Origin of the sequence: Desulfosporosinus lacus DSM 15449 (assembly GCF_900129935.1) — a bacterium.
Taxonomy (GTDB): domain Bacteria; phylum Bacillota; class Desulfitobacteriia; order Desulfitobacteriales; family Desulfitobacteriaceae; genus Desulfosporosinus; species Desulfosporosinus lacus.
The window spans coordinates 57,672-115,342 of sequence record NZ_FQXJ01000015.1 but is presented as its reverse complement, the minus strand read 5'-3'; the positions used below and the strand labels follow the sequence as shown (position 1 = coordinate 115,342).

The window sequence follows — 57,671 nt, the reverse complement described above, 5'->3', positions numbered from 1 at the left end:
GCTCCCAAAATGGAATAGGGCTGTCAATATGCGAAGAAATTGTGAACCTAATGGGTGGTAAGTTAGAGATCACAAGTGTACTTAATCAAGGGACAAAGGTATTTATCACCCTGCCTAAAGGGGAGAGTTTCTATGCATAGAGCGTTTAGTGTGTTGATTATAAGCCTTTCCCTCCTCTTGCTCGGCGGTTGCGCCAACCTTTCTTGGACAACAGCGGGCAAGATTATTCCACCTGTACATGATCTTTGCCCATTGGAAGGTCAATGGCAAGTGATTCAGGAGATGCAACCCAACGGGAATTCCGGAGCAGATAATTCGAGTTGGGAAGGTAAGATTCAATTTACGGCGGAAGTTGCCATGCTCGGTGAGTATGTTTGGAGCAAACCGATGTTTAAGATAAAAAAAGTAAACTCTTCAAACTATCTAATGACTAAATATTTAAGTTTACCCAATACTTTAATGCCAGACAGTAAAGAAGTTGAAGTCATCACTGTATCCTCAGAGGAGAATTTTCTAGGCGAATTTATGAGAATCGATGAAGCAAAGCTCATAGCTTTTGTTCAAAATAAAGTGTTATATCTCGAGAAGGTCTCTGATCAAGCAGACAGTTCTTTAGCGTCGGCTAACCTTAATGACTTCAAAACCAACGAACATAGTAATTCTGGAGCATCCGGTGTTTTGGTGGGTCTAAAAATACCAAAGGGATCGGATGTTAACGATAATGCTGATAATTTTAGCTTCACGTACCAGACTTTATGGCTGGCCATAGATAATAAGAAACTGCATCCGGTTTTAAAAGGTGACAATATCTTTTTCCCGCGCACCAGTGGCTTTTGGGAGTTGCAGATACGCCAACTTAAGGAAGGATCATACATTCAGGATATATATTCCGCTCATGATGTTTCTACTAAAGTGCAGGAACCGCAACAGAGGACCATGACAATTAGCCGAGGGGAAGTTAAGACAGGAGCTGGTCAAAAGATCATTGATTATGTTGGTAATGACTTTGTTGCTGTGGAGACCGACCAGGGTGAAAATCGTTTACAGGTCCTGCCGGTGGATAAAATCTCTGCTTCAGAGGGGATTAAGCTGTCTGACCTGTTAGGAAACAACGGGTTGGTTGCTTTTAGCAACGCCAGGGCTCAGGCACTTCGGTCTTTAAACAACAATATTAATATTACCTCCATAGATAATGACGGCTATGAGCAAAATTTTGGTCTGATCCGTAAAAATGGACATTGGTATCTTAGAGGCAGAATAAATTACGATTTTCAAGATGCGAGCGATCCCAGCTATATGGATTTTAATGTTAATTTAGTTCCCCCGGCCAAATTAATTTTCTATGATACGTTGTGTCTTAGCTGGCAATACATTAAGGATCGCGTTCCGGATGCAGTGGATGCCTTCACCTCTCCTAATCAAGATATGGCTCTTGTCATAACCAAGACCAAACTTCAGGTTTACTCAATCAGGGCAGGTCAATTGGGAAGTGAACCATTGGCAAAAATAGATCTGCAGACCGGAACATCTGTCATTATGGCTGAGTGGGCTACAGGATCTTATGTTGATAATTGGGAAAAAGCGTTTCTCGCCAACGGTGCAGATGCAGTAGTTAAGTGAAAAGGGAATCTTTATTAGAGAATAAATATAATTGTAAAATAATTATTAATAGAGTATAATATTAAATAGGAAATATTCTAGAAACATACCGGGTCATGATTGTAAATAGTATATAGTATATATCAGTAATACTTAGGTATTGGAGAGAAAGTAGGTCATAAAGTTGATGAGAGAAGTTCTTTCATCCCCTACGGATTACTACTGTGAATCATTAGCACCAATTGATGAGCAGATTTGTGTACTCCTTTCCAAACGGAAAGTGCTTTCAGAGAATAACCCGGGAATCCCGAGCCTTGAATTGATTACAGCCTGGTGTGAGCAGTACAAACTTAATGAAGATAAGACATGGAGTATCTTTGCAAGTATGTGCAATGATTCCAATTTCTTGCCACAGGCACAAATCGAGCCAGCGGAATTCCTCAGATTTGTACCCATCATGAAAAGCGTAGAATTAGACAACATTTTTTACGCAGTGACCTATATGAGACAATATAAGAATGCCAGTGTAGTGTCCATAGAAGTGGAATTGAACAGTACGGAAGAAGATATCAGACTTGAACATGCCGGATTTGAACTGTATATCTCCCCAAACTATCAATGTCGGTCTACTAGAGGAGGAGGGGGTGACAAAGGGATACAGCATTCCTTTGTGGTAACTCCTTCTCTTCCGGATGATTTAACTGGAGTTGAATTCAGACTGACCATAAGACCATACAGTGACTATGAGAAGAGGAAAATAGCGCTAGCGAAATCACCGATAACCATTAAATAGAGAATTTCTGTCAGCGCGCTTCAGTTTCTAATAGGAGGCATTGGGAAAGAGTTAACTTGCTCGGTCTTTAGTCAAATAAAAGGAGGGGAACTGGTTGAAACGACAAATAACTAAAGCGAACTTCTCCTTAGTCAGCAAAGAACTGAACTACTTTGAAAGCTCCGGTCTTATCACGGGAGAGCAAAAGACTGGAATATTGGAAACATACGAAATTAAGGGTGGTCTGAACTTTATTCAGGTTGTTGTTACGATTGGCGCTATTCTTGTAGGTCTTGGGGTTTTAAGCTTTATAGCTAGCAACTGGGATGGGATTAGTCATTTTATTAAGCTGCTTATTATCTTTGGCGCATTCGGCGGAGTAAACCTTGCAGGATATATGCTGACGGAAAATAATCCGAGGACAGGTCGGAGTTTAATCTATTTAGGGACTCTGGTTTATGGAGCAGGGATTTTTCTCATTGGACAGATGTACAATTTTGGAGGAGACTTTCCCACAGCATTTCTGCTCTGGTCCATAGGTGTGCTTCCGTTGGCATTTCAGCTTAAGGATAAGTATTTAATGCTTTTTGCTAATTGCCTGTTTGGAGTCTACCTTTTAGGCTCCTTTGATCAAGGGTTTCCTTATGCAGGGTGGGCCGGGGTTCCCATCACATACCTTGCTTTTAACTACTTCAATAAATCAAGGCTCCTCTTGTTTTTCGCTAACCTAACAAGTTTGAGCTTTATCTTTCAAATCGCTTTAAGATATGAAGCTGAGGGATTATATGTCGCTTTGCTCTTTTTCTTCATAGGACTTGTTATGTATGGAGCAAAGCATAACTTTGAGCAGGACATTTTTCGAGTTCAGGGTAACATCCTGTTTGGGGTGACCGGTGTGATTTTGACCTTCCCCGATATATGGGATGTCTTGGTCAATGTTCAATCCACACGTTTGGTGAGTATCCTCTTTGCACTTGCTTTTGTCGCTGTTCTATTTTTCCTAATCAGAAAGGGCAACCTCATAAGTCTAATCTTTGTTTGTATAACTATCTTCCGATATTACACGGATACCATTGCGTTTTTACCTAAATCCCTGTTCTTTATTGTAGGGGGACTGCTCTTATTAGCCTTTGGTTTTTACTTCGAACGCATGAAAACAAAAGGGGGGACATTGGCATGACTAAGAAAAAATCCTTCTTTCTTGCCATGGCGATTCCTTTGCTCATTCTCCTAGCTATGACCATCAAACCACAAGCAACCCTTATCTTTGGAAAAGAGGTCGTTCTCGAAACGAAGGCTTATGACCCGACAGATCTTTTCAGGGGAGACTATGTCGCCATCAATTTTGCAATTTCAGATGTGCCAAAGTCTAAAGTTTCCCTGTCCATAGACGAAGTATACAATAAGAACCTTTATGTCAGCCTTAAACAAGAGGGCAAGTATTATGTCGTCGATCAAGTCAGCGAAACGAAACCTAAGCAAGGGCTCTATCTAAAAGGAAAGTTCCAAAATTCATTTAATGAAACTAATACCTATCGTGTAGACTACAGCTTGGACAAATATTTCGTTGAACAAGGCAGCGGTAAGGAGCTCGAACAGGAATCTTTCCAGGGAGGTCTTGTGGGAACGGTTAAAGTCCTTGGCGGGTATGGAGTTCTGACGGGAATCACACCACGTTAGGGAGTAACTAGTTAACTAAAAGTGAATAATAACAATAAAAAAAGCAAACTGTATCAGTGCGATACAGTTTGCTTTTTTTGAAGAAAGGATGGCTCGGTGCTAGCAAAGTTGCATAAAGAGAATTTTGGTTTTTATAGTGAACCTGGATACCAATATCTTACATAAGTAAAATACTGTATTATTGTCGCAAAAGTCTGGACTTTTTAGTCCTACTATAATATATTTCATATAACTATAATCGATAAAAGGAATTAGAGGTATTTCATGGAAAATATATACGAACGAATTCGGAGTCTTCGTGTCAGCATGAACATGACGCTTAAAGAATTGAGTGAAAAAACTGGGTTATCTATCAGTTTCCTTTCCCAGGTAGAACGGGGTAACAGCTCCTTGGCTATCACTTCTCTTCAAAAGATTGCTGACGTATTTAATGTTTCGATGTCCTCCTTTTTTGAAAGCACAGTAAGCAACAGTTTTTTCACCCCAGTTGTTGATCGTAAGCCTTTTCAAATTGAGAGATCCAATTCGGTATTTACACGCTTGGGAGGTGACTTTTCAGGAAAGGTATTGGAACCGATTCACATAGTATTAGCGCCGCGGCAAGGGCAGGATGTTGTGTTTAATCATCCGGGTGAGGAGTTCTACTATATATTAAAGGGCAAGGTCTTAATGATGGTCGGGGACAAAGAATATGAAATGAACGAGGGGGACACGATTCATTTTCCCTCTATGTTAGATCATACCTGGCATAACATGACAGATGAACCAGTCCACATGATAGCAGTACTTACCCCAATTATATTTCATGAATAATTTCATTTCTGAATTTATCTCTTTCCCTCAGTCTAAGAGAATCCTATTGTCAAAATAACTCCAGCTCAAAAGGAAGAAGATAAGGAGAAAATCACTTAATGAAAATTGTAACAAACAAAGATGTTAAAGCAGCAAATCGTTGTGATGTGATCATGAAAACCCTTTTTGGGGAGGATGCAGTAAAGGATGCCAAAGTGACTATGGGGACAGTGGTGTTTCCCCCGGGAGCAAGAGTTCCGGCAGAAGGAGCCGGAGTTCATACTGAACATGAATACTCGTTTATAATGAGCGGATCAATTCTAACCATGAGTGGAGGAACAGAATGTCGAATATCCGCAGGTCAAGCATCTATAATTCCTGCAGGTGAAGAACACTGGGCCTTTAACGATGGAACAGAGAATTGCGAAATAATTTGGTTTTTGGTGAAATAGTTAATATTATCATTTAGATTATGGAAATTCGAAGTCTGGGAAAATGCCTAAGACTCACAAGGAGGATATTGAATCTATGGTTGGATATATTGCGAGAATCAAGAAAATCCAAGCAATAATGAGAGAGCAAAGCACGGAGTATCTGGTATTGGCCCCTTCCTCTAATTTGTTTTATCTCACCGGATTAAAGACCGTAGCAGATGAGAGACTGCAGGCCTTTTTGGTGCCTGCAGAGGGCAAGCCAGTTATGATTCTGCCTGAGATGTATCGGGAAGTGGCAGAAAATCTTGGACAGAATAGTTTTGAATTACTAACCTGGGCTGATGGGAGCGACCCAGTGGATTTATTACTTCCGTTGATCAACAAGCATTCAGCAATAGCGGCGATCGACGAAAGAATGTGGGCAGGACATTTTTTAAGTGTAAGAAAGGCCTTTACAGGGTACGAGTTTATTGGTGCTTCAGCCTTGATGCGGCAAGTTCGAATGATAAAAGACCAAAATGAGATGAATCTTTTAGAAAAGGCCGGAGGATTAACAGATAAGGTTATGGGAGAAGTGCTTATGGTGATTCAACCAGGTATTTCTGAAAAGGAATTGGCTTTTTTTGTGGAAAGTAAACTCAAGGAATATGGAGCTGAGGAGATTTCCTTCAAACCTATTATAGCCTCAGGACCTAACACCTCCTCGCCTCACCACAATACGGGTGAAAGAAAGTTAATGCTTGGTGATTTGGTTGTATTAGATTTCGGAGGACTCTTTCAAGGGTATTGTTCTGACATGACTCGAACCTTTTCTTTGGGTAAAGCATCTGAGGACGTCAAGAAGATATACAATGCCGTAAGAGAGGGAAATGAAGCTGGATTCCAAGCAGTTCAAGAAGGGATTTCTTGTGAAAAAGTGGATGAGGCCGCCCGTAAAGCCATTTCCCGAGCGGGATATGGACAGCATTTTGTCCATCGGACAGGTCACGGTATAGGGCTGGATATCCATGAAGATCCATTTATAGTTTTGGGTAACCAAGAAACTTTGAAGACTGGAATGACCTTCAGTATTGAACCAGGTATATATTTACCGGGGCAATATGGGGTTCGCATTGAAGATATTGTCGGACTATCTGAAAAAGGGCCGGTTCGTTTTAATAATTTTTCCCGGGAATTAATTGAGGTCTAAATCCTCTTGTTCTAAACTGATAAATTTTATGAATGATTGTGAGACATGCAATGAGTGATGATTTATTAGATAAGGATTTACTTAGAATAAGCAACCTTAATGTTCAATTCAGGACCTCCGAAGGAGTTTTTAAGGCTGTTCGAGATGTGAGTATATCAATACGTTCCGGGGAGACGCTCGGCATTGTGGGGGAAAGCGGCAGTGGTAAAAGTGTTACTGCGCTCTCAATTATGAACTTGATTCCTAATCCCCCTGGAGAAATTAAGGGAGACATCTTTTTTAATGGTCAAAATCTCAGGGAAATGTCCCCGGAAGAAGTACGAAAGGTTCGAGGCAATGAAATATCGATGATCTTTCAGGAGCCAATGACCTCCTTAAATCCGATTCACACTTGTGGCAAACAAATCATGGAACCTCTTTTGTTACATAAAGGCTTCACCAAACATGAGGCAAAAGCACGTTCTTTAGAACTCTTAAAGATGGTTGGCATTCCGCTTCCGGAGCAAAGATTCAAGGAGTATCCACATCAATTATCCGGTGGAATGCGGCAGAGGATTATGATTGCCATGGCCTTAGCTTGTCGTCCTAAACTGCTTTTGGCTGATGAACCGACAACAGCTCTGGATGTGACAATTCAGGCGCAGATATTAGAACTAATGAAGAATCTGCGCAACGAAATAGACTCTGCTATTATCATGATTACCCATGATTTGGGGATAATTACTGAAATGTGTCATTCCGTGGCAGTCATGTATGCCGGACAGGTAGTCGAGTCCGGTCCGCTTAAAGAATTAATAAGAGAGCCGTTGCACCCTTACACGGAAGGACTGTTAAGGTCAATTCCTACAATAACCAAAGAAAAGCAACGCTTGTATACGATTGATGGCACGGTTCCCAGCCCCTTTAACATGCCTCCAGGTTGCAGCTTCCAACCTCGGTGTAAATACTCAAACCCTATTTGTTCCGAGCAGACTCCGGATTTGATCCATGTCTCAGAAGAACGTGCTGTCAGATGCTGGCGACATGCGGAAAATATAGGCATAGGCAATAGGAGTGTGTTACATGGATGACAGTGTGCTTGTTCAGGTACAAAACCTTAAAATGTATTTTCAAACGGAAGGGAGCTTTTCGTTTTCAAAAAAGTACATTAAAGCTGTGGATGATGTCTCCTTTAATCTTTTTAAAGGAGAAACCTTTGGTCTGGTAGGTGAGTCAGGATGTGGCAAAAGTACACTGGGGCGCACTGTGCTCGGACTCTATAAGCCCAATGCCGGGAAGGTGATTTTTGAGGGGGAGAATATATTTTCCCTCAAAAACAAGAGAATGAAGGAAATGCGCAAAAAAATGCAGCTTATTTTTCAGGATCCCAGCGCCTCTTTAAACCCTCGAAAGACGATTGCGGATATTTTAAATGAACCTTTTCACATTCATCAAGTTGGAACGATGACCGAGCGTAAAGGGAAAATTAAGGATTTAATGGATCGAGTGGGCCTTTCTGAGTACCATTTGAGTCGTTATCCCCATGAAATGTCGGGAGGGCAAAAGCAACGGGTCGGTATTGCTCGTGCCCTGGCCTTGAATCCTAAGCTGATCATCTGCGATGAGCCAGTTTCTGCTTTAGATGTTTCGATTCAGGCGCAGGTCATTAATTTATTGGAAGACCTGCAAAAAGAGTATGATTTGACCTACTTATTTATCTCCCATAACTTAAGCGTGGTACATCATATCTGTAACCGTGTCGGTGTAATGTACTTGGGAAAACTTGTGGAAACCGGCAATCATGAGGATATTTATCGCAACACTCTTCATCCTTATGCCAAGGCCTTGATTTCAGCTATTCCTCATACTGATCCGGATAACCCAAAAGACCGGATCCTGCTTAGAGGGGACGTGCCGAGTCCTGCTAATCCTCCGTCCGGGTGCCGCTTTCATACTAGATGCCCAGAGAGGACAGACCTATGCAGTCATGCGGAACCTCAACTAAAGGAGGTGTTTCCGGGGCATTTTGCAGCTTGTCATCTGTGTTGAACAGTTGCGGAGAAGGAGGGATATTTGGGACTAGTACTTAGAGTTATGATACTTGGGCTGAGAGTAAAACCGAAATCTATTTTGAAGGGAGAAAGAAATTGTGAGAAAGAACTATAAAATTCTGCTGGCATTACTGACGGTTGTGTTACTCTTTGCGGCAGGGTGTGGCGGCAGTAAGGATGCCGGTACTAAGCCGGAAGCCGCGGATGGTACTAAACAGTTAATTATGGCGCTTGATCCGGATTATGAGACATTTGACCCGGGTCTAGCTTATGAGGCTTATGCCTTATTGGTCTTGCATCCGGTTTATGATACCTTGATGCAGTTCGAAGATAATCTGGATGCGCCAATTTACGGTATAGCTGAGAGTCATGAGCTCAGTAAGGATGGACTTAGTTATGCCTTTAAGCTTCGCAAGGGAATAAAATTTGCTAGCGGTAATGCACTTACCTCTCAGGATGTTAAATGGAGTGTCGAGCGGTCCATGAACTTAAAAGGGAATGGTTCCTTTTTGGCAGATGGTATCAAATCAATTGAAACACCTGACTCGGATACCGTTGTTTTTAACCTGAAAGGGCAAGATGCTTCTTTCTTGACCAAGCTTACCTATAATGCCTTTGGTGTTATTGACAGTAAAGTGGCAATGGAGAATGGGGCAACCAATGCAGTTGATGCAAATACTGCGGATAAGGCCAAATTGTGGTTTGATACACACTCTGCAGGATCCGGTCCTTATATGATTGAATCCTATACTCCTAAAGTGGAAGTAGTTTTAGCTCGTAATAAAAATTATTGGGGTAAAGCTCCCTACTACGACAAAGTGGTTTTAAAAGCAATCTCTGATCCTGGAACCCAATTGATGATGCTGGAAAAAGGGGATATTGACATAGCGTTCAACTTAGGACCAGAACATGTTAAACAAATCCAAGATAAGCCGGGCATTGAAATAAAGAAGGCTCAATCAATGACGCTGACCTTTTTGTTGATGAACCGTGATCCTAAAATTGGCGGACCTATTGCTAATCCGAATGTTCAGAAGGCAATTCGTTTAGTTTTAGACTATCAAGGGATGCAGACAATTGCCGGGGAAGGGTCCATCACACCTGTTGCACCTTTTCAAGTGGGATTCTTAGGTACTTTGCCTCCACGTGATCCCAAAACTGCCCAAAATATCGAAAAGGCTAAAGAGTTAATGAAAAAAGCCGGTTATGAGAAAGGTTTTAAGACCACCCTTGAAGTAGCCACCTTGGCTGTTGAAGGTATGGACTTGCCAACACTTGCTCAAAAGGTTCAAAACGATCTGCTCCAAATCGGCATTGAAACCGAAATTAAAACTTCGGATATCATGGTTGCGCTGGATCCCTATCGAAAAGGCACTCAAGCTCTGTCCCTTTGGTATTGGGGGCCGGACTATCCTGATCCGAATACCCAATTAGCATTTTTGCCCGGCAATCCTGTGGGTCTTCGTGCCAATTGGACGGCTGATATGAATCCTGAATTAGCAGAGTTGGGTAAAAAAGCTGCTGTTGAAGTTGACAAAGCTACTCGGGTAAAGAACCTCGAAGAAATTCAAAAGATGATGGATGAAGACAGTGCGTTTGATGTCTTATTACAGCATGCTCGTCATTACGCTACACGAGATAACATTCAAGGTACAGACTATATTGATCTTTATAAAATCGATCTCAAAGATGTTTCTGCGAAATAGAAAGCAAAATGGGCAGATGATACTATCTGCCCTCCATCGGAGGCTCTGAGCTTGAATAACGGGTAAGTGAGTCTTGGTCAATGGATAAATGCAATTTACGTCACAAGACATGTTTGGTGCGAATGCGTTAGCGAGTTTTCTTTTATCCAAATGGCCGAAAGGAGGTGGATGACGTTGGGACTTCTAAAATATACAGCCAGAAGATTGGTATTCTTAGCGTTCCTTGTTATTGGAGTTTCGTTAGTAGTCTTTGTTATTTCCCACTCTGTGCCCAGTGACCCTGTTTTGGCCAATCTAAGCCAGAGGAATATCGATAACCAGGAGATGGTAGATTCTTTTAAAGCTAAGTGGGGCTTGGATAAACCCATGTACACGCAATACTTTATTTATGTTGGTAATTTAGTTAAAGGAGATATGGGCACCTCTATCAGAACCCAGCGACCTGTGATGGATGACCTAAAAAAATACTTTCCGGCAACGATTGAGTTAGCAATCTTTTCGATAATAATTGCGGTTTTTTTTGGCATGCTCTTCGGTATAATTTCTGCCATCAAACGTAACAGCGCCATTGATCAGATAATAAGGGGAATCTCTGTTGTGGGGGTATCTGTGCCTAGTTTCTGGTTGGGACTGATGTTTTTGTTGCTTTTCTATGTAAATTTGGGGATAGCGCCTGGGCCAGGGAGAATAAGTCCTTATTTGGCACCGCCGGCAGCTGTAACCAATTTATACGTTATTGATGCCCTATTGGCAGGTGATTGGAGCCTTGCAGTGGATGCACTGCAACATTTGCTTTTACCGGGTCTCGTGTTAGGTTCTTTTACCATGGGTTTGATCACCCGTACTACTCGCTCAAGTTTATTAGAAGTAATGTCGTTGGATTTCATCCGTACCGCAAGGGCGAAAGGTTTGACCGAAAAAATGATTATTATGCGTCATGCCTTGGGAAATGCCTTGATCCCCGTCGTGACTGTTATTGGCATAGGATTCGGTAACCTTTTGGGTGGAATGGTTTTAGTAGAAACAATATTTGCTTGGCCTGGGATAGGGCAATATGCCTATAAGGCAGCTGGAAATTTAGATTTTCCTGCTATCATCGGGGTTTCCATCTTGATTTCCATTAACTATGTTGTTATTAATCTAATAGTTGACCTTCTATATGGAATTCTTGACCCCAGAGTGAGGTATAATTAATATGTTGTTGCGAATCATGAAAAACAACTTGTTATTCTCGATCGGAATAATTGTCTGTGCCCTGTGGATTCTGATTGCTATAGTTACAGTACTTGTTCCGTCAATTACCCCTTATAGTTATTTAGCACAAGACTTAGCAAACCGCTTTCAAGCGCCAAGCAGTGCACATTGGTTTGGTACTGACAGCATTGGGCGAGATGTTTTCAGCAGGGCGCTTGTAGGCAGCCGGATTTCGCTTATCGCCGGACTAATTACCATTGCTTTAGCGTCTTTAATGGGAATGATTTATGGCGGCATTGCGGGCTATATTGGTGGTCTAACCGATGAAATCATGATGCGAGTCTCAGAAATGGTAATGGCTTTCCCTGGGATTATCTTAGCTATGACCATTGCCGCAGCCTTAGGTCCAAGTCTTCACAATACCTTACTGGCTATGGTAATTATTTGGTGGCCCAACTATGCTCGAGTTATGCGCAGTATGGTAATTGCCAACAAAGAGAATGAATATGTGGAAGCGGCCAAATCCCTGGGCGCCTCCCATTTTAGAATATTCTTCAATGAAATTATGCCTAATAGCCTTGGACCAGTGTTGGTCTTGGCTACGCTGGATTTTGGCAATGCGATTCTTCTTTTCTCAGGATTGAGCTTTTTAGGTCTAGGCTCTCCTCCGCCGACACCGGAATGGGGTGCAATGGTGGCAGATGGTGTTTTGAATTTTAACTATTGGTGGATTGGTACCTTTCCTGGCTTGGCTATTCTCACCATGTCAGTAGGCACTAACTTTATTGGTGACAGTTTGAGAGACTTTCTTGATCCTAGGCTGAGAAAGGAGATTTAAATCCCCCTCTCACTGGCAGAAGAGTGTAACATTAGTGATTAAATTTGTCAATGTTACACTCTTTTCTTCATAAGCAGAAATAGCACTTAAAAGGGGAAAATTGAGAGAAATTTCTAGAATCGTATATTATTTGGGCATAGTGTATGATATATTAGGTATAATGACCTGATGGGTATAACAATTTAAAATAGTAATTCTGCGATAATGGCAAACTCAGTGAGAACTGAGGACGCAAAGCTACGGGTCTTACATGTAATGTGAAGATAGCCGGGTTATCGAATAGATAGGATGTTTTCGCTGAATAATTATTCGGCGTCTTTTGTTTTAGGAGGGAATTTAGTTTTGATAACTCATTTAGAACTTTTATCAACTGCCGCATTTAAAATTGGCGAATTCTCGACACTTGACTTGTTTGATAAACAGGGAATCCTTTTGTTATCCAAAGGAAAGCCGATCACTTCAAACATTCAAGAACTTCTTCAAGGACGTCAGATTTACACCTTAAAATATGAGCTGGATAAATCTCAAGCTCCTAAAACACACAAATTCTCTGAATCAAAATACCAAGACATTGTAGGCTATGTCCGAGAAGTTTTTGAGGATACCTGTCTTTTTAGCGTTGATCGCTTACAAAAGACTTTTTCCGTGGTTGATAAGATTATCCACGAATTAGAAGGAACAAACCAAGTTTATCTGGATTTAAACAAATTTCGAAAATTTGATAACTACACTTACGTTCACTCTGTGAATGTAGCGGTTTTAGCGACTCTGATCGGACTACAAATGAGTTTTACGGGACAAAGACTAAGAGATTTAACACTAGGGGCTTTGTTGCATGATATTGGCAAACGCGCCATACCCTCTAAGATTCTTAATAAGCCTTCAAATTTAACGGATGACGAATTGGGAATCATAAAAAAGCATCCGGTGCATGGTGAGGAAATGCTTAAAAGTACTGATATATCCGGTAAGGTGCTCTCAATTATCCGCCATCATCATGAACGCTGGAACGGCAAAGGTTACCCGGATGGTCTTCGACAAAGCTCAATTGCGATAAACGCTCAAATAGTTGCTGTTTCAGATGTCTTTGATGCTCTTGTGAGTGATCGACCCTATCGAAAAGGTTTACCCCCGTATCACGCTCTGGAATTAATTATCGCTGGATCAAGTGAAGAATTCAATGAGGGAATTGTTCAAAATTTCCTTCAATGTTTAGTACTCTATCCGCAAGGGTCAATCGTTACTTTAAATACAGGGGAAGTTGGCAAAGTAATTGGAGTTCAGAAGGATTACCCGAGCCGACCATTAATCAGAATTTTATTCGACAAATACGGGAATTATCTACAGGATGATCAGATATGTGATTTATCCCTTGATTTGACGAAGTTTGTCAAGTCCATTGATTTTAGGTCTGTACCATAGAATATCATATCAAGAGTATAAGGCGTTGCCTGGTTTTTATAGGGATTATTATGCAAAATTATAAGTGAGGCTAATGTGTAATTCACAATAGCCTCACTTGTGATTTTTTTTGGACTTCTCTGTTGCTACTAGATGGTTTAGCTTACTAAAATAGACGCTTAGCGATGGTTATCTTCTCAATTTCTTTAGCCCCTTCATAAATCTCCAAAATCTTGGCATCGCGATAAAAGCGTTGGATGTCATACTCATCGATATAGCCATATCCGCCGTGCATTTGTAAAGCTTTGTCTGTCACCCAGACCGCTGTTTCTCCGGCGTAAAATTTAGCCATAGCATTAAGAGAGGGATCTAACTGGCCGTTGTCGGCCTTCCAGGCTGCCTTGTAGATTATGTTGCGAGCTAATTCTATACGGGTCGCCATCTCGGCCAATTGGAACTGAATGGCTTGGTTGGCGGCTAAGGGAACGCCAAAGGTTTTGCGCTCTTGAACGTATTTGAGAGCCAAATCTAATGCTCCTTGGGCTAAACCAAGTCCTTGTGAGGCTACCATAATTCGAGTTTGATCAAAGAAATGCATGAGTTGGTGGAAGCCATTGCCTTCTTTGCCAACAAGATTTTTTTGAGGTACTCTTACATCTTCGAAGGTGATTTCTGCCGTATCCGAGGCTCGAATACCCATCTTGCCGTGGATTTTCATTCTGGTGATTCCGGGACTGTTTGCATCAACGATAATTAAGCTGTGCCGTTGTGTTTTTTTAGGGGACTCTGGGTTGGTCACGCATAGTGCGACCATATAGTCACAGATTGTGCCGTTTGTGATAAATGTCTTACTTCCATTGATAACATAGTCTGAACCATCTTTGGCAGCTCGAGTCGTTGTTCCGGCTACATCGCTTCCGGCGTTTGGCTCAGTATAAGCCCCGGCAAAGATTGCTTTGCCTGCAGGCAGTAAGGGAAGATAGGTTTTCTTTTGTTCTTCACTGCCATAGTTAATGATATTCTCAGCACCAAAGGTTGCAGCGACGGCGGCTAAGCCGAGACCCAAATCTATTCGGGACAGTTGCTCGGTAATTAAGGCAGTTTCCATCCAACCAGCACCAGGGCCTCCATATTCCTCAGGAATGGCTATTCCGACCAGTCCTGCTTCGCAGGCCTTTTGCCAGATTTCACGAGGGTATTTTTCCTGCCGATCACACTCTTGGGCGAAAGGGGGGAATTCTTTGAGTGCAAATTTGTAGGCTAGGCTCTGAAAGGCTTTTTGTTCTTCTGATAACTCGAAATCCAAAATAGTTCCTCCTTCTTTTTAAAAAACGGGGTATCATTAAATTCCCGCTTTTGTATCCTTCTGGTTTGAAGATAGGTTGCTGGGCTTAACAATTATATTTGCAATTTCAATGCCAGTCTCAAGAGGTGTATTTTCAAGGTTCCTAGATATAAAAGCAGATATTGTGTGTGCATTGTGTTGTCAACTGTCCGTCATCAAGGACAATAATGACAAGAATGAGAGGGAAGTTTTTTGGTTTCTTTATAGGAGACGCAGCGGGGAAGCGGCCTAAACCAAGTGGCATAGGATTTGCAATTAAAGAAAAAAGCAGATATGTATAAATTATTATCCGAATATTATGAATAATATAGGGATAATTCTCTGCGCCTAGGGCTTTGATCAAAAACTTTAAGACGAGAAAGAGTGGTTAAAACAATGAGAGAAGCCGTAATAGTACAATCGGTAAGAACCCCTGTAGGAAAGAAAAAGGGATCACTAAGCGGTCTTCGTTCTGAGGATTTAGCGGGACTAGTTTTGAGAGAAGTGGTCAAACGGGCGGGAGTTGACCCAGCCGTGATCGAGGATGTTCTGATGGGTTGCGTTTCCCAAGTGGGAGAGCAGGCGTTCTGTATAGGAAGGCAGGCAGCCTTGATTGCGGATTATCCGCAGCATGTCCCTGGGCTGACGATTGATCGTCAGTGCGGATCCAGCCAGCAGGCCGTCCATTTTGCTGCTCAGGCGATTTTAGCCGGAGACATGGATGTCATCGTGGCGGCGGGCATAGAAAACATGTCCCGGATTCCAATGGGTTCAACCTTTAAGGGGACAGAGCTTTCGAAAGAACTAACCTCCCGTTATGAGATCATTAATCAGGGACTCTCGGCTGAGAGAATCGCCGAAAAGTGGAGCCTAAGCCGTCAACAGATGGATGAATTCTCCCTGGAAAGCCATAAAAAGGCACATAGAGCGCAGGAAGAAGGACGCTTCGAGCGGGAGATAATGCCTGTCAGCGTGGTCCTTCCGGAGGGCAGCCAGGGGATTATGAAAATTGACGAGGGTCCCAGACGAGACACAAGTTTAGAGAAACTCTCAGGTTTAAAAGCTCCCTTTATGGAGAATGGCCAAGTTACTGCCGGTAATACAAGCCAGATTTCAGATGGAGCAGCTGCAATGCTCATCATGTCTCGGGAGAAGGCAGAAGAGCTGGGGCTTAAGCCCCGCTTCCGTATTGTGGCCAGGAGTGTTATAGGTTCAGATCCAACGCTAATGCTTACGGGTCCCATTCCTGCTACAGCTAAGGTGTTAGCCAAAGCAGGTCTGAGCCTTGCTGACATTGATATCTTTGAGGTGAATGAAGCATTTGCTGCAGTACCGTTAGCTTGGCTAATAGAGACGGGCGCCGATCCCAAGAAGCTTAATCCTAACGGTGGAGCTATTGCCCTTGGTCATCCTCTTGGTGCCAGTGGGGCTCGCTTGATGACCACTATGATGTATGAACTAGAACGAACTGGCGGTCGTTATGGATTGCAAACTATGTGCGAGGGACATGGCATGGCTAATGCGACAATTATTGAGCGATTAGATTGAGCGAACAAATAGATATAGAGAAAGGAGAAATTTAAAATGGACTTGAAAAAGGTGGTAGCGTTCATTACGGGAGGGGCCTCAGGTTTGGGTGAAGCGACTGTAAGGCGGATAGTAAATGATGGAGGTAAGGCAATGATTCTCGATCTGGCTGTGGATCGAGGAGAGAAGTTGGCTGCTGAATTAGGTGGCAGTGCCCTGTTTCACGAGACCAACGTTTGCAGTGGGGAGAGTGTACAAGCGGCTCTGGAACATGCAGTAAAGAAATTTGGATTGGTGAATACAGTTGTGAATTGCGCTGGGATTGGGGTAGCGGAAAAGGTCTTTGGCAAGAAAGGGATTCATTCCCTAGAGAATTTTTCTAAAGTCATTCAAGTGAATCTTATAGGTACTTTTAACGTCATACGCCTAGCTGCGGCACATATGGCGGGCAATGAGCCCAATGTAGGGGATGAGCGAGGCGTAATTATTAGCACTGCTTCAGTGGCTGCCTATGAAGGGCAAATTGGGCAGGCAGCCTACAGTGCTTCTAAAGCAGGGATTGTTGGAATGACTCTGCCAATTGCTCGAGAAATGGCGACTCATGGTATTCGCGTGATGACGATTGCCCCGGGTCTCTTTGAAACGCCGATGTTTGATTCCTTGCCAGAGGAGGCTCGCAAGTCACTGGGAGCTATGACTCCATTTCCTTCTCGCTTAGGATATCCGGAGGAATTTGCCCTTTTAGTGAAGAGTATCGTAGAGAATCCAATGCTCAATGGTAGTGCGATTCGCTTGGATGGAGCAATCCGAATGCAACCCAGGTAAACGGCGGTTGTTTTCAGGAAGCCTTTACGGGGGGGAGGGCTATATGGAAGAGTATCCCATTGCCCGACTTTACCGAGATGTGCGGGTGCACACGATCTATGCCGGCACGTCTGAGGTTATGAAACTGATAATTGCCAGAAAGCTGGGGTTGTGAGGTGGAGGGAGATTTGGATAGATGTATCAGCTTTTGCATGGTGTGAGGATTTTGGATTTAACTCGACTTCTGCCTGACGAGAGAGGTTTTACAGGAGGCTGGGTTCACTGATGAGGAGATTAGGATGTATGAACAGGCTGGGCTAGGTGAGTAGAACTTCTTGGACAAGGCAACTCGGACATATTTATCAAGTGAGTGTGAATAGAATTTCCCTATAACATTGAGGCTGAACGAACTTTTTTCCAGTTTGTTTAGCCTTTTTATGTTGCCACCCATGGGAGCGCACAAATCTCGAATATCCTGATCAAGTCCCGGCTAGCGGTTTTTCCCTCTACTGAAGAATGAATGTTCTGAAAAAGAGGAATAGCAGTTGTCTAAGGAGAATAATTATGCTAGGTCCTCGTATTTTTGCGGCAGGGACCATGAATTAATTGCATTATTCTGTTCGATAGCGAGGTGAGCTTTTAATGCTGATGAGCGATATGATGACCCGAGATGTACCTCTTCTTCATGCTAAGAATACTCTTAAGCAGGGGGTAGAGCTTTTACGTTGGACCAAGCTGGATGCTTTACCGGTAGTAGATGAAGAGGGTTCTCTGATTGGGATCTTTACGAAAGCCAATGTTTTGGACGCCTTTTTGGCTGGGGCAGATTCTTCGGAAATAATTGGGCAACACTTCAATCCTCAAGTAGTGACTGTTCAAGTCGACGCTCCTTACCGTGAGGTAGAACAGCGGGCAAAGCAGAGTTCAGTGGGTACGGGTGTAGTAGTAGATAAAAATGGGAAAGCGCTTGGGATCTTTACCAAGGTGGACATGATATTGGCTCTTTTTAGAGAAGCAGAACAACTGGCTATTAAACTCAGTACGGTATATCAGGCCATGCCGAACGGAATTATCGTAGTGGATCAAGATAACCACATTCAACAGATAAATCCTGCAGGCGAGAAAATCCTTGGATTAGGACAGGAAGTACTAAAAGGACGCCTGTTTGATGACGTTATTTCTGGCTTAAATCTGAATGTGGTGCTAAAACAGTCGAAACAACTATCCGGGGTCCAGACTCAAATGAATAATGTGACCGTTCTCTGCAACATCAGCCCTGTGGGTGAGTTGGCAGGAGCAGTAATCGTTTTCCAAGCTTTGACTGATTTTGACCAAGTCGCTTTAGAGCTCGATGCAACGAAGCGTTTGTACGAGACTTTGCTCACTGTAACCAATATTGGCTACGAAGCAATCTTCGTTGTTGACGACCAAGGGAAAATCACGCTGGTTAATGAGGCAGCCTGTAAATTTTTTAATAAGAGAGAAGAAGAACTATTGCAGCAACCAATAGATCAAGTTATTGAGAATACTCGCCTTTTGCGCACCTTAAAAACAGGCATGGCGGAAACCAATGAAGTCCAAGTTATATACGGTCGGCCGTACATAGTTTCACGCCTGCCTATTGTGCGCCAAGGTAAAATAATTGGAGCCGTGGGTAAAATTATCTTTCAGAAACTGGAGGAAGTTAAGGACCTTGCCCAAAAACTGGCACAAATGGACCTCGAGTTAAACTTCTATAAGGAACAGGTCGGCTCAACTAGACTGCCCGTGACATTCAATCAGATTGTTACGGTCAGCCAGGACATGCGCCGTTTGAAGCAGGAGGCTGAAATTGCCGCTCGGGGAAATTCTACAATTATGCTGACGGGGGAAAGCGGTACTGGCAAAGAGCTCTTTGCTGAGGCTATTCACCAGGCGAGTCCATACCGAAATGGTCCTTATGTAAAGGTTAATTGCGCTGCGGTTCCCGAGAATTTATTGGAGTCCGAATTCTTTGGGTATGCGAGCGGAGCGTTCACTGGAGCACAAAAGGGAGGCAAAGCGGGTAAGTTCGCGGTTGCCAACGGAGGGACGCTTTTCCTGGATGAAATCGGTGACATGTCTTTGAATTTGCAGAGTAAGCTCCTTAGAGTCCTGGAGGATAGATGCTTTGAACCGGTAGGGAGTAACGAGCCGGTTAAAGTGGATGTAAGGATTATTGGGGCTACCAACAAGGATCTTATTCAGAAAGTTGCCAGCGGTGAATTTCGCAGTGATCTATATTATCGTCTTAATGTTATCTCATTTCGCCTCCTCCCTATCCGTGATCGTGTAGAAGACATTATTCCTCTTGTACATGTCTTCTTGGAACGGCTTAATCAAGATTTCGGCAAACAAATTTCTGGAGTATCCTCAGGGGTACGCAAAATTTTGATTAATCACCGTTGGCCTGGCAATGTACGGGAATTAAAAAATGTGATTGAGCGGGCGGTGAACTTTGCTTCAGGAGAATTGTTGAAAACAGCAGATTTGCCCTTCTACCTTAGGGAGGAAAAACAAGAATCATTATATTTGGCGAAGGAGTGGAACCTAGAAAATGCCCATGAACACTTGGATAAAGAAACTCTGGAAAAGGCCCTTCTAAAAATGAATGGCAATAAGTCCGAAGTCGCCCGACTCTTAGGAATTTCTCGTTCTTGGCTCTACGAAAAGATACGGCGATACGATATTAATCCCCGCTGAACTTATGTATTTTCAAACACATTAGCGCTACATTTTCTTTACTTAAAGCACACAACTTCTTAAAGTCCAATTCACAAATTTACCATATTTGGCGGATATCATAATAGTGTACCGATCAAAAGTACATACTTGGAAATCGGAAACTATTCTGAAGGAGGAATCTTATGAAAAAGAAACTCGTTGTCGGTGTCCTAAGTGCTGCACTATTGATTGGAGGTGCAACGGCAGCCTTTGGTGCCACAGATTCGGCAAAGCTGGATGAAATCAAGAGCTTAACTCAGCAAATGTTTGGTATCCAGAAGCAAATAGTGGACAAAGAAGTGGAAGCTGGGCTTAGAACTGCAGAACAGGCCGACAAGATGAAGCAATTTATTGACGATCGCCAAGAAGCGAGCGAGAAGGCCTTAGCTGATGGTAAAGTATTTGGTCCTGGTATGGTTGGTAAAGACATGGGGATTCGAGATAAGGTTAAGAAGTTCAATAATGGTGAACCCCTGACGGAAGAGCAGATCGAAGCCTGGAGTACAGCGGCACAAGAACGCTTAACCGCTCAAGTAGAGGCCATGAAAAGTAATGGTAAATTAACTGAGGAACAGATCAAAACTTGGAGTGATGCTGCACAAGCTCAGTTAGATGTTCAAAAAGAGGCGATGAAGAGCGGTACATTTGTGCCTGGTGACATGGGAATGATGAAGGGTATGCTCGGCAAGCGTAGCGGTGCTTGGGGCAATAAACTGGCACCAGAAACAACCGAAACACAAGATACCGCACCAACAACGAATATCCAGTAAGATACTGCTTTATGTGGAACATTGGCAGCCTGAGGTATCTAAAGACGGGTCTCACATTAACATAAGACCAGAGGAGTTTGAAGCTCTGTGAGATAACCTCAGGGTTAAAACTAAGTAAAGAAAAAGTTATGAGATACTGGCAGTCCCAACAATAGTTTGGAGCCTGCCAGTATTTCTCTTTTCCGAAAAGAATTATACTTTGGACATTTTCGTCGCCGGAGGCTTTAGTATCTGAAGTATCGATGTTTTGCCTTAGCTAAAAGGGTTCACTTGCCAGCATCTGAATGTCAGGACAAGCTACAGTTCTTTGTGCATGGAAATAAAAAACCTTCCCAGACAATTAAGTCTGGGAAGGTTTAAGTTGCTATCTAGTTCGATTTACCAATTGCTGCGTGTGCGTGGTTGGTAGCACTCACGGCAATATACTGGCTTGTCGCCTGATGGTTGGAAAGGAACAGTAGTTTCTTTTCCACAGGTTGCGCAAATAGCTGGGAACATTTCACGTTGTTGACGACCATAACCGCCACCGCCGCCGCTGTTTCTGTTTTGAGCTTTTTTAGCTGCACGGCACTCTGGGCAACGACCAGGCTCATTAGTGAATCCTTTTTCTGCATAAAACTCTTGTTCTGATGCAGTGAATTCGAAATCCCGTCCACAGTCTTTGCAATTTAGAATTTTGTCATTAAACATTATAAAAAAACCTCCAATTAAATATTACCCGCGCTACATGGTAAGTTCACCAACTTCTTCCCGGAGACTTAGGTAATAGAGAAGGTTTGCTTAAATCCACTAGTTTTAACGAGCTTATATCAGTATAACAAAATTTGAGCAGATGTCAAATAATAAATTCCACAATCCCGATATTTATCCAAAAAATCAACTGTACATTGTCTCTAAAAGCGCTTTGACATCTTCATTTTCCAGATATTCATCGAAAGTCATTTGTCGATCAATAAGTCCTTTTGGCGTGATTTCGATAATACGGTTGGCAATCGTTTGAACAAACTGATGATCTTGTGATACGAACAAGATGTTTCCGTCCATATTTGTCAGTGAATTATTAAGAGCCGTGATGGATTCCATATCCAAGTGGTTGGTGGGCTCATCGAAAATAAGAATGTTCGCTCCGCTGAGCATCATTCGAGAGAGCATACATCGTACTTTTTCCCCTCCGGAAAGAACACTGGCCTTCTTTAGGGATTCATCTCCAGAGAAAAGCATTCTTCCTAAGAAACCACGGACAAAGGATTCATCGGGATCTTTTGAGAATTGTCTTAGCCAGTCAACCAAAATCAAGTCTGTCTCAAAATAGGAGGAGTTATCAAGAGGAAGATAGGCTTGAGTCGTTGTGATTCCCCAGCTAAACTCACCACTATCCGGGGTGATTTCACCCATTAAAACTTTGAAGAGGGTCGTTTTCGCATTCCCATTTGGGCCCACAAAAGCAATCTTATCCCCTTTGTTCACAAGAAATGAGATGTTGTCGAGGATTTTTTCCCCTGCAACAGTGACGGTTAAGTCTTTTACTGTCAGGATGTTGTTACCTGCTTCTCTGTCCGGACTGAAAGCAATATAAGGATATTTGCGAGAGGATGGTTTGATATCATCAAGCGTTAATTTATCAAGTTGCTTTTTCCGGGAGGTCGCTTGTTTTGCTTTGGATGCATTAGAGCTAAAGCGCTGAATAAACCTCTGGAGTTCCTCGATTTTATCTTCTTTTTTCTTATTTGACTCTCTCATTAATCTTAAGGCTAATTGACTTGATTCATACCAGAAATCATAGTTCCCAACATACAGTTGGATTTTACCAAAATCAATATCGGCAATGTGGGTACAAACTTTGTTCAAAAAATGTCGGTCATGTGATACTACAATAACGGTGTTCTCATAATTATAAAGGAAGTTCTCAAGCCAGATAATTGACTGGAGGTCAAGGTGGTTGGTAGGCTCATCAAGTAACAGAATATTGGGGTTGCCGAATAGGGCTTGAGCCAGTAAAACACGAACTTTTTCATTTCCGCTGAGTTCTTTCATTTTACTGCTTTGCAGCTCTTTCCCAATCCCTAAACCCATTAATAACTCTGAGGCTTCTGACTCGGCTTGCCAACCATTAAGTTCCGCGAAATCGCCTTCCAAAATGGAAGCTTTAATCCCATCTTCTTCGGTAAAATCAGGTTTGGAATAGAGAGCATCTTTCTCTTCCATTATTTCGTACAATCTTGCATGGCCCATAATAACGGTTTTCAGTACTTCAAATTCCTCGAATTCAAAGTGATCTTGCTTTAAAACCCCAATTCGTTCCCCGGGTGTAAGAATAACCTCACCACTGGTAGAATCTATTTCTCCTGAAAGTATCTTTAAGAAAGTAGATTTCCCTGCACCATTGGCTCCAATCAAGCCATAACAGTTTCCGGGAAGGAATTTTACATTAACATCTTCGAATAATGCTCGCTTACCAAATCTTAAGGTTATTCCACTGGTACTAATCATTATTAATCGTTCCTTTTTATTAAATTTGCCGTTGCTTAAGAATATAGTATATCATTTTATCACAATAAGGTATAGGTTGCAGAATTTTAAAGGTAACGACGGAAAACAAGGGATTGGATAGGTCCGGCCAAATAGTAAGCCCTCATACCTAAATGGCAGAGGGCTAAAATTTAAATCTATGCCTTGAAATATTAAGGTCCTATGGAGTTATTGTTTCTCAATTAACAAATATAGAGTTAGTTAAGTGAATTTCCTTCTGCTTCGTTTAATAAGTTCCTCAGAATTAAAACCCCTTGCATGGTTCTTGGAAATCCTGCACTGGGAGCCACTAAAAGGATGGCGTGTTCTATTTCCTCCTTAGTACATCCGCTTTTTATGGCCTTTAAAATGTGGGTTTTTAAAGCCCTTGGGTATTGGCACTCAGTAGACAGTGCTACTTTTATTAGCCAACATGTTTTCTCATCTAGAGGGCCGCCATCCATATGTATTAAATGACCATATCTCTCATAGGCATCGTAAATATCCCCATGGTGTTCTGTAAAGTACTTTAAGTTAAGTTCAGTGCTGTCAAGGTTATCAAAATAATCATCCATTTATGTTAAGCTCCTTTCTGGTGTATTCACATTATCATCCAATGGGAAGGTTTTTATTCATTTGATTATTGAACTAATCAAACAGCCACTTTAAAAATTAAGATACTTTAATAATTTTTGATATAATAGATTTTACTTATTACGATAAATTAATGAAAAGAGGCGATTAAGGTTGCAGAAAATGGAGATAGACTTAAAAAAAGAGGTTAGAGAGGTTCTTACTGAGGATCTTAAGAGATACTTCTGGAACGAGAGGGATGAAGAACTAAGTAATTTAGGCGCTGAACTTCTTCTTGATTTCATAATAAATAACATAGGCCCTTATATTTATAACCAGGGGATAGAAGATTCTTATGCTTATATGAGTGAACGAATCGAGGACTTGCTCAGTTTAGAGAAACGTCTAAGGTAATCACAACTTCATGAAGTTCAGTATCTCTAAGTTCCACTGCAAACTGAATAGGAGAGGGATTAATTGATGAACACATTAGAGAGATGTCTCCTCAAGACTGGGGACAAGTGAGGGATATTTATACTGAGGGGATTCAAACCGGGAACGCTACCTTTGAGACCGAGGCTCCCAGTTGGGAGGTGTGGGATCGTGACCACGTTAAGTCATGTCGGTTGGTAGCAACCGACGGACATCAAGTTACCGGGTGGGCTGTATTAAGTCCTGTTTCAAGTCGATGTGTTTATACGGGTGTAGGAGAAGTCAGTCTTTATATATCCCTTAATCACGATGTCGTATTGCTTGAGCGAAGAAGTGAGACAGTTGGGATCGATTAAAGTGAGTAGGGCAGGTTGTGCAGAAGCCAAGGGGGAGGGGGAGATAATGATGCAAGTAAGTTCATTTGAACCCATAGTGGATGAACGTTCGCGTATATTAATTCTAGGGTCAATGCCTGGGGTAGAATCTTTGAGATTACAAGAGTATTATGCCAATCCAAGGAACCAATTTTGGAAGTTAATCTATGCCCTCTTTGAATTGGAACCCAGCGAGGGCTATGCTGAACGGGTGTCATTTGTTAAGAGTAAGGGGATTGCCTTGTGGGATGTCATCGAAAATTGTTTAAGAGAAGGCAGCCTGGATTCAGCTATCAAGGAAGAAAAAGTAAACAATTTCAGGGGTCTGTTTATGGCCTATCCCAGTATAGAAACAGTTTTATTTAATGGAGGGAAGGCTTATGAGACCTACAAAAAATGGGTCGGATTTGAAGCCCTGCCCAATATCACGTTTCTGAAGCTTACCTCTTCCAGCCCGGCGAATACTAAAAAATATGAAGAAAAGCTTAGGGAGTGGGGGAGTATCAAGGATTTTTTAAAGAGTGGTAACTGATAAATGATAAAAAGAACGCAAGCAGAAATCCTGCTTGCGTTCTTTTTGACTAGTCATCTTGATTTTCAAGTGAATCATGTCCTTCGATCCAATCTACAAACTGCCTGGCAGTCCTGGCAGAACGTCCGTTATACCATAGTGCCCATTGCAAGGCCTCTCTTTGTAATCGTTCTTTGCTAATTTTTAAATCTCTAGTGGAAGCAATTCCTTCAACGATTTTGAGATAACGGTTTTGATCGGGCGAAGAGAATACAACATTTATGCCAAAGCGATCTGCGAGGGAAAGCTTCTCCTGCATACTATCCCCTGCATGAACTTCTTCGCTATGGTTACCTGAGTGCAAACCAGCCCGTTCACTAAAGTACTCCTTGACCAGATGTCGGCGATTGGAAGTGGCATAGATCAAGATGTTAGATGTTTTACTTTCAAGACCACCCTCTAGTACTGCCTTGAGAGAAGTGTAGTTTTCTTCATTATCCCCAAATACTAGATCATCAACGAAAATAATGAACTTTTGAGCCCTGTTTTTCAGATGTCTAATAATCAATGGGAAATCGGCGAGATAGGCTTTGGGAACCTCAACCATGCGCAAGCCCTGGGTATGATAATGATTGAGTATCGCCTTGACAGTCGATGATTTCCCAGTACCTCTATCACCGTATAATAGTACATTGTTGGACGGAAAACCTTTCAGAAACTGTAAAGTATTCTCGATTACTCTTGACCGTTCGTTCTGGTATTCTACCAGTTCATTTAATGTGATGGGATCAGGACTGTCTATCCCCTTAAGATAACCTTGCCCATCGGATTTTTCCCATACAAAGGCGATATAACGGGCAAATAGACCACAACCATAGTTTTGATGGAAATGGGTAAGTTCATCCAGACACTCATCCCAATGATTAGAGTGGCTAAACAGTTCTTGTATTTGTTGTATATGAGCAGGACTATTAGAAGGCTGGAACTCTGATACCCAATCAGGAAGTGCCTCGATGAAGGTTTTATTGCTGTTATTATCAAATATCTCGGATATTTCTGCCTTAAGCATCCCTGAGGTAAGCTTTGAAACCTGCTGAAGCCCTTTTAAATCATTGGCAACTGCCTTCTTCAGAAAATTGTTATACTCACCGGTTTGTACAGCTTGGGGTTTAAAAGTAAATGGATTTTCATCGAAGACTATTTTGTCAATTATGTATTCTTGTAAAGATACCCTACCGCTTTTTGCCAATTCAAAATAAAAATCATTATATAAATTCACAACGTCTCTAAATTCATTAGTTGCTTGGTTTATGCAACTAATTAGTGACTTCAGCCTGCTTAAAACTTTATCATCCAGCAAGCCTCTATAAATAGAAAGAGAATCCAATGCCAGTAAAGTAGTCGTTAATTCATTTTGCTCCATTCAATAGTTCCTCCATCTGATTTTTCTTCTTGATAGAATTTAAAAATTCTTAGTGTAAACTAATATTTACATGTAGCAGTTTGTAAACAAACTTACTCTACAAGTAATCCTATGACTAATTGATGTAAGGGGTCAAAAGATGTAAACTGACGGATACATGTATAATGAAGATTTCTAATGATAAGTTAAAGGCAAAAGGGCCGGAAGCTTGTTGGTGCAGGGAATTATTAAGAATTAAGCATAACTTTAGTCGGTGGCATATAAATTGCAAAACAATTCAGTAGATTCAGAATCACCTGATTTAGAGACGATCAAGGTTGCTAGTGATTCTTAAAGCTAAATCTGTTTTGGTATGCACGATAGAAAGGAGGATAAAGTTAAATTATTTTGTCTGGATTTATACATTTATACCTAAGACTAATGAATCCTTAACTATTTTACTACAAACTGTGACATATAACTACTTAGATAAGGGGGAAACTCAATGAGCACACAAGAAATCAAAATTAGTTATACGGGAGCAGATCCGACAGCGTTTGGCGTATTAGGCCTGTCGATGGTCTGTTTCGTAGCATCATCTGCTAAACTAGGCTTTACTAATGGCAGCTCCACAGGCTTACTGGTAGTTTGGGCTGCTTTATTAGGTGGTATTGTGCAAATTATTGCGGCAAATATTGATTTTAAAAAGGGGAATATTTTCGGGGGCACGGTTCTAGGGGCATATGGTTTCTTTTGGGTTGGGATGGCATTTTCTTGGGCAACAATTAACGGAATGTTTGGAGCTGGCATGAAAGCAGCTGTTGATCCTAAAATGTTGGGAGTAGTTTTCGTCGGCTACCTGATCTTCTCGCTTTTTATAACGGTAGCTTCATTCGAAGTAAACGTACCTTTTATATTGATGATGATTCTCATTGATGTCTTATTCTTCACTCTCGCGGCAGTGTCCTTTAACATGGGCCCCGTTGCTTTATTCGCAAAAGTAGCCGGTTGGAGTGAATTTGTTATTTCACTTATTGGCTTTTATACTTCAGGAGCGATTTTTTTCAAGTTCTTCTATGGACGTGAAGTATTGCCGCTCGGGAAGCCATTTAATCTAATTAAAAAGGGTGCTTTAGTTCCAGTCCCTGCTGCAACTATTACCAAAGGACAGAAGCGCAGTACCTAAGTAATAGCAGAACATGTTTCTTCGATAGATAAAATAAGTATCTGCTTCTCGTTAATATCGAAGGCCTGTAACAACTTTTATGAAGGTTTGTTACAGGCCTGCTTAATCAATTCCGAGACACCCACTTCTTTAAGTGGGTGTTCCGATTTCTACTTCGGTGGGGGTAGAATCCCCTACCGAAGCCCCGATGTTCAGCTTTAGCTGAACGAGTTCACTAGGGCTTGCAAACCAACCCCCTTTTTTCTCTTAGGCAACCAGAATCTTACTCTTTTTCCGCCTCTATATCCAAATCAGAATTTGGGCAATCCCGACAAGGGTGGGAGCCCTCTCTTCGGCTTGTCCCAGAATCGACAGCGCTGTCGATTCTGGGACAAGATTCCTTACATCACTTAGGGAAGAAGGAGGTGTTAATTTACAAAATATAGCAATGGCGAAACTATTAGTGTATAATAGTTAAGATAATCGATTAAAGTCCTTGGTTGAAAACTAAAATCCATAAGCTAAATTAGGAGGTCAAATTTTTGAATGAACCCAAAATGCTGTATCAAAAACGGTCCGATTATTACGCTGCTCGAAAGGAAAAGCTAAGCCATAGAATTAACCAATTAAGCAATGTAAGGCTCATCACATTCCTTGCTGGTTGTGGACTGGCAAGCTTTTTTTATATGACTCACAAAACTTCGTGGAGTCTTGGCTCAGCGATTTTAACAGCAGTTTCTTTTGTTACCCTGGTTATTTGGCATCAGAACTTAAAAACAAGAAAAAACTATATTCAGATACTGTACGAAAATTATGATCAATCATTGAAGCGTTTAACAGGAGAATGGAAGTCCTTCCTTGACAAGGGGGAAGACTTTAAAGACCCATCTCACCCATTTTCAGAGGATCTTGACCTTTTTGGAACTAATTCTCTCTTTCAATGGATCACTACAGCAAAGACCTTTCGGGGGAGGGAAAAGCTGAAAGAGTGCTTAACAGTGGCTCCGCTAGAAGTCGAAACGATTCTTGAAAGGCAGGAAGCGATTAAGGAGCTTTCAGGAAATCTTAATTGGCGACAGAGGTTTTTGGCTGAGGCCAGGATGGCCAAGAATCCGCTGAATTCTCCCAAGGCTATCATTGAATGGGCTAAAAATGTCGACTCTTCCTATCTTAGAATGGGAGTCTTGATTTTAGCCCGTGCATTACCGATTATGACAGTCAGCTTTTTGCTTCTTTATTTTATAACTGCAAAAGTATCATTTTGGTATCCACTTACAGGTATTATTATTCAGTCGATTATCCTTTTTGTCGGAAAGCAAAGAGGTAAGGCTTTGAATGCGGTTTATTCTTATAAAGAAAATATCAGAGTTTATGAAAAGATGTTAGAGCGGTTTGAAAAGCGATCTTTTAAATCTGACTGCCTGCAGGCTTTAAAGAAGGACTTATATGATCGGGACAACAAGCCTGCCTTTGAACAGATTAGAAAACTATCGGGTTTGGCCGACTTGATAGCTAACAGGAATAATGCAGTTTTTTTAATCATTAATATACTTACACTTTGGGATATCCAGTGTATGATTGCTTTAGAATCCTGGAAAGAGAAATCTGGGCGATCTCTTGGCCGTTGGGTAGAGACAATTGCTGAGTTGGAGGCATTATCAAGTCTGGCAACTATTCATTTCGATCACCCTGAATGGGGATTTCCGAAGATTACCTCCGAAGAGGGCATTACCGCAGTCAGAATAGGGCACCCGCTATTGAGTGGTTCGATCTGTAATGACATATCTATTCAAAAACGCTCGGGAATTTTGTTAATAACGGGTTCCAACATGTCTGGAAAAAGCACTTTACTTCGGACTGTAGGAATCAATCTCGTCTTGGCCTATGCCGGAGCGCCTGTGTGTGCTCAGACCTTTAGCTGTTCTGTGTTACAACTTTATACCTGTATGCGCGTGAGTGATAACTTAGGAGAAAATATTTCTTCCTTCTACGCGGAATTGTTAAGAATTAAACAGATCGTTAGTGCCTCGAAGGCTTCTTCGAACATCTTTTTTCTCTTAGATGAGATATTTAAAGGAACGAACTCGCAAGATCGACATGCTGGTGCTAAGGTTTTAATTCAGCAATTGAGTAAGGCGGGAGCGATGGGTATGGTTTCTACTCATGACTTAGAACTGGGAGACATGGAAAGAGAAAGTGATCGAAGAATTCGTAACTATCATTTTCGTGAGTATTATAAAAATGATGAGATTCATTTTGACTATAAACTTCGCCCAGGGATTTCAACCACTCGCAACGCCATGTATCTGATTAAAATGGCGGGTATTGATGTGGATGGATTAGCGTAGGCTGTCAAGGGATCTTGTAATGAGAGGGAGAGTACAGTGATTCTAGTCAGTGCTTGTTTGCTGGGGCTGAATACAAAGTATAATGGTGAGTCTAATGCTCATGCATTAATCCTGAAATATTGCTCCTTAGGAAGATTTATTCCGGTTTGCCCTGAACAACTAGGGGGGTTGCCAACTCCACGGGAACCGGTGGAGATTCTTAATGGGAGTGGTCAGGAAGTCCTTAGTGGACAGAGTCTTGCACAGGGAGAGCATGGGGAATATGTAACTGGTCAGTTCATAAAAGGGGCATATGAAGTTCTGAAAATCTCAGAGATGCTGGAAGTTTCAGCGGCGATACTTAAGGAACGAAGCCCTTCTTGTGGAGTGAATTATATCTATGATGGTAGCTTTACACATCGAACAATCCCTGGGCAGGGAGTGACTGCATCGCTGTTGAGAGAACATAAAATCCCACTTTATTCGGAGGAAGATTTGACTGACGAACTCCTAAAGGAGCTCCTCGGCGTTTAATACGGTTAAAGATTTGTTGGGTTTAGTTTTAAGAAGAGATGATTGTTACTGCTTTATAATGGCGACACGCCAGACGTCCGGTCCCTCTTCCAGGTACTGAAGATATTTGCTTGCTTATCTTTTGGAGCGAATTTCCTAACATCAATTTGGGAAGTAAAGTTTGTCATTTTGCCTTCCCCCTTGTTCGACTTTTTACCAATCTCTAGTTTAGTCACAGTTTTCTAGTTATTATTTCATAAAGAATATTAAAGCAACAGAGACTTTCTGATAATTGGGAAGTACTCTGTTGCTACTTTTTTAGAGTTGTTTAATACGTCAAATAATTGATTAAAGGTCGTATACATGACATTAAATATGTCACTCAAATTTCATTCCTTTTACCTGAAGTAGTATATTATAGTGATACTAGAAAATTTTAACGTTTAATTTAAAAGCAATAAATGTTAAAGAGAGGTGCTTTATTGGTTTTAAACGTTTTGAAAATGAATGAAATGCAGGCCTCGAAGATATAGTTTCTCTTCGAGGTTAATTTGTGCAATCTTGAACAGCTGTATAGCTTCAATCCAGCATATTAATTAGCTGGTTTTTTATTGTAACAAAATTAAAGAAAAAAGTAATAATCTGTAACAAATTAGGAGTTAGGGGAGGATTTTTATGCCTAAGGGGACCAAACGTTCCATGTCAATTAAGACCCGAATTACTCTCATCGCTGGTATCGTGATTGTTGTTGTGGTGGCGGCCTTATCCGGTGCAAGTTTATGGAATGCCGAGAAACTGCTCAAAACAAGCGAACTCCAAACGCAAAAACTCGTAGAACAAGGAATACAGGATGAATTCATAAATCGTATGGATCGGGCAAGGTCCTCAGTACTCTCGATGACTATGAACCCTGATGTGGCGAAGGCTTTGGCTGAACAAGACCGAGCTACCGTTGCACGTCTTGTTCAGCCCGTTTTTGACGAGATTAAGCAAGAAGGCTTTAGCCAACTCCAATTTCATCTCGCACCGGCCACTTCATTTTATAGAGCACATTCGCCGAAAAAATTTGGAGATGACCTGTCAAAGATTCGGCCTACAGTAGTGGCGGCCAATACAGAACATAAGATTGTGGAAGGACTGGAAGAAGGGGTCGAAGGATATGGTTTTCGAGTTGTTGTTCCGGTCAAGTATCAAGATCAGTGGGTTGGTACAGTAGAATACGGAATGGACTTCGGTGAAGACTTTTTACTAGCGTTACAGAAGAAGAACCCAGGAGATTATTTTATTTATCTTCTAGATCCATCGGCTTCCATGGTTAAAAACGTGAAAGAGAATGGCGGGTTGCTAGCGGGTACCGGTCAAGATGACTTTACAATGTCCGAAAGCACTGTGAAGGCATTAGCTGATGGACAGGCTCAATTTAGTGTGAGTGGAGACGGTCGATTTAATGTCTCACTCATTCCCTTTAAAGATTACCGTGGTGATGTGAAAGGTTATATTAAGACCGCAGTTTCACGGGATGGGGTGGTACAAGAATTAAATGCTCTAAATCGATGGGTCTTGCTGGTTGGATTAGTGGTGCTTGTAATAGGAGTAGTGGCAGGATATTTTGTCTCTTTAACTCTTACCCGGCCAATAATTCGCTTAACGGAAGATGCGGAGGTCCTTGCGACAGGTAATTTAAAAATTGACATTAAAACAAATTGGTATGGAGAGTTGGAAACCTTAGCCCTGGCTATGAAAAAGATGTTGGAGAATACCAAGGAAATATGTTCTTCGATTAACCAAGTGGTGGAACGGGTGGAGAGTTCGACAAAGGAAATTTCATTAGCTGTCGATCAAACTTCCCATGGAACAAACCAAGTGGCCGAGAGTGTAAGCCAGGTTGCCAGTGGTGCTCAAACTATTACTCATCGTACGAGTGAAATGAGTGCACAAAGCGAAGGCATCAATCAAAGTATTCAAACTTTGGCCCAACATATGGAGCGTATCGCTGGAAGCACCTCTGACGTAAGTGGACGGACGGTCAGTGGAGAATCAATAATGAAAAATCTAGCGGAGAAGATGCGAACCTTTACGGAAAAAGTGGAAGAAATCCAGACCGGAAGTCACCTTCTTAAAGAACAAACCGGACAAATTCGGGGAATTACTCAGATCATTACTGGGATTTCTGATCAGACGAATCTCCTTGCCCTTAATGCTGCCATTGAGGCGGCGCGTGCAGGGGAAGCCGGACGAGGATTTGCCGTCGTGGCCGAAGAAGTTCGCAAGTTAGCTGAAGGGTCAAGGGAAAGTGCTTCTCAGATTGCGGGGCTGATCGATCAAGTGACTTTAAATGTAGAAAACTCAGCCCAAGCTTCGGAAGAAGCGGTCCATTTGATCAAAGAACAATCAGACATTGGAAATCTGGCCTTGGAACAATTTTCAGAAATATCCCAAGGGACGCAAGTTGTAGCTCATATGTTAGGAGTCATGGAGGAAGAGGTTCAGCAAGTTGTTCAGATGGGACAGGCAATTACAAGGTCAGTCTCTGATATTTTGGGCATGTGCCAAGAAGATGCGGCCGCTGCAGAGGAAATTGCAGCTTCAACCGAAGAAATGAGTGCAACGACCTATACCATAGGGGACAGTATTAGTGAGCTAATGGGATTGATGGAGGAAATGAAGACTCAAAGTAAGCGTTTTGTAATTTGAAGTTGAGAATTTATTCAGGTATAATTATAAAATAGGAAATTCTTACATTCTTAATAGGATGGCTTCAGGAGGGAATCTATGCAATCGACACTGGTTAAGGAAATTCACAGAGAGACGACTCGGTTTCTCAATCAAAAAGTGGAACTGTCTGGATGGGTTCGCACAGTTCGTACTTCCAAGGCGTTTGGTTTTATAGAGATAAATGATGGGAGTTTCTTTGAAAATATTCAAGTAGTTTTTGAAGATAGTCTTACCAACTTCGCGGAGATTGGCAAGCTCACCATTAGCTCTGCAATTCGCATTCAAGGAGAACTGGTCCCTTCACCGGGAGCCAAACAACCATTTGAATTAAAGGCGGAGAACATTGAGGTGCTTTCCCTGGCAGCTACTGATTATCCCCTGCAAAAGAAGCGGCATACCTTTGAATATTTAAGAACGATTGCGCATTTGCGCCCCAGAACTAATACTTTTGCGGCCGTTTTTCGTGTGCGGTCAATGATTGCCTATGCGGTTCACAAGTTTTTCCAGGAAAAGGGGTATGTCTATGTTCATACTCCCATCATCACAGGAAGTGATGCTGAAGGTGCTGGAGAGATGTTTAAGGTAACCGCCCTAGATTTGGCTAATCCTCCCAAGGATGCCGAGGGAAACGTTGATTTTTCCAAAGACTTCTTTGGACGGGTTACGAGCCTGACTGTAAGTGGCCAGCTTAATGTAGAGACCTATTGCATGGCATTCCGAAACGTTTATACCTTTGGTCCCACCTTTCGAGCAGAAAATTCAAATACGGCGAGACATGCTGCGGAGTTTTGGATGATCGAGCCAGAGATCGCCTTTGCAGACTTGGCAGATAACATGAATTTAGCTGAAGAAATGATGAAGTTTTTGATCCAATATGCCTTGGACAATGCTCCGGAGGAAATGGCTTTCTTTAATAACTTTGTTGATAAGACCTTGTTTGACCGTTTAGAAAATATCCTGAACTCAGAATTTGCTCGTGTTACCTATACTGAAGCCGTGGAACTGCTGGAAAAGGAAAATGCCAAGTTTGAGTATCCTGTTCAATGGGGGATGGACCTTCAAACTGAGCATGAGCGTTATCTCACAGAAAAGATCTTCCAAAAACCTGTCTTTGTGTCGGATTATCCAAAGGGAATTAAAGCCTTCTATATGCGTTTGAATGACGATAACAAGACGGTAGCAGCTATGGATCTGCTCGTTCCCGGAGTCGGTGAAATCATTGGGGGAAGCCAACGGGAGGAACGAATCGAGGTTTTAGAAGGTCGTATGCAAGAAGCCGGTTTAAAGGCAGAGGATTATTGGTGGTACCTTGATCTTAGACGGTACGGCGGAGTAAAACATGCCGGGTATGGTCTGGGATTTGAACGGGTTATTATGTATTTGACGGGAATATCCAATATCCGAGACGTAATCTCTTTTCCCAGAACAGCCAATTCCAGCGAGTTTTAATCAAACTTTAAGTTCTAAACCTGACTTAAGCACGAACTTATGTCTTGGCAGGTGAATTTTCTTGACAGATGTACCAGTTCGGTACATCTGTTTTTTTTATTATTCAATGACTCCTTCGTGTTGACACCCAAATAAGGGCATGCTAGAATTAGCAAAAGTTTGAAATGTATAGACAATTATAGTTAGGAATAGGTGTTTTTGGTGATTCAAACAGATATGATTGATAAGAGCTCAGTGATTCCGATATATTACCAGCTATTTAAACTGCTCGAAGAGCAAATACGCAGGGGTGATCTCAAACCGGGTGAGGCAATACCAACCGAGCATGAAATTTCGTCACACTTTGAAATTAGCCGAATGACGGTTAGGCGGGCAATTGCGGAGTTGGTGTCGGCAGGTATGGTTTATGCACAGCAAGGCAGAGGCACCTTCGTAGCTACGCCTAAATTAGATAATATCGTCTTTGAGCTCAATGATTTTAATCAGGAGATTAAACAGAGAGGGTTGAACTATAAAACCACTCTCTTAGAAGCTAAAATTATTCGGGCAGATAAGGAGCTTCGGGATAAGTTCGAACTGGGAGAGGATTACAAGCGATTCTTATATTTCCGAACAGTACTTTCAGCTGAAGATGAACGACTTTCTTATGAAGTGAAATACACAATATACAGTAAGAGTAAACCAATCCTGGAAACGGAACTCAAAGATCCAAGTTTGCCGGGTCTGATTGCCACGCACACAGAATATGTGCCAATGAGCGCAAAAAAAGTCCTTCAAGTTGCGGCATGTACTGAAGAAGAAGCGTCAATTCTCGGGATAGCATCCAATTCCCCGGTATTTCTAATTGAGCAGACAGTTTATGATCAGGATCTTAAGCCTGTGGGATGGAGTAAAGCTGTTTACCGGGGAGACCGATATAAACTGACTAGTTATGATGGATGGTATAAAAAAGATTAAGCTAATTGGAGGTTCTTAATTTGAAAGACGAACTACAAATAGCTATGGCGGACCTTGATGAAGAGAGGACCCTAATGCTGGTTGAGGAGAGGGTCAAAGCAGGGTATTCTTCTGTGGAAATTATTGAGAGTTGCCGTCGGGGAGTAGAGGTAGTAGGGGAAAAATATAGCGATAGTCATTATTATCTTTCGGATTTAATTATGTCAGAAGAAATACTGAAAGGGGTTATGCGGATCTTAGAGCCCTATATCCCTACAAATCCCTCTGTAAAGGGCCTGTCCATCGTAATGGGAACTATTGAAGGGGACATTCATGATCTCGGTAAAAACATTATTATCTACCTATTGCGGTCATCAGGGTATCAAGTGCATGACTTAGGAGTGGATGTAACACCTGAGAGATTCATACAAGCAGTCAATGAAACGAAAGCATCAATTTTGGGGATAAGTGTTTTGCTTTCTTTTTGTATTGGTTCGATTAAGAAGGTCGTAGATCTATTAGTGGATGCCGGTTTGAGAGATAAGGTAAAAGTAGTGGTAGGCGGGTATCCGGTTAATCAAGAGGTTAAAGAATTTACAGGTGCAGATTTTTATGCTAACGACGTAACTGAAGCAATGAGAATTTATCGAGAAATCTTAGAGATAAAAGAGGATTCAGTCTAAGTGGATCTAAGACTGTACCAAATATTTCAAAAATTCCATATTGACTGCACAGAGGAGCCATGGTAATATTTAGATAAATTAATTGTCTATACATTCCAACAACTCCTTTATTTTTTTAGTACAAAATTTGTATAGACATCTGTACGAATTGAAAGATTTCCAGGCATACTTTTTAATAATCTAATTACTAAGTTAAAGGAGTTGATAGCTTTAACATTATAAGATTATTAAGACTATAAGAAATTAGGCTCGGGGAGGGTTCTAAGATGTTGATTATTGGTGAAAAGTTAAATAGCTCGATCCCTAGTGTTCGACAGCTAATAAATGATAAAGATAGCGTTGCAATTCAGGACCTGGCCCTAAGACAAGCAGCCGCAGGAGCTGATTACTTAGATTTAAATACTGCACAAGGGAATGAAGCAGTCAATATGGAGTGGCTTGTACGAACGGTCCAAGAAGTGACAGATACTCCTCTATGTATTGACAGCACTTCTGCTGCAGTAATTAAAAAAGGCTTGGAAACCGTTATAGGAGACAAGAGCAAGGTTTTAGTCAACTCTATTTCTATGGAAAAAAATCGCCTTGATGAGGTACTGCCTTTAGTCCTCGATTATAAGTGTCCTGTCGTCGGTTTAACCTTAGATGATAACGGGATACCGAAAACTGCTGAAGAGAGAATGATACTTTCAGAACGTCTGGTTGAGATATTAGCTAAGAATAATTATGATCTAAAAAATCTTTACATCGATCCTCTCGTACTTCCACAGGCAGTAAGCCACAATAATGCAATGATGTTTTTTCAGTGCCTTACAGACATTAAGCGGTTATTAAAGGTTAAGACGGTTTCCGGGTTAAGTAACATTTCTTTTAATACGCCGAAAAGGAAGGTGGTCAATCGACATTTCTTAACCCTTTGCATGGCTTTTGACATGGATGCGGCCATCCTCGATCCTTTGGACAAGAAAATTATGACCTCAGTCATTACTAACGATTTCCTTTTAGGTAAGGATCGTTTTGGTAAGAAATTCTTAAAAGCCTTTCGTGCTGAATTGTTAGAAGACTAAGGAAGGTTTAGTCGGTTAGGTTAAACTAGAATTTGAGAACGCAGGAAGGGGAAATCAGTATGAACGAAAAGGAAATGCTATATCAAAAGAGATTAGAGCGCTACATGACGGCCATGGATTGTGGAAAACCAGATATGGTTCCCGTAGCTTTTGGGGTTGGAGAATGGATTACTAAGTACACAGGGACCACACTCCAAGAGATTTATTATGATCTCGATAAGAGTAATAACGTTGTGAGTGAGATGCTGCCGGGCTTGGATTTCGATATTTTCAAGGGTGGTCCAGCATTATGGTGGCCTCCGATGTTTGATGCAATGGGTTCTAAGTTATATAAATTTCCAGGCATGGGGGTGGACGAAAACTCAACCTTCCAATTCAATGAACAAGAGTACATGAAAGCAGACGATTACGACGAGTTTATTGCCAGTCCTACGGAATGGCTTGTAAATCACTATTTGCCGAATATTAGCACGGAATTAGAGAATCCTGGTTCCTATAGATCCACTGTGGCCTTAATCAAAGGGGCAGCCGCTTTTGCCATGCAAGGAGGAATTATGGCTGCTGCCTGGGGTAAATGGACCATGGAAAACGGAATTGTCGGACAAGGAACCGGGTTTACCAAAGCGCCTTTTGACACTTTGGGTGATGCCTTACGAGGAATGAAAGGGGTTCTTTTAGACCTTCGTCGCCGGCCAGAGAAAGTTTTAGCTGCTTGCGATGCAATCACTCCTCATAATGTTAATTGCGGTCTGGCAGGAGCTGGAGCAGACACTCGTTTCCCTTGTTTTGCGCCGCTTCATCGCGGAGCCTATCCGTTCCTCAATCCTAAACAATGGGATACCTTCTACTGGCCATCCTTAAAGGCTACAATCGAAGGAATGTGGGCTAAAGGGAAGAGAATGTTGTTCTACGCTGAAGGGGACTGGACTCCCTATCTTGAGAAGATTGCGGAATTGCCGGATAAAAGTATTATTTTTCAGATTGACACTACGGATGCAAAAAAAGCTAAGAAAATCTTAGGTGGGAGATTCTGCCTGCAAGGCGGAGTACCTACGACTCTGTTAACCTATGGTACCCCGGAAAAGGTAAAAGAACATATTAAGAGAACCTTCGATGAATTAGCTTGTGATGGAGGATTTATTTTAGATACAGGTGGAGTCGTCATGGGGGATGCTAAGAAAGAAAATGCGATTGCTATGATCGAAGCAGCTAGAAAATACGGCATTTATTAATAGGATAGGAGGGGTATCAATGTCTGAAAAAGAAAAAGCATTAAATCCTGATCCTGGTGTGTGTGTTCCATGGGAAGTTAAAAAGGCGGAGATTGGTGAGTTCCCCGGCAATGAGGCGATTACAAAAAAAGAATGGGAAAAACTCGATGACTTTGCCTATAATTTTATTTGGTTTTGGGCGCAACGCTAAGACGGAAACTATGAAAACTTCGAAATCAGAGATATAAAGTCAAATCGCTAAGAGATTAATAATGTCAGAAATATCGATCAAAAGGAGTGGGGATATATGCTAACAGATGCTTTATCGATTGCGATTGCTGAATTAGAAGAGGAGCAGGTAGCAGGGTTGGTTAAGGAACGTTTAGATAGTGGAATTTCGCCTTTGGAAATTGTTAATTCGCTCCAGCAAGGTATGGCTGAGGCTGGCAGTCGGTTTGAAACCGGTGAGTATTTCTTAGGTGAACTGATTATGTGCGGTGAAATTATGCAGGATTCTATGGTTATTTTGGAGCCGCTCCTAATTGGAAGCAATGCAGAGTATAAAGGGAGTATTGTCATGGGGACGGTCAAAGGAGATATCCATGATTTAGGCAAGAACATTGTCGTGATGCTCCTCAAAGGGTCTGGATATAATGTTATAGATTTGGGAGTGGATGTCTCGAAGGAAAAGTTTATTGAGGCTATTAAGGAGTCAAATGCGCCGTTAGTTGGGATGAGTGTTCTATTAACGGGCTGTCAGGAATCCATGAAAGAAACGATTGAGGCCATTCGTGCTGCAGGATTAAACACCAAGGTTCTGATTGGCGGTAACTATATTGATGATATTGTTAAAGACTATGTAGGTGCAGATTACAGTGCTCAAGCAGCTACGGATGGAATTAAAGTTGCTGATGAAATTTTTAGTGTATAAATCTGTTGTTGCGCAAGTGGCAAAAAGGAGAGCAAGAGAGATCTAATCAATGGTGAATAGAGGCCTTTTAGGCCTCTACTCATCTTTTAGCAATAATATTTGCAGTAAAGGATAAAGGAGGATTCTCATGAATGATAGTCTAAAACCAGCACCTTCGCCTTATCGTTGGGTTGTTTTAATTGTAATGTGGTTTGCCATGTTTATTGGGAGTCTTACTCAATTTCAAGTTGCTGCCCTGGCTTTTAGGATTATCCCCGAATTGCAGTTGACGTCATCACAGTTTGCGTTGATTATGTCTGCCCCCATGTTGCCTGCCGTACTCCTCAGCCTTGCGGCCGGTTCGCTTGCAGACCGGTTTGGAGTAAAAAAAGTGGTCACAGTGGGATTTGCTTTTTCTGTCGCAGGAGTATATTTTCGTTATCTCGCCACAGACTTTACGACATTGTTTAGTATGATGGTTTTCTCAGGACTTAGTTCAGCCCTCCTTAATGCTAATGCAGCTAAGTTGTTAGGTGCGTGGTTTCCCATGGAAAAAATGGGAACAGCAATGGGCCTTTACTTTTCTTCATACTCCGCAGGCATAACGGTTGCCTTAGCAACGTCTGCAATGTTCCCATCGACCAAAAGTGCCTACGTAACAGCAGGGGTGTTAATGCTTTTTGTCTGGATTGCTTGGATGGTATTGATTAAAGTTAAGCCTGTCGGTGCACCGGAAATGCCTGTTATGCCTGTGATCAAGTATATAGGGGTTGTTATAAAGAGCAGAAATGTTTGGCTCGTCGGCTTTGGTTTGATGTTTTTCATGGGCGCCAATATGGCTTTTAACGGATTTTTTCCTAATGCTTTAAACGCTGTACGCGGCGTAGACCCAGTAACAGCTGGATTGTTGGCTTCTATTGTGACTCTTGGGACCATGTTAGGCTCAATTGCAGGCCCAGCTATGTCTGACCATGTCGGTATGATTAAGCCCTTTTTGGCCCCTGTAAGTATTTTGGGAGCATTCACAATGTATGCTGCCTGGATTGTACCGATTGGGGCGGCAATGTGGGTAACTCTCTTTGTTCTGGGGATCTTAATGGGAATCAGTATGCCGCTCCTTATGGCGTTTCCTATGCTGCTTTCCGAAATAGGGCCTGTTTATGCGGGGACTGCTGGCGGAATGATTGCTACACTTCAGCTTCTCGGTGCTTTCGTGATCCCAGCCTTTGTTATCACTCCATTAGCAGGTACAAACTTCAGTATGCTCTTCGGCTTAAGCGGTTTGTGTTTTGCCTTGTTAGGGGTGGTGTCCCTTTTTCTTCCTGAACTTGGCACTAAATTACGCGTTAAGATTAAAAATGTCTCTGCATGATCGATTCATTTTCCGTATATCCCTCAATTAGGAGGTACCCGATTTGGGTGCCTCCTAGTCTAGCTTTCATTTGAGTGCCTTAAGGTGTAAACTAAAATATATTAAAAATGTCATTAGAATGGAGTCAAGAGAACAATGAAAACTAACATCGTTGAAGTTAATCAGAAAAGCCAAAAATATTTAGGGGAAAAAGGTCTGATTGTCTTAATAGCCTTCTTAAGTGCGTTTATTCCTTTGTCAACCGATCTTTACCTTCCAGCCTTACCACGGATGGCCGAGAATTTTAATGCTGCTCCAAGTTTAATTAATCTTACCCTAATATTGTTCTTTATCTTTTATGCTGCAGGCTCCCTTTTTTGGGGACCTCTCAGCGATAAATACGGACGCAAACGTATCTTGTTAATTGGGTTAGCTATTTACACCTTATCTAGTGCTTTGTGCGCTATTTCCGGAAACGTGTATCAACTAATTTGGTTTCGAATTATACAGGCAATTGCCAGTGGAGCGGCTACAGCAGTTGCACAAGCAATGGTAAAGGATTGCTACTCCGGACGAAAACGTGTATCTGTTTTGGCTATAGTTACGTCAATGACCATGGTTGCCCCAATTGTAGCCCCGGTAGTTGGGGCATTGATCTTAAGGTTTACTTCATGGCGCGGGGTATTTATGGTCTTGGCAATTATGGGTCTTTTAGTTACGCTTGCAGTGATTGCTCTGGAAGAAACCATTGACCAGCGGTCTAATGGAAGTATCCTGCAATCCTTAGGGAGTTTAGGAGTTGTCGCTAAAAACCCAGGATTTATGACCCTTTTACTTACCTTTTCCCTGATGGCAATTCCTATGATGTCGTTCATTTCATCTTCATCCTATATTTATGTAAACCAATTTGGCTTAAGTGAACAGGTTTACAGTTATTTTTTTGCAGCTAATGCTTTTTTCATGGTGATTGGTCCCTTGCTTTATATGAAGATATCCAGGCTGGTTAAGCCTGTTTGGCTGATCACGGCAAGCTTTGTTATTGCTTGCATAAGCGGTGCATTTATAAGCACGATTGGGATTCATGGCCCCTGGTTATTTACCTTGGCATTAATTCCTGCAACCCTGGCGGGGAGCATCACCCGCCCTCCAAGTGCTAATCTCATGATGGAGCAGCAAAGGGGAGATACTGGAGCGGTTGTATCTCTTATGACTTTTGCTTTTACAGTATTTGGCAGCATTGGGATGATCATTATTTCATTGGATTGGGAAAATAGAGTTCTAGTAATGGGGCTTATGTATATAGTTTTTGCCGCCGCAAGTCTGGCGGTTTGGAATCGGATTTCTAAAAAGTCCTTTGTTCAGCATGTTTTAAATAAAGCAGGTTAAGTTTCATACTCAAATACCAAAGCCTTATGGTTACAATTTTCCTTCTCAGTTGAAGGAAAGAATCAACAAGAAATGGGGACGTCTTTCCAGTCAGCCAGCTTTAGATATACATACACGGATTTAAGCAAGTTTTCTTTAACGAAGGAGTGCTAGAGATGATTAATATCACTTTTTTACCCTCGAGAAAAGTTGTTCAGACTCCAGTCGGATCTACTATTCTGCAGGCCGCGAGTGTCGCTGGAGTGCAAGTGGAAAGCACTTGTGGCGGTAAAGGGACTTGTGGTAAATGCAAAGTTCAAGTTGTGGCAAAGAACTCTTCTCTAACAGCTCAAGTGTCGTTGATTGAAAAAAAGTTTCTAAGTGCTGCCGAATTATCAGCTGGTGTAGTCTTAGCTTGTCAACGGGTCTTAACTGAGGATACGGTTGTTAAAGTTCAAGAACAAAAGGATGTCCATAAGCGGAAGACGGATTTTGTTGGGTTAGGGCATGCTGCTATAGCACCAAGTGTAGGAAAGTATCCAATAAAATTGACTAAGCCAAGTGTGGAGGATCAGACTCCAGACTGGGATAGGCTGCTGGCTTCTTTGCCGGTTTCAGGGATTGAGTTCAACCTCTCCGTGGCGGCTTCTTTACCAAGGGTATTTCGAGTGGGAGATTTCTTGGCAACGGCAGTGTTAGATGGAGATAAACTTATAGCTGTAGAAACAGGGGATACGTCCGGGCGTTGTTTTGGAGCGGCGATTGATATCGGGACAACAACGATTGTCGTTTATCTAATGGATCTGAACAGGGGTACAGTTATAAACAGTGGCGCAGTGACAAATCCCCAACAGGCCTTCGGTGCTGATGTCATTTCTCGGATTACTCACGCTGCGAATGGTCCAGACCAATTGAGAGAGTTACAAGAAAAGGTGATCGAAGGACTCAATACAATCATTGCGCGATTATGCCAAGAAAGCGGAATAAGCAGGGGGGAAATTTACCAGGCTGTAGCTGTGGGCAACACAACAATGGCCCACCTGTTTCTCGGAATTGATCCAACCTATTTGGCCCCAGCGCCGTTTATACCTGTCTTTAGCAGATCAGTTGAAGTACAAGCGAAGGAGTTGGGACTAAAAATTTTAGATACTGGGACGGTTATAATGCTTCCCAATGTGGCTGGTTATGTTGGATCAGATACGGTAGGAGTTATGTTAGCGGCGGAAGCAGATCGTTTACCCGGGTTCAGCCTAATCGTAGATATAGGCACGAACGGAGAAATTGTTCTGTGCGGGAAGGACAGAATCTTAACCTGTTCGGCTGCGGCGGGGCCTGCTTTCGAAGGGGCGGAGATTAAATATGGTATGCGTGCGGCAGAGGGTGCTATCGAAGGTGTGCGGATTACTGAGGATGTTGAATTAGATGTCATCGCTGGAGGCAAGCCAAGAGGAATATGTGGCTCCGGCCTGATTGATGCTATCGCCGAAATGCATAAAATCGGGGTTATTACCCCTACAGGTCGATATGCCAGTGGACCTGTACTTGAAGAGCTTCCCGCCTCGGTGCGCGACCGGTTGCGCAAAACCCCACGGGCAAGCGAGTTTGTGCTGGTATGGGGGGATGATTCCGCAACAGGAGAAGATATCGTACTATCCCAAAAAGATATCCGAGAAATGCAGCTGGCAAAAGGAGCCATTATGGCTGGGATTATGATTCTATGCCGGGAAATGGGAATTGATCCACAGGAAATCGACAGAGTCCTGCTTGCTGGAGCCTTTGGCAATTATATTAGGAAGGAAAGTGCTGTAAGAATCGGACTATTGCCCTCCTTGCCATTGGAACAGATTGTGACGATTGGGAATGCTGCCGGTGATGGGGCGAAAATGGCCTTGATCTCGACGGAAGAGAGAACTCGAGCGGATTTGCTTTCCAGGCGGGCTGAGCATGTGGAACTTTCCAATAAGAAAGAATTTCAGCAAGAATTTCTGAAAGGACTGGATTTTAAGGCAATGGTTTAATGGTTAAGTAAGGGAAATAATAATAAGGTTAATGGAGACAAGTCTCCATTAACCTTATTTATGTTGCTATATTTTATTTTCGAGAGAGGTTAGTGTCATTTGCCCTTCAACTCCAGCTTCTTCGGCATTTTATTTGTTTTTACACCCGTTTTCTTGCATATTTTTCCTTAAAAACGAAAATCGAGAAGTTCCTATACTCTATGAAGGAGGTAATATTTTAAAATTGTGGTCTAATGGCGTATAATATAAGTTCCCCTATGGCGTCCAATACCTTTTGGTATAGCAAATAATTATTGTGATATCTTAAAGAAGACATGACTGGTAGCAAATCAAGCTACAGCAGGACGTACAGTATGTTATAATAAGCACAAGAAGTGAGGTGAAGTGGTCTTGTACCGGTTAGACGATTTAAATCCTATGCAGCGGGAAGCTGCAGAGCATAAAGAAGGGCCGCTTCTAATTTTGGCGGGAGCAGGGTCGGGGAAGACTCGAGTGCTAACCTACAGAATTGCCCATTTGATTGCTCAGGGAGTAGAACCCAGCAAAATATTAGCAATTACGTTTACCAATAAAGCGGCGAAAGAGATGCGGGAACGAGTGACCACCTTGTTGGGCAGTGAGGGATATGGACTTTGGGTTACGACATTTCACTCAGCATGTGTCCGCATTTTGAGACGTGAAATTGATAATCTGCCAGGATATACTAAAAACTTTGTTATTTATGATACGGGAGATCAACAGTCAGTTATCAAAGCCTGTTTAAAAGAACAAAATTATGACGAAAAGAAATTCCCAGTGCGCAGTGTTGGGGCGGTTATTAGTGATGCCAAGAACAAACTGCAAGATCCTGAAGAGTTTTCCTATAAGGCTGCCAGTTATTTTGAACAAAAAGTTGTAGATATTTACCGTTCTTATCAGAAACGACTGAAGAGTAATAATGCTCTTGATTTTGATGATATTATCATGCTCACGGTTCAGCTCTTTCAGCAAAGCGACCATGTCTATCGGTACTATCAGGATAAATTCCGCTATATTATGGTGGATGAGTACCAAGATACGAACCATGCTCAGTATATGCTGATTAAACTTTTGGCGAGTGAATATCGGAATCTCTGCGTGGTGGGGGATGATGATCAATGCATTCTCCAAGGAATGCAGGTGAGTACTCCTCAGGGGACTATTCCCATTGAGGATGTCGAAGTGAATCAAACTCTTATCTGCGCTTCTGGTCAAGGAGAAACGATCCAAGGAACCGTCGATCATGTTTCAAAGCAACACTACCAGGGTCCTGTGATAAAAATTACGACCCAAACAGGTAAAGTGATTAAAGCTACTCCCAATCATATTGGTTTTGCCAGAGTCAACTCTAATCCAGGCGTTTATTACGTTTATTTAATGTATAAACGTGGCATAGGGTACCGAATTGGTCAGACTCAAGGAGTAAGAAGCAGGAAGGGCGAAATAGTCAACGGATTATTCGTTCGTCTAAATGGCGAACATGCAGATAAAATGTGGATTCTTAAGGTTTGCATGGACAAGGCAGAAGCTGCTTATTATGAACAACTGCTTTCGGTCACTTATGGAATTCCGACGATGGTGTTTCACTCCGCTGGACGTAAACTTGTAATAGGTCAGGAATATATTGATAAGTTATTTAGAGAAGTTAATACTGGCCTAGCAGCTGCTAAGATAATGCGAGATCATATGATCTTTGAAGAATACCCACACCATTTCAGCAACGCAGTGATTAGGGGCCAATCCGTCAGAAGGATTATTAATGTAAATTTCTTCGCAGGGAGAAAATCAGGAGCGACTAATTATTGCAGTCACAGAATCGCTCTAATTACTTCTGGTGAAGAACTTAAACGCCAAGCAGCAGGATTCGGTTTTCCAGTTCGCAATGGACAGAGAAATACATGGAGAACTGAAACAGAACGAGTGGTCTATGACGAAGCCGATGAATATGCTAAAAAGCTCTCTCAAATTGAAGATGGGTTGGAGATCCATAAGAAGGCAAGGCTAACAGATGGTGAAAGTTTCCGATTTATGCCTTTTGCCCATTTCAGACCTACGATGAGTGTGCCTATTTATGAGAGTGGCAAGATTATTGAAGATGTTATTGAGGCAGTCGAAGTTGAAGATTATGACGGGTATGTTTATGATCTCTCTGTTCCAGAATTTAGACAATTTGTATGTGAAGGAATTGTGGTGCACAATTCCGTCTATGGATGGCGCGGGGCGGATATCCAAAATATCCTTGATTTTGAGAGGGATTATCCGGAAGCGAAAGTTATTAAATTGGAACAAAATTATCGTTCGACCCAGAAGATTCTTAATGCAGCTAATGCAGTGGTTAGTAATAATGAATCACGCAAAGAAAAGTCACTCTGGACTGAAAATTCGGAGGGACAGTCTGTGGTGTGTTATGTTGGGGCTGATGAGCGAGATGAGGCCAGCTATGTCGTGAATCGTATTCAACGCTTACATGAACTGGAAGGGCGCCCCTTTAATGATTTCGCAATTCTTTACCGGACGAATGCCCAATCCCGAGCTCTCGAGGAGCGTCTGATGAAGGAGTCTACTCCCTATCGTGTTTTCTCAGGGCTGAAATTCTATCAACGTATGGAGATCAAGGACATCTTAGCTTATTTGCGAGTCCTCTATAATCCTGCTGATCAAGTGAGCTTTGCCCGTGTGCTTAATGTGCCTAAACGCAGTCTGGGAGACACTACTTTGCAAAAGATTTTAGAATATGCTAATGAACAAGGAATGCCTGTGCTGGACGCGATTTTGGAGGCTGAGTATATTCCGGAATTGACAACACGTGCTAAGAAACCCTTAATCGCCTTTGCCCACCTGATGCAGGGTTTGATAAGTTTTGCCCGAGAGTCAAGTGTCTCTGATTTGGTGGAAGAGATTCTGAACAAGACAGGGTACAAAGGGATACTGGAGGCGGAAGATACACCAGAAGCGGAGACGCGTTTGCAAAACCTGATGGAATTTCTCTCCGTAACGGCTGAGTATGATGCGAAAGCAACTTTGGCTGCTCAAAATGCCTTAAATGATGGGGCTGAAGAAGAGGTTGTCCCGGGCTTGAGTGGATTCTTAGAACAGGTTTCTTTAGTTGCTGATATAGATGAATTAGACCAAGCTGAGGAAGCTGTAGCTTTAATGACCATGCACAGTGCGAAGGGCTTGGAATACCCGGTTGTTTTTGTAGTTGGTATGGAAGATGGCATTTTTCCCAGTAGCCGTTCACTCGTGGAACCGGCTGTTTTAGAAGAAGAACGTCGACTTTGTTATGTCGCCATCACTCGAGCGAGGGAAAAACTATACCTGTGTAATACAGAGATGCGGATGCTCTATGGCAAGACGCAATACAATCAGCCCTCTCGCTTTTTGATGGAGATTCCGTCGGAATTAATGACGGATATTGACCCGCTTGATCCGCCAAAACGTCGTCCTGCTGCTCCGTCTAAACCGGCAGGGAGACGGAATGCTGTGTCAGATCGAACCATTCCTTTAGGTTCGGGGTCGTGGGAAAAGGATTTTGGAAGTAAGGTGGTTATTAAAGGGGGTGAGGCGCATCATATAGGAGAAAAAGTGGAACACGCGACGTTTGGTCGAGGGATTATTGTCTCCATAAAGGGAGAGGGAAATCAGGCAGAACTAACGATTGTTTTTGACAGTGGAATCAAAAAATTAATGGCTGAGTATGCCAAGTTAACGAAACTGTGACATTTTTTATCCCATGGTGCATTTCAAAAATTGAGGAAGAGAAAGGTTTAGGTGTTAAATATGTCTGATGTAATTTATATTGTTGGTCATAAAAGCCCAGATACAGATTCAGTTTGCTCAGCGATCGCTTTGGCTAAGTTGAAAGAACTCACGGGGACAGCCAATGTTGTTCCTTGTTCAGCTGGAAAACTCAATAAAGAGACTGAGTATGTACTTAATTTTTATGGAGTAGCTATTCCTCAGGTCTTAGAGTCCGTAGAAGCAGGTCAAAAATTGGTTCTCGTTGACCACAATGAGTGGGGTCAAGCGGTTGCTGGTGGAGACCAAGCTAAACTTATTGAAGTTATCGATCATCACAAAATAGGTGGCCTTCAAACTTCCGATCCTATCCATATCCGCATCGAGCCTGTCGGATCAACATGTACAATTGTAGCTAAGGCTTATAAGGAAGCTGGCTTAGTTCCAGAAAAAGCAATTGCTGGAATTTTACTCGCAGCTATTCTATCTGATACAGTAATCTTTAAATCCCCAACTTGCACTGAGGAAGATAAGGCAATCGCTGCTGAACTCGCTGCAATTGCAGGAGTTGATCCAAAGACTTTTGGTATTGACATGTTCAAAGCGTCTTCCAACATTGCAGAGCGTACCCCGCAAAGTATGATTGAGGAAGATCTCAAAGCCTTCACCATGGGACCTCACAAAATTGGTGTTGGACAAGTTAGCCTCATGGGACTGGACGGATTTGAAGACGTTCGGGCAAACTTAACCGCCGCTATTGAAGCTCATCGTGTAGCTCAGGAAATGAAATATCTTTGCTTAATGATTACAGATATTTTAACTGATCACACAGAGCTGATCGTTAAAGGGGACAATCCTGAAGAAGTAGCTAAAGCCTTCGGCAAAGAGATTGTCAATGGAAGCGTTGCGTTACCAGGCGTTCTTTCCCGTAAGAAGCAAGTTGTTCCACAAATGACAACATATTTCCAAGGCTAATTATTATTACCTAATAACCTCGCCGAATAAGAGAATTGAAGGGGATGTAACTGAACTGTTTTGAGGTTTGTTACACCCCTTTTTGTTTAGGAATTTTCTATATATAGAGGATTATTCTCCGCTTTGTTGGTGAATAATCCTCTATTTGTGGGTTGGCGAAACCACCTATTAAGTTTTGGACCGTTTTTTTTAAGGTGGATAATGATTTAGTGAGTGGTATCATGGAAAGAATAGTATGAATTAGTTAATTACTTTTAAAGACTCGTTATATGATTTATAATTAAGTCACATTAAGTTGGAAGCGAGGAATTTTGGTGCAGGATGAATTCGAGCGCATAGCGATGCTTCGTAAAGCTCTGGAAGAGGCCAATAGGCAGTATTATGAATTAGACCAGCCCCGCATCACGGATGCGGAGTATGATGCTCTCATGCGTGAGCTTCTGGACTTGGAGGCTAAGCATCCAGACAGGGTTACTCCGGATTCTCCGACTCAACGCGTTGGGGGAGCGGTAGCCAAAGAGTACACGAAAGTGCGGCATTTGGAACCCCTCCTTAGTTTGGACAATGCATTTGACCCGGGAGATTTGCGTGAGTTTGACCGAAGAGTACGACAAGTGTCTGCCTCAGTGGACTATGTGGTAGAACTCAAAATCGATGGCTTAACAGTTGCCCTGACCTATGAGGATGGGCTTATGGTGCGTGGAGCAACTCGGGGAGATGGCTCTGTAGGAGAAGACATTACTGCTAATGTTAGAACGGTGGGATCGATTCCTTTGCGTCTGAAGAAGACAGTTCCAAACTTAAGCGTTCGGGGAGAAGGGTATATGCCTAAAGCTTCTTTTGCGCGTTTGAATCAAGAACGTGAAGAAGAAGGGCAATCCACCTTTGCTAATCCTCGCAATGCAGCAGCAGGGTCATTACGTCAGCTGAATTCTCGAATCACTGCTGAGCGCAAACTCGACTACTTTGCCTATCAAGTCCTATCAGCGAAGGAATTAGGATTACATAATCAAATAGACGTGCTTACCTATTTAAAGGAACAGGGGTTTGTCGTAAACCCTGAATATAAAGTCTTTAGCAATATTGAAGAGGTCATTACTTATTGTGAACAAATGGCAGCAGAGCGTCATCGTTTCCCCTATGATATTGACGGTTTAGTAATTAAAGTGAATGAATTTGACCTGCAGCAGGAACTTGGCTTTACCGCGAAAAGCCCCCGTTGGGCGATTTCTTATAAATTTCCGGCGGAGCAAGTTGAAACGGTCATTGAAGATATCATCATCCGGGTAGGGCGGACAGGAGTCTTGACGCCTACAGCGGCCCTTAAAGCTGTTTCCGTTGCAGGGTCCACTGTTAGCCGAGCTACACTCCATAATCTGGATAATATTCGAGAAAAGGATATCCGTATCGGAGATCATGTGCTCTTACATAAAGCTGGGGATGTGATTCCAGAAGTTGTCCGAGTCTTACCCGAAAAACGTACCGGCGAGGAAAAGCTTTTCGAAATGCCGGATCTCTGTCCGGAGTGCCAGAGTCCTGTTTTGCGGGAGGAAGGGGAAGCGGCTTACCGCTGTCAAAGTATCATTTGCCCGGCTCAACAACGCGAGGGGATAATTCATTTTGTCTCTCGAGATGCTATGTCAATTGATGGGTTAGGACCCGCGGTTGTTCAACAGCTTCTAGAGGCCGGGTTGATCAAGGATGCCGCCGATCTGTATTCATTAACCTTCGATGATTTGACTCCGGTGGAACGGATGGGCAAAAAATCAGCGGAAAATTTAATGAAGGCGATTGAAGACAGCAAAGAGCGAGGCTTGGCTCCCTTGATTTTCGCCATGGGAATCCGGCATACGGGAGTAAAAGCAGGTAAGATCTTGGCCCAGACCTTTGGCTCTATGGAAAAACTGCAGGAAGCAACTCTTGAGGACCTCCAAGGGATCCCAGATATCGGTCCCGCGATGGCTGAAAGTTTGGTCCAGTTTTTCAAGTTGGAGAGTACGGCGCAATTTTTAACTAAATTGAGTGAAGCCGGTGTAAATATGACCGCTGGAACTTCGACTAAACCGCAGATATTCGGGGGGAAAAGCATCGTGGTGACTGGTTCGCTGGAACGTTGGGAACGGCGAGAAATTGAGACACTCATCGAGGAGTATGGCGGAAAAGCAGCAAGCAGTGTCAGTAAGAAGACGGCTTTTGTCATTGCTGGAGAGAAGGCTGGCTCTAAGCTTGTCAAGGCTCAAGGGTTGGGAGTGCCGATTTTGAGCGAAGAGGAGTTTGAAGAGATGATTAAGGATTAATTAGTGAAGAACGGTCTCACTTTGTCTAAAGTGAGACCGTCTTTCACGTTTTGTTTTCAGTTTGCTGAGTTTGTAGCTTGATTAGTTCATCTAACTTTTGTAATAGCTCTTTATCCGTTGCTTCTTTTCGTTTAAAAAACCGTATTGCACTTACTATAAAGTATATGAAGAGTAAGGGAAATAAAAGGGCTAAAATTGAAGCTAAAATCGTGAAATCAAATTGTATTGGGTTGCCCCCCATAGACAATCACCTCCATGTGAAAGTATATCATCTTTATCCCCAAAGGAACATATTTCCAGTTTAAGAACAAACACTTCGGCGGAACGTGTCTTGAGACACGTTTCCAGGTCGATAAAAGCCTAGACATCAGTTTAAATACTGATTCAACAAGAAGGAGATAAATAAATAAAAGGAAACGCATATAATCATTTTGTAAAGTGCTCATATGCGTTTCCTTTTATTTATTGCTCCCTTCCTCTATATTTGTTATGATAGAGGATAAAGCAACAAACTATCCAAGGGAAGGTGAATAAGTTGTCAATTTCACGTGAAGACGTTGAATACGTGGCGGCATTGGCTCGTCTAGAGTTAACTGAACAGGAAACCCAAGAGTATACTGAGCAGCTTAACTCCATTTTAGGCTATGCGGCCATGTTGGAGAGATTAGACACGACCGATGTGCTGCCTACGGCTCATGCTGTTCCTTTGCACAATGTACTGCGCGAGGACCAAGTGAGACCTTCGATTAATCATGAAAAAGCCCTCAAGAATGCACCTGATGGGGAAGAGGGTTTCTTTAGAGTACCGAAAATAAGTTTGACTTAGTTTTAGCTTGGAAAGGAGATTGCGAAGTTGGAATCAGTGAGTATAGGAAAGTCAGTCAGTGAACTGCATGAGCTGCTCGTTCATAAAGACATAAGCTCTGCAGAATTAACGAAAGCATACATAGACCGAATACAGGCAGTGGATCCCGATTTGCAAGCGTATTTAACAGTCTTAGAAGATGAAGCTATGGCCCAAGCGGCTGAGGTTGATCAAAAGATCGCCCAGGGAGAAGCCCTAAAACCTTTAGAGGGTATTCCGATGGCCCTCAAAGATAATATGTGCACAGAAGGAATTCGAACGAGCTGTGCTTCAAAAATGCTGGAGAATTTTGTTCCTCCTTATAATGCGACCGTCACAAACCGTTTGCGAGCTGCGGGAACCATACTTCTCGGTAAGCTGAATATGGACGAGTTTGCCATGGGTTCGTCGACGGAGAATTCTTATTTTACCAAGACGCGGAATCCTTGGAATTTAGAGTGTGTCCCGGGAGGATCTTCAGGAGGGTCTGCTGTAGCTGTAGCAGGGGATGAGGCGGCTTTTACCTTGGGCTCAGATACAGGGGGATCTATCCGCCAGCCGGCCGCGTTCTGCGGAGTGGTGGGAATGAAGCCAACCTACGGAGCGGTCTCACGGTTAGGTTTAATCGCCTTTGCATCTTCGCTCGATCAGATTGGTCCTTTCACTAAAACCGTACGAGACAATGCCTTGGTGATGAATGCGATTGCCGGCTATGATGCACTGGATTCTACTTCAGTTCCATATGAAACGCCCGATTATACGAAGTTTCTGGTTAACGACATTAAAGGTTTGAAGATCGGGATTCCCCGTGAGTACTTTGGGGAAGGAATTGATCCTGATGTTGCAAAAGGGATTAAAGCTGGGATTCAAACCCTGATCGATCTGGGGGCAGAAGTAGCTGAATGTTCCTTACCTCATACGGAATATGCAATTCCGGCGTATTACCTGATTGCTACTGCTGAAGCCAGCTCTAACCTAGCTCGTTATGATGGCGTTCGTTATGGATATCGGGCTGATTCTAACGATGTTTTAGGTATGTTCAAGAAGACTCGGGCTGAAGGATTTGGGCAGGAAGTAAAACGAAGAATCATGCTTGGGACCTATGCCCTGAGTTCAGGATATTATGATGCTTATTATCTTAAAGCACAAAAGGTCAGAACCCTGATTAAGCAAGATTTTGATAAGGCGTTTGAGAAGTTTGATGTTCTTCTTTCTCCGACGGCTCCGACACCAGCATTTAAATTTGGGGAGAAATCTGCAGACCCCTTGGCTATGTACTTATCTGACATTACGACCGTCCCGATTAACCTGGCGGGTATTCCGGCAATTTCTATTCCTGCGGGATTTGTTAATGGCCTGCCGATCGGCATGCAACTGATGGGTAAAGCGTTTGGAGAAGGTGCGTTGTACCGTGTAGCTTATACCTTTGAGCAAAACACGAATTATCACTCGTTAAAACCAAATCTGTCAGGGGAGGTGCTGACTTGTGGTAGTCGCTAACAAATACGAAATGGTCTGTGGGTTGGAAGTTCACGTCGAACTCCAAACGAAGACAAAGATTTTTTGCAGCTGTACAACTGAGTTCGGAGGAGAGCAAAACACCCATGTCTGCCCGGTGTGCCTGGGAATGCCAGGTGCTCTCCCCGTTTTAAATCGCGAAGTTGTTAATTACGCGATAAAGGCTGGATTGGCTTTGAATTGTGAAATCGCGGAGTTTTCTAAGTTTGACCGTAAAAACTACTTTTACCCGGATTTATCCAAAAATTATCAGACATCCCAGTTCGATTTGCCGATTTGTGGCAAGGGCGGTTTAGAGATTGAAGTGGACGGGGAGAAAAAGTGGATTGGAATTACTCGGGCCCACATGGAGGAGGATGCCGGTAAGCTCGTGCATAGCGGGGATACCATCACAACCTCTAATGAGTCTTCGGTAGACTATAACCGAGCTGGTGTGCCCCTGTTGGAAATCGTGTCAGAGCCTGATATGCGCTCAATTCCTGAAGTGCTGGCTTACTTGGAAAAATTAGTTCAGATCTTAGAGTATACGGAAGTTTCGGACTGTCGTTTAGAACAAGGCTCAGTGCGATTTGATATTAATGTTTCCTTGCGACCGATGGGAGCGACAACCCTAGGAACACGAACGGAAACGAAAAACCTAAACTCCTTTAGCTCAGTGCGACGCTGCATGGAGTATGAAGTAGCTCGACAGGCCAGAGTATTAGACGCGGGCGAAAAGGTGGTTCAAGAGACACGGACTTGGGATGAGGGACAAGGGGTCACGTTAACCCTTCGCTCCAAGGAAGAAGCCCATGATTACCGTTATTTCCCTGAACCCGACTTGGCACCGTTAGTTATTGATCGGGAATGGGTGGAAAGAATCCGTAAAACTCTTCCCGAGCTCCCAGAGGCACGGCGTGCTAGGTTACAAGCCTTAGGATTGTCAGCTTATGATGCTGGGGTTATTACGCAAGCAAAAGCTTTGTCGGATTTTTTTGATGCGGCTCTCTCGAGTTATGGGGATGCTAAGACCTTGGCAAATTGGGTTATGGGAGATGTTACTCGTTTACTCAATACAAATCAGTGCAGTGTAGTTGATTCTCCGATTTCAGCAACCCAATTAGCGGAGCTTCTCGGGCTCATTGATAAAGGAACCATTAGCGGTAAAATTGCTAAGAGTGTTCTGGAGGATATGTACAGTACAGGTAAGGATGCCGGGGTTATCGTCAAAGAAAAAGGACTTGCCCAAATCAGTGATGAAGGTGCACTGATTGGAATAATCGACGACGTAATTTCAGCTAACCCCCAATCAGTAGAGGATTTCAGGGCGGGAAAAGATCGAGCAATCGGGTTTCTTGTGGGGCAGATCATGAAGGCGACCAAGGGACAAGCTAATCCGGGTCTGGTCAATAAATTACTCAAAGAAAAACTATCTTAAACAAGCTATGACGATAAGGGCTTCTCTTTTACGAGAAGCCCTTATCATAAAAGGGATATTGAGCCGCAAAGCAGACTATAGATATGTGTTTATTAAGATTGAACCAGGGTTCGGCCGGCAGTAAATACGTTGCCCACCGCCTGATTTAAATCACAATAATAGGAGTCCATCATGATTATTGGATTAATCTTGATAGGATCTGGTTTACCATTTGTCAGGCATTGTTCATTTCCGTAAACTGCCACTATTTCTCCTAGAAACATTTCAAAGTCGAAGATAGGTATGGTCTGTATAACTTTGCACAGATAATTTAAGGAACATTCACTTATCATAGGGGCTTTTCCGATTTCATCATAAAAGGGCGTAAATAAATTTGACTTGTCAGTTGTTTTTCCCGATACCATACCGCAGTAATCAGTTTTCTGGACTAATTCTGCAGAGGGGATATTGACACTGAAATATCCATTTTCTTTTACGCCTAAAGTTGTGTGATGGGTACTTTTCAAAGAAATATAAAGTACTGGTTTCATGCAAACCACTCCGTAAGCGCCGAGAGTGGCATAATTAGGCTTGCCATTAACATCTGCCCCAACAAGGACAGTTGGGAAAGGGCCGAAAGGTCTATTTTGGATTTTAATCCTTGCCATAGCGATCACTCCTTCTTTTAGATTTAATTGTTCCTAAATACTTTATAGAATATAACAAACATCATCGGAAAAGTATAGACTTATAATTTACTTTGAGATATAATATTGTAAAGCTATGCCCTGGGATGATGGAGGTTTATTCTAGATCATTCTAGCGAACAATACTAAGCTGATGATCCGAAAGAAGGAAAATCAGCTTTTTAATTATTGGGGGTATACACTTTAGATTTTCTCTTTTTGATATAACTGGTTAAGTTAGTCCACTGAAAATTAAATTCAAGTATACAGTATAAGGACTTAGACCCCTTCAAACTTTTGGGGTATTATGGTAGTATAATTAAATATGATGTTGATGTTTTTTAGGCAGAGTTTTTTTAGTCGATGAAGAGGGGTGAGTTAATTGAGACATTTAACGATTGTTGATACTACTTTGCGTGATGGCGAGCAAACCGCTGGCGTTGTTTTTTCGAATCAAGAAAAATTACGAATAGCTCGGTTACTCGATGAGCTTGGAGTTCATCAGATCGAAGCCGGAGTCGCGGTCATGGGTGGAGATGAAAAGCGAGCTATTAGTGATATTGTAAAATTAGGATTAAATTCAAGCATCATGGGCTGGAATCGTGCAGTTATCTCAGATATTGAGGCCTCATTGGCTTGTGGGGTTGATGCCGTAGCGATTTCTATTTCCACCTCAGATATTCATATTGAACATAAACTCATGACTACTCGTGAGGATGTTTTAGAACGGATGGTTAAAGCGACGACCTTTGCCAAACGGGAAGGAATGTATATATCCGTTAATGCGGAAGATGCTTCCCGCTCAGATATGGATTTTCTTGTGCAATTTGCAAAAGAAGCAAAAAAGGCGGGCGCTGATCGCTTACGCTATTGCGATACAGTAGGGATTTTAGATCCATTCGCAACCTATGATAAAATTAGAATCCTAGTTGAAAAGGCTGGCATTGACGTCGAGATGCATACCCATGATGATTTCGGAATGGCAACGGCTAATGCTCTTGCGGGAGTAAAGGCTGGTGCCTCGCATGTTGGCGTAACGGTAAATGGCTTAGGGGAACGTGCCGGTAATGCTGCTTTAGAAGAAGTCGTTATGGCGTTAAAACACTTACTAGATACAGATCTGAGCTTTGCAACAGAGCGATTTGTAGAGGTTTCTGAATATGTTGCTCGGGCTTCAGGGCGGATGCTTCCGCCATGGAAATCAATCGTTGGAAGTAACATGTTTGCACATGAGTCGGGTATTCATGCAGATGGAGCACTCAAGAATCCTCGCACATATGAGGCATTCAGTCCTGAGGATGTAGGACTCGAACGGCAGATCGTGATTGGAAAACACTCGGGAACCGCATCAATTAAAGCAAAATTTTGGAATGAGTATGGCAAAGAGATGACAGATGAAGACGCTAATGAGATGCTCAAACGAGTTAGGGCCTTAGCTGTGGATATGAAGCGATCACTGTTTGACAAAGAATTAGTTTATATTTATAGCGATATGTTGAAGCAACGAAAGTAAATACAGAACTGTGAAAGTAAGACGGCTGTTAGCCGTCTTTTTTTATACTAGTCAGAAAGTATAACTTTCAGTTGCATACTTTCTGGAAGCATAAGTGCAACTAAGGCTTCCGCCGGCGCCTGAAGGCTTGGCGCAAGCCAAGTTTTCTTTAGTTGGTTATCACGATTACTACAACTATTCCCCCTATTTATGTAGGAGGATTTTTTCGAGTTTCCTGACATTTGCGGCTTAAAGCGGTTGGCAAATACATTTTTGGCAAAAATAAGAGAAGTGTGGTTGCCTCCGTCAAGTGTATCTTAGATTTTAGTTAATAGAGGAGTAATTTGTATTAATATAATTAACTGAATATTCTTCCAATTAAACTCGTTATAAGATAT

At 42.3% G+C, this 57,671-nt stretch carries 49 protein-coding genes and 1 riboswitch (1 of these 50 only partly in view); of the genes, 43 read left to right on the top strand and 6 right to left on the bottom strand.

All coding sequences use genetic code 11. From position 1 onward, the window contains the following. From BUB11_RS18560 to BUB11_RS18495, 14 genes are all read left to right on the top strand, one after another. Positions 1 to 140, top strand: partial view of a sensor histidine kinase gene (locus BUB11_RS18560; RefSeq protein WP_073031241.1) — the end only. The gene continues 1,255 nt to the left of window position 1, outside the view; only the last 140 of its 1,395 coding nucleotides appear in the window; the start codon falls outside the window, past its left edge; its stop codon occupies positions 138 to 140. Continuing rightward, positions 133 to 1,620 carry a hypothetical protein gene (locus tag BUB11_RS18555; RefSeq protein WP_073031240.1) on the top strand — a complete coding sequence of 496 codons (1,488 nt, stop codon included), beginning with the start codon at positions 133 to 135 and terminating at the stop codon, positions 1,618 to 1,620. Before BUB11_RS18560 ends, BUB11_RS18555 begins: the two co-directional genes overlap by 8 nt. 166 nt (positions 1,621 to 1,786) lie before the next feature. Then, positions 1,787 to 2,392, top strand: a complete 606-nt coding sequence (locus tag BUB11_RS18550) for a hypothetical protein (RefSeq protein WP_073031239.1) — start codon at positions 1,787 to 1,789, stop codon at positions 2,390 to 2,392. 94 nt (positions 2,393 to 2,486) lie between these two features. Then, positions 2,487 to 3,551 (top strand): DUF2157 domain-containing protein, encoded by a 1,065-nt coding sequence (locus tag BUB11_RS18545; RefSeq protein WP_073031238.1) that lies wholly within the window; start codon positions 2,487 to 2,489, stop codon positions 3,549 to 3,551. Beyond that, complete coding sequence (locus tag BUB11_RS18540) at positions 3,548 to 4,051, top strand: GDYXXLXY domain-containing protein (RefSeq protein WP_073031237.1); 504 nt, start codon at positions 3,548 to 3,550, stop codon at positions 4,049 to 4,051. The genes BUB11_RS18545 and BUB11_RS18540 overlap by 4 nt, the downstream gene beginning before the upstream one ends. Before the next feature lie 264 nt (positions 4,052 to 4,315). Continuing rightward, positions 4,316 to 4,864, top strand: a complete 549-nt coding sequence (locus BUB11_RS18535) for a helix-turn-helix domain-containing protein (protein WP_073031236.1) — start codon at positions 4,316 to 4,318, stop codon at positions 4,862 to 4,864. A gap of 98 nt (positions 4,865 to 4,962) precedes the next feature. Continuing rightward, on the top strand, positions 4,963 to 5,295 hold the full coding sequence (locus tag BUB11_RS18530; RefSeq protein ID WP_073031235.1) for a cupin domain-containing protein: 333 nt from the start codon (positions 4,963 to 4,965) through the stop codon (positions 5,293 to 5,295). Positions 5,296 to 5,371: 76 nt separating this feature from the next. Then, positions 5,372 to 6,466: a M24 family metallopeptidase gene (locus tag BUB11_RS18525; protein ID WP_073031234.1), complete on the top strand. Its 1,095-nt coding sequence runs from the start codon at positions 5,372 to 5,374 to the stop codon at positions 6,464 to 6,466. Positions 6,467 to 6,516: 50 nt separating this feature from the next. Further along, complete coding sequence (locus BUB11_RS18520) at positions 6,517 to 7,536, top strand: ABC transporter ATP-binding protein (RefSeq protein WP_073031233.1); 1,020 nt, start codon at positions 6,517 to 6,519, stop codon at positions 7,534 to 7,536. After that, the gene (locus tag BUB11_RS18515; protein ID WP_073031232.1) at positions 7,529 to 8,494 is read left to right on the top strand and encodes an ABC transporter ATP-binding protein; all 966 of its coding nucleotides are present in this window, start codon (positions 7,529 to 7,531) and stop codon (positions 8,492 to 8,494) included. The genes BUB11_RS18520 and BUB11_RS18515 overlap by 8 nt, the downstream gene beginning before the upstream one ends. Before the next feature lie 100 nt (positions 8,495 to 8,594). After that, a complete protein-coding gene (locus BUB11_RS18510; protein WP_073031231.1) occupies positions 8,595 to 10,202 on the top strand; it encodes an ABC transporter substrate-binding protein in 1,608 nt (535 codons plus the stop codon). Between the two features lie 174 nt (positions 10,203 to 10,376). Beyond that, complete coding sequence (locus BUB11_RS18505) at positions 10,377 to 11,396, top strand: ABC transporter permease (protein ID WP_143187653.1); 1,020 nt, start codon at positions 10,377 to 10,379, stop codon at positions 11,394 to 11,396. 1 nt (position 11,397) lies between these two features. Continuing rightward, positions 11,398 to 12,234 carry an ABC transporter permease gene (locus BUB11_RS18500; protein WP_084110385.1) on the top strand — a complete coding sequence of 279 codons (837 nt, stop codon included), beginning with the start codon at positions 11,398 to 11,400 and terminating at the stop codon, positions 12,232 to 12,234. 196 nt (positions 12,235 to 12,430) lie between these two features. Continuing rightward, positions 12,431 to 12,514, top strand: a riboswitch (cyclic di-GMP riboswitch). 62 nt (positions 12,515 to 12,576) lie between these two features. Beyond that, positions 12,577 to 13,656 carry an HD-GYP domain-containing protein gene (locus BUB11_RS18495; protein WP_073031282.1) on the top strand — a complete coding sequence of 360 codons (1,080 nt, stop codon included), beginning with the start codon at positions 12,577 to 12,579 and terminating at the stop codon, positions 13,654 to 13,656. A gap of 145 nt (positions 13,657 to 13,801) precedes the next feature. Here BUB11_RS18495 and BUB11_RS18490 read toward each other — a convergent pair whose 3' ends face one another. Continuing rightward, entirely contained in the window at positions 13,802 to 14,941 is a 1,140-nt protein-coding gene (locus BUB11_RS18490; RefSeq protein ID WP_073031228.1) for an acyl-CoA dehydrogenase family protein, read from the bottom strand. A gap of 414 nt (positions 14,942 to 15,355) precedes the next feature. On the opposite strand from BUB11_RS18490, the gene BUB11_RS18485 reads away from it, so the two are divergent. The 5 genes from BUB11_RS18485 to BUB11_RS18465 all read left to right on the top strand — a co-directional run bounded on the left by BUB11_RS18485 (position 15,356) and on the right by BUB11_RS18465 (position 20,802). Beyond that, positions 15,356 to 16,507, top strand: coding sequence for a thiolase family protein (locus BUB11_RS18485; protein ID WP_073031227.1), 1,152 nt, complete (start codon positions 15,356 to 15,358; stop codon positions 16,505 to 16,507). 36 nt (positions 16,508 to 16,543) lie between these two features. Beyond that, entirely contained in the window at positions 16,544 to 17,311 is a 768-nt protein-coding gene (locus BUB11_RS18480; protein WP_073031226.1) for a 3-hydroxyacyl-CoA dehydrogenase, read from the top strand. After that, positions 17,262 to 17,465 (top strand): acyl-CoA dehydrogenase family protein, encoded by a 204-nt coding sequence (locus BUB11_RS28955; RefSeq protein WP_345788587.1) that lies wholly within the window; start codon positions 17,262 to 17,264, stop codon positions 17,463 to 17,465. Before BUB11_RS18480 ends, BUB11_RS28955 begins: the two co-directional genes overlap by 50 nt. A gap of 467 nt (positions 17,466 to 17,932) precedes the next feature. Next, positions 17,933 to 20,011 carry a sigma-54-dependent Fis family transcriptional regulator gene (locus BUB11_RS18470; RefSeq protein WP_073031225.1) on the top strand — a complete coding sequence of 693 codons (2,079 nt, stop codon included), beginning with the start codon at positions 17,933 to 17,935 and terminating at the stop codon, positions 20,009 to 20,011. A gap of 164 nt (positions 20,012 to 20,175) precedes the next feature. Then, complete coding sequence (locus BUB11_RS18465; protein WP_073031224.1) at positions 20,176 to 20,802, top strand: DUF2680 domain-containing protein; 627 nt, start codon at positions 20,176 to 20,178, stop codon at positions 20,800 to 20,802. Between the two features lie 378 nt (positions 20,803 to 21,180). Here BUB11_RS18465 and BUB11_RS18460 read toward each other — a convergent pair whose 3' ends face one another. The 3 genes from BUB11_RS18460 to BUB11_RS18450 all read right to left on the bottom strand — a co-directional run bounded on the left by BUB11_RS18460 (position 21,181) and on the right by BUB11_RS18450 (position 23,885). After that, positions 21,181 to 21,492, bottom strand: a complete 312-nt coding sequence (locus BUB11_RS18460; RefSeq protein ID WP_073031223.1) for a zinc-ribbon domain containing protein — start codon at positions 21,490 to 21,492, stop codon at positions 21,181 to 21,183. Positions 21,493 to 21,678: 186 nt separating this feature from the next. After that, entirely contained in the window at positions 21,679 to 23,292 is a 1,614-nt protein-coding gene (locus tag BUB11_RS18455) for an ABC-F family ATP-binding cassette domain-containing protein (protein WP_073031222.1), read from the bottom strand. Positions 23,293 to 23,528: 236 nt separating this feature from the next. Continuing rightward, entirely contained in the window at positions 23,529 to 23,885 is a 357-nt protein-coding gene (locus tag BUB11_RS18450) for a carboxymuconolactone decarboxylase family protein (RefSeq protein ID WP_073031221.1), read from the bottom strand. A 181-nt stretch (positions 23,886 to 24,066) separates the two neighbouring features. On the opposite strand from BUB11_RS18450, the gene BUB11_RS18445 reads away from it, so the two are divergent. The 3 genes from BUB11_RS18445 to BUB11_RS18435 all read left to right on the top strand — a co-directional run bounded on the left by BUB11_RS18445 (position 24,067) and on the right by BUB11_RS18435 (position 25,221). Then, the gene (locus BUB11_RS18445; protein ID WP_073031281.1) at positions 24,067 to 24,297 is read left to right on the top strand and encodes a DUF2164 family protein; all 231 of its coding nucleotides are present in this window, start codon (positions 24,067 to 24,069) and stop codon (positions 24,295 to 24,297) included. A gap of 83 nt (positions 24,298 to 24,380) precedes the next feature. Further along, the gene (locus BUB11_RS18440; protein WP_073031220.1) at positions 24,381 to 24,671 is read left to right on the top strand and encodes a GNAT family N-acetyltransferase; all 291 of its coding nucleotides are present in this window, start codon (positions 24,381 to 24,383) and stop codon (positions 24,669 to 24,671) included. 46 nt (positions 24,672 to 24,717) lie between these two features. After that, entirely contained in the window at positions 24,718 to 25,221 is a 504-nt protein-coding gene (locus tag BUB11_RS18435) for a DNA-deoxyinosine glycosylase (protein ID WP_073031280.1), read from the top strand. A gap of 49 nt (positions 25,222 to 25,270) precedes the next feature. On the opposite strand, the gene BUB11_RS18430 is transcribed toward BUB11_RS18435, so the two are convergent. After that, positions 25,271 to 26,623: an ATP-binding protein gene (locus BUB11_RS18430; RefSeq protein ID WP_073031219.1), complete on the bottom strand. Its 1,353-nt coding sequence runs from the start codon at positions 26,621 to 26,623 to the stop codon at positions 25,271 to 25,273. A 484-nt stretch (positions 26,624 to 27,107) separates the two neighbouring features. On the opposite strand from BUB11_RS18430, the gene BUB11_RS18425 reads away from it, so the two are divergent. The 20 genes from BUB11_RS18425 (at position 27,108) to gatB (ending at position 55,116) form a co-directional block, all read left to right on the top strand. Further along, positions 27,108 to 27,788, top strand: a complete 681-nt coding sequence (locus tag BUB11_RS18425; protein ID WP_073031218.1) for an acetate uptake transporter — start codon at positions 27,108 to 27,110, stop codon at positions 27,786 to 27,788. A 536-nt stretch (positions 27,789 to 28,324) separates the two neighbouring features. After that, positions 28,325 to 30,115, top strand: coding sequence for a MutS family DNA mismatch repair protein (locus BUB11_RS18420; RefSeq protein ID WP_073031279.1), 1,791 nt, complete (start codon positions 28,325 to 28,327; stop codon positions 30,113 to 30,115). 36 nt (positions 30,116 to 30,151) lie between these two features. Further along, the gene (locus BUB11_RS18415; RefSeq protein WP_073031217.1) at positions 30,152 to 30,628 is read left to right on the top strand and encodes a 2-thiouracil desulfurase family protein; all 477 of its coding nucleotides are present in this window, start codon (positions 30,152 to 30,154) and stop codon (positions 30,626 to 30,628) included. Positions 30,629 to 31,282: 654 nt separating this feature from the next. Further along, positions 31,283 to 33,301, top strand: a complete 2,019-nt coding sequence (locus tag BUB11_RS18410) for a methyl-accepting chemotaxis protein (RefSeq protein ID WP_073031216.1) — start codon at positions 31,283 to 31,285, stop codon at positions 33,299 to 33,301. Positions 33,302 to 33,379: 78 nt separating this feature from the next. After that, positions 33,380 to 34,771 carry an asparagine--tRNA ligase gene (asnS, locus tag BUB11_RS18405; RefSeq protein WP_073031215.1) on the top strand — a complete coding sequence of 464 codons (1,392 nt, stop codon included), beginning with the start codon at positions 33,380 to 33,382 and terminating at the stop codon, positions 34,769 to 34,771. Positions 34,772 to 34,987: 216 nt separating this feature from the next. After that, complete coding sequence (locus BUB11_RS18400) at positions 34,988 to 35,728, top strand: GntR family transcriptional regulator (protein WP_200797954.1); 741 nt, start codon at positions 34,988 to 34,990, stop codon at positions 35,726 to 35,728. Between the two features lie 20 nt (positions 35,729 to 35,748). Then, positions 35,749 to 36,390, top strand: a complete 642-nt coding sequence (locus BUB11_RS18395; RefSeq protein WP_073031214.1) for a cobalamin B12-binding domain-containing protein — start codon at positions 35,749 to 35,751, stop codon at positions 36,388 to 36,390. A 266-nt stretch (positions 36,391 to 36,656) separates the two neighbouring features. Next, positions 36,657 to 37,454, top strand: a complete 798-nt coding sequence (locus BUB11_RS18390) for a dihydropteroate synthase (RefSeq protein ID WP_073031213.1) — start codon at positions 36,657 to 36,659, stop codon at positions 37,452 to 37,454. Between the two features lie 59 nt (positions 37,455 to 37,513). After that, the gene (locus tag BUB11_RS18385; protein ID WP_073031212.1) at positions 37,514 to 38,686 is read left to right on the top strand and encodes a uroporphyrinogen decarboxylase family protein; all 1,173 of its coding nucleotides are present in this window, start codon (positions 37,514 to 37,516) and stop codon (positions 38,684 to 38,686) included. A 19-nt stretch (positions 38,687 to 38,705) separates the two neighbouring features. Continuing rightward, positions 38,706 to 38,876 (top strand): hypothetical protein, encoded by a 171-nt coding sequence (locus tag BUB11_RS27885; RefSeq protein ID WP_200797950.1) that lies wholly within the window; start codon positions 38,706 to 38,708, stop codon positions 38,874 to 38,876. 96 nt (positions 38,877 to 38,972) lie between these two features. After that, positions 38,973 to 39,596 (top strand): cobalamin B12-binding domain-containing protein, encoded by a 624-nt coding sequence (locus tag BUB11_RS18380; protein WP_073031211.1) that lies wholly within the window; start codon positions 38,973 to 38,975, stop codon positions 39,594 to 39,596. Between the two features lie 127 nt (positions 39,597 to 39,723). Further along, positions 39,724 to 40,947 (top strand): MFS transporter, encoded by a 1,224-nt coding sequence (locus BUB11_RS18375; protein ID WP_073031210.1) that lies wholly within the window; start codon positions 39,724 to 39,726, stop codon positions 40,945 to 40,947. A 135-nt stretch (positions 40,948 to 41,082) separates the two neighbouring features. Next, positions 41,083 to 42,312 carry a multidrug effflux MFS transporter gene (locus tag BUB11_RS18370; RefSeq protein ID WP_073031209.1) on the top strand — a complete coding sequence of 410 codons (1,230 nt, stop codon included), beginning with the start codon at positions 41,083 to 41,085 and terminating at the stop codon, positions 42,310 to 42,312. Between the two features lie 155 nt (positions 42,313 to 42,467). Then, a complete protein-coding gene (locus tag BUB11_RS18365; RefSeq protein WP_073031208.1) occupies positions 42,468 to 44,309 on the top strand; it encodes an ASKHA domain-containing protein in 1,842 nt (613 codons plus the stop codon). A 390-nt stretch (positions 44,310 to 44,699) separates the two neighbouring features. Next, complete coding sequence (locus BUB11_RS18360; protein ID WP_143187652.1) at positions 44,700 to 48,047, top strand: UvrD-helicase domain-containing protein; 3,348 nt, start codon at positions 44,700 to 44,702, stop codon at positions 48,045 to 48,047. 60 nt (positions 48,048 to 48,107) lie between these two features. Next, entirely contained in the window at positions 48,108 to 49,040 is a 933-nt protein-coding gene (locus BUB11_RS18355; protein WP_073031276.1) for a putative manganese-dependent inorganic diphosphatase, read from the top strand. Between the two features lie 341 nt (positions 49,041 to 49,381). Continuing rightward, a complete protein-coding gene (gene ligA / locus BUB11_RS18350; RefSeq protein ID WP_486598919.1) occupies positions 49,382 to 51,337 on the top strand; it encodes an NAD-dependent DNA ligase LigA in 1,956 nt (651 codons plus the stop codon). Positions 51,338 to 51,872: 535 nt separating this feature from the next. Then, positions 51,873 to 52,163: an Asp-tRNA(Asn)/Glu-tRNA(Gln) amidotransferase subunit GatC gene (gatC, locus tag BUB11_RS18340; RefSeq protein WP_073031206.1), complete on the top strand. Its 291-nt coding sequence runs from the start codon at positions 51,873 to 51,875 to the stop codon at positions 52,161 to 52,163. Positions 52,164 to 52,190: 27 nt separating this feature from the next. Continuing rightward, a complete protein-coding gene (gene gatA, locus BUB11_RS18335) occupies positions 52,191 to 53,681 on the top strand; it encodes an Asp-tRNA(Asn)/Glu-tRNA(Gln) amidotransferase subunit GatA (RefSeq protein WP_073031205.1) in 1,491 nt (496 codons plus the stop codon). Continuing rightward, the gene (gatB, locus tag BUB11_RS18330) at positions 53,668 to 55,116 is read left to right on the top strand and encodes an Asp-tRNA(Asn)/Glu-tRNA(Gln) amidotransferase subunit GatB (RefSeq protein ID WP_073031204.1); all 1,449 of its coding nucleotides are present in this window, start codon (positions 53,668 to 53,670) and stop codon (positions 55,114 to 55,116) included. The genes gatA and gatB overlap by 14 nt, the downstream gene beginning before the upstream one ends. A gap of 92 nt (positions 55,117 to 55,208) precedes the next feature. On the opposite strand, the gene BUB11_RS18325 is transcribed toward gatB, so the two are convergent. After that, on the bottom strand, positions 55,209 to 55,763 hold the full coding sequence (locus tag BUB11_RS18325; RefSeq protein ID WP_073031203.1) for a flavin reductase family protein: 555 nt from the start codon (positions 55,761 to 55,763) through the stop codon (positions 55,209 to 55,211). Positions 55,764 to 56,163: 400 nt separating this feature from the next. Between BUB11_RS18325 and nifV the strand changes: the two genes are divergently transcribed. After that, the gene (gene nifV, locus BUB11_RS18320) at positions 56,164 to 57,294 is read left to right on the top strand and encodes a homocitrate synthase (RefSeq protein WP_073031202.1); all 1,131 of its coding nucleotides are present in this window, start codon (positions 56,164 to 56,166) and stop codon (positions 57,292 to 57,294) included. Positions 57,295 to 57,671: the final 377 nt, after the last annotated feature.

Excerpts from the sequence above, each read along its gene's own strand:
- BUB11_RS18555 (WP_073031240.1), top strand. The coding sequence starts at position 133 with ATGCATAGAGCGTTTAGTGTGTTGATTATAAGCCTTTCCCTCCTCTTG.
- BUB11_RS18550 (WP_073031239.1), top strand. The coding sequence starts at position 1,787 with ATGAGAGAAGTTCTTTCATCCCCTACGGATTACTACTGTGAATCATTA.
- BUB11_RS18540 (WP_073031237.1), top strand. The coding sequence starts at position 3,548 with ATGACTAAGAAAAAATCCTTCTTTCTTGCCATGGCGATTCCTTTGCTC.
- BUB11_RS18535 (WP_073031236.1), top strand. The coding sequence starts at position 4,316 with ATGGAAAATATATACGAACGAATTCGGAGTCTTCGTGTCAGCATGAAC.
- BUB11_RS18530 (WP_073031235.1), top strand. The coding sequence starts at position 4,963 with ATGAAAATTGTAACAAACAAAGATGTTAAAGCAGCAAATCGTTGTGAT.
- BUB11_RS18525 (WP_073031234.1), top strand. The coding sequence starts at position 5,372 with ATGGTTGGATATATTGCGAGAATCAAGAAAATCCAAGCAATAATGAGA.
- BUB11_RS18520 (WP_073031233.1), top strand. The coding sequence starts at position 6,517 with ATGAGTGATGATTTATTAGATAAGGATTTACTTAGAATAAGCAACCTT.
- BUB11_RS18515 (WP_073031232.1), top strand. The coding sequence starts at position 7,529 with ATGGATGACAGTGTGCTTGTTCAGGTACAAAACCTTAAAATGTATTTT.
- BUB11_RS18500 (WP_084110385.1), top strand. The coding sequence starts at position 11,398 with ATGTTGTTGCGAATCATGAAAAACAACTTGTTATTCTCGATCGGAATA.
- BUB11_RS18485 (WP_073031227.1), top strand. The coding sequence starts at position 15,356 with ATGAGAGAAGCCGTAATAGTACAATCGGTAAGAACCCCTGTAGGAAAG.
- BUB11_RS18480 (WP_073031226.1), top strand. The coding sequence starts at position 16,544 with ATGGACTTGAAAAAGGTGGTAGCGTTCATTACGGGAGGGGCCTCAGGT.
- BUB11_RS28955 (WP_345788587.1), top strand. The coding sequence starts at position 17,262 with ATGGTAGTGCGATTCGCTTGGATGGAGCAATCCGAATGCAACCCAGGT.
- BUB11_RS18470 (WP_073031225.1), top strand. The coding sequence starts at position 17,933 with ATGCTGATGAGCGATATGATGACCCGAGATGTACCTCTTCTTCATGCT.
- BUB11_RS18465 (WP_073031224.1), top strand. The coding sequence starts at position 20,176 with ATGAAAAAGAAACTCGTTGTCGGTGTCCTAAGTGCTGCACTATTGATT.
- BUB11_RS18460 (WP_073031223.1), bottom strand. The coding sequence starts at position 21,492 with ATGTTTAATGACAAAATTCTAAATTGCAAAGACTGTGGACGGGATTTC.
- BUB11_RS18455 (WP_073031222.1), bottom strand. The coding sequence starts at position 23,292 with ATGATTAGTACCAGTGGAATAACCTTAAGATTTGGTAAGCGAGCATTA.
- BUB11_RS18450 (WP_073031221.1), bottom strand. The coding sequence starts at position 23,885 with ATGGATGATTATTTTGATAACCTTGACAGCACTGAACTTAACTTAAAG.
- BUB11_RS18445 (WP_073031281.1), top strand. The coding sequence starts at position 24,067 with ATGGAGATAGACTTAAAAAAAGAGGTTAGAGAGGTTCTTACTGAGGAT.
- BUB11_RS18440 (WP_073031220.1), top strand. The coding sequence starts at position 24,381 with ATGTCTCCTCAAGACTGGGGACAAGTGAGGGATATTTATACTGAGGGG.
- BUB11_RS18435 (WP_073031280.1), top strand. The coding sequence starts at position 24,718 with ATGATGCAAGTAAGTTCATTTGAACCCATAGTGGATGAACGTTCGCGT.
- BUB11_RS18430 (WP_073031219.1), bottom strand. The coding sequence starts at position 26,623 with ATGGAGCAAAATGAATTAACGACTACTTTACTGGCATTGGATTCTCTT.
- BUB11_RS18425 (WP_073031218.1), top strand. The coding sequence starts at position 27,108 with ATGAGCACACAAGAAATCAAAATTAGTTATACGGGAGCAGATCCGACA.
- BUB11_RS18420 (WP_073031279.1), top strand. The coding sequence starts at position 28,325 with ATGCTGTATCAAAAACGGTCCGATTATTACGCTGCTCGAAAGGAAAAG.
- BUB11_RS18410 (WP_073031216.1), top strand. The coding sequence starts at position 31,283 with ATGCCTAAGGGGACCAAACGTTCCATGTCAATTAAGACCCGAATTACT.
- asnS (WP_073031215.1), top strand. The coding sequence starts at position 33,380 with ATGCAATCGACACTGGTTAAGGAAATTCACAGAGAGACGACTCGGTTT.
- BUB11_RS18400 (WP_200797954.1), top strand. The coding sequence starts at position 34,988 with ATGATTGATAAGAGCTCAGTGATTCCGATATATTACCAGCTATTTAAA.
- BUB11_RS18390 (WP_073031213.1), top strand. The coding sequence starts at position 36,657 with ATGTTGATTATTGGTGAAAAGTTAAATAGCTCGATCCCTAGTGTTCGA.
- BUB11_RS18385 (WP_073031212.1), top strand. The coding sequence starts at position 37,514 with ATGAACGAAAAGGAAATGCTATATCAAAAGAGATTAGAGCGCTACATG.
- BUB11_RS27885 (WP_200797950.1), top strand. The coding sequence starts at position 38,706 with ATGTCTGAAAAAGAAAAAGCATTAAATCCTGATCCTGGTGTGTGTGTT.
- BUB11_RS18380 (WP_073031211.1), top strand. The coding sequence starts at position 38,973 with ATGCTAACAGATGCTTTATCGATTGCGATTGCTGAATTAGAAGAGGAG.
- BUB11_RS18375 (WP_073031210.1), top strand. The coding sequence starts at position 39,724 with ATGAATGATAGTCTAAAACCAGCACCTTCGCCTTATCGTTGGGTTGTT.
- BUB11_RS18370 (WP_073031209.1), top strand. The coding sequence starts at position 41,083 with ATGAAAACTAACATCGTTGAAGTTAATCAGAAAAGCCAAAAATATTTA.
- BUB11_RS18365 (WP_073031208.1), top strand. The coding sequence starts at position 42,468 with ATGATTAATATCACTTTTTTACCCTCGAGAAAAGTTGTTCAGACTCCA.
- BUB11_RS18355 (WP_073031276.1), top strand. The coding sequence starts at position 48,108 with ATGTCTGATGTAATTTATATTGTTGGTCATAAAAGCCCAGATACAGAT.
- ligA (WP_486598919.1), top strand. The coding sequence starts at position 49,382 with ATGCTTCGTAAAGCTCTGGAAGAGGCCAATAGGCAGTATTATGAATTA.
- BUB11_RS18325 (WP_073031203.1), bottom strand. The coding sequence starts at position 55,763 with ATGGCAAGGATTAAAATCCAAAATAGACCTTTCGGCCCTTTCCCAACT.